Source organism: Thioclava sp. NG1, from assembly GCF_003122275.1.
GTDB classification, from domain to species: Bacteria; Pseudomonadota; Alphaproteobacteria; order Rhodobacterales; family Rhodobacteraceae; genus Thioclava; species Thioclava nitratireducens.
The window spans coordinates 56,459-111,551 of the sequence record NZ_QFBB01000011.1 but is presented as its reverse complement, the minus strand read 5'-3'; the positions used below and the strand labels follow the sequence as shown (position 1 = coordinate 111,551).

At 64.3% G+C, this 55,093-nt stretch carries 58 protein-coding genes and 2 tRNA genes (2 of these 60 cut by a window edge); 27 read left to right on the top strand and 33 right to left on the bottom strand.

The genetic code is table 11. The features are described 5' to 3' along the window. The 7 genes from DEM26_RS17655 to DEM26_RS17625 all read right to left on the bottom strand — a co-directional run. Positions 1–92: the start of a cupin domain-containing protein gene (locus DEM26_RS17655; protein ID WP_075776601.1), read on the bottom strand. The gene continues 337 nt to the left of window position 1, outside the view; 92 of the gene's 429 nt are visible here — the first part of the coding sequence; it begins with the start codon at positions 90–92; its stop codon lies off the left edge, out of view. Then, positions 89–763 (bottom strand): haloacid dehalogenase type II, encoded by a 675-nt coding sequence (locus DEM26_RS17650; RefSeq protein WP_109172974.1) that lies wholly within the window; start codon positions 761–763, stop codon positions 89–91. Before DEM26_RS17650 ends, DEM26_RS17655 begins: the two co-directional genes overlap by 4 nt. Before the next feature lie 140 nt (positions 764–903). Continuing rightward, positions 904–2,178, bottom strand: a complete 1,275-nt coding sequence (eno, locus tag DEM26_RS17645) for a phosphopyruvate hydratase (RefSeq protein ID WP_088718730.1) — start codon at positions 2,176–2,178, stop codon at positions 904–906. Positions 2,179–2,282: 104 nt separating this feature from the next. Further along, positions 2,283–3,179, bottom strand: a complete 897-nt coding sequence (locus DEM26_RS17640) for a DMT family transporter (RefSeq protein ID WP_109172973.1) — start codon at positions 3,177–3,179, stop codon at positions 2,283–2,285. Positions 3,180–3,245: 66 nt separating this feature from the next. Beyond that, positions 3,246–3,965: an endonuclease/exonuclease/phosphatase family protein gene (locus tag DEM26_RS17635; protein WP_088718728.1), complete on the bottom strand. Its 720-nt coding sequence runs from the start codon at positions 3,963–3,965 to the stop codon at positions 3,246–3,248. A gap of 26 nt (positions 3,966–3,991) precedes the next feature. Next, complete coding sequence (locus DEM26_RS17630; RefSeq protein ID WP_109172972.1) at positions 3,992–5,422, bottom strand: protein adenylyltransferase SelO; 1,431 nt, start codon at positions 5,420–5,422, stop codon at positions 3,992–3,994. A gap of 69 nt (positions 5,423–5,491) precedes the next feature. Continuing rightward, positions 5,492–6,592: an AI-2E family transporter gene (locus tag DEM26_RS17625; protein ID WP_077701375.1), complete on the bottom strand. Its 1,101-nt coding sequence runs from the start codon at positions 6,590–6,592 to the stop codon at positions 5,492–5,494. 179 nt (positions 6,593–6,771) lie between these two features. On the opposite strand from DEM26_RS17625, the gene DEM26_RS17620 reads away from it, so the two are divergent. From DEM26_RS17620 to DEM26_RS17605, 4 genes are all read left to right on the top strand, one after another. Continuing rightward, positions 6,772–6,861 (top strand) — tRNA-Ser (locus DEM26_RS17620). 592 nt (positions 6,862–7,453) lie between these two features. After that, entirely contained in the window at positions 7,454–8,038 is a 585-nt protein-coding gene (locus DEM26_RS17615) for a hypothetical protein (RefSeq protein ID WP_109172971.1), read from the top strand. A gap of 79 nt (positions 8,039–8,117) precedes the next feature. Next, positions 8,118–9,338 carry a surface lipoprotein assembly modifier gene (locus DEM26_RS17610; protein WP_158275155.1) on the top strand — a complete coding sequence of 407 codons (1,221 nt, stop codon included), beginning with the start codon at positions 8,118–8,120 and terminating at the stop codon, positions 9,336–9,338. Positions 9,339–9,538: 200 nt separating this feature from the next. After that, positions 9,539–10,630, top strand: a complete 1,092-nt coding sequence (locus DEM26_RS17605; protein ID WP_109172969.1) for a LuxR C-terminal-related transcriptional regulator — start codon at positions 9,539–9,541, stop codon at positions 10,628–10,630. A gap of 36 nt (positions 10,631–10,666) precedes the next feature. Here DEM26_RS17605 and DEM26_RS17600 read toward each other — a convergent pair whose 3' ends face one another. Further along, entirely contained in the window at positions 10,667–11,869 is a 1,203-nt protein-coding gene (locus DEM26_RS17600; protein ID WP_109172968.1) for an aminopeptidase P family protein, read from the bottom strand. A gap of 461 nt (positions 11,870–12,330) precedes the next feature. Here DEM26_RS17600 and aroQ point away from each other — a divergent pair, with 461 nt between their 5' ends. Next, positions 12,331–12,768, top strand: coding sequence for a type II 3-dehydroquinate dehydratase (aroQ, locus tag DEM26_RS17595; protein WP_088718722.1), 438 nt, complete (start codon positions 12,331–12,333; stop codon positions 12,766–12,768). 59 nt (positions 12,769–12,827) lie between these two features. Next, positions 12,828–13,529, top strand: coding sequence for a DUF2927 domain-containing protein (locus tag DEM26_RS17590; protein WP_109172967.1), 702 nt, complete (start codon positions 12,828–12,830; stop codon positions 13,527–13,529). Here the strand turns inward: DEM26_RS17590 and DEM26_RS17585 are convergent, their stop codons facing one another. The 3 genes from DEM26_RS17585 to DEM26_RS17575 form a co-directional block, all read right to left on the bottom strand. Continuing rightward, positions 13,530–14,267 carry a sulfite exporter TauE/SafE family protein gene (locus DEM26_RS17585; protein ID WP_075776589.1) on the bottom strand — a complete coding sequence of 246 codons (738 nt, stop codon included), beginning with the start codon at positions 14,265–14,267 and terminating at the stop codon, positions 13,530–13,532. A 64-nt stretch (positions 14,268–14,331) separates the two neighbouring features. Continuing rightward, the gene (locus tag DEM26_RS17580; protein ID WP_075776588.1) at positions 14,332–15,285 is read right to left on the bottom strand and encodes an aldo/keto reductase; all 954 of its coding nucleotides are present in this window, start codon (positions 15,283–15,285) and stop codon (positions 14,332–14,334) included. A gap of 19 nt (positions 15,286–15,304) precedes the next feature. Further along, a complete protein-coding gene (locus DEM26_RS17575) occupies positions 15,305–16,015 on the bottom strand; it encodes an SDR family oxidoreductase (protein ID WP_088734588.1) in 711 nt (236 codons plus the stop codon). Between the two features lie 228 nt (positions 16,016–16,243). Here DEM26_RS17575 and DEM26_RS17570 point away from each other — a divergent pair, with 228 nt between their 5' ends. Then, positions 16,244–16,915 carry a phosphoribosyltransferase gene (locus tag DEM26_RS17570; protein ID WP_088718719.1) on the top strand — a complete coding sequence of 224 codons (672 nt, stop codon included), beginning with the start codon at positions 16,244–16,246 and terminating at the stop codon, positions 16,913–16,915. Positions 16,916–16,931: 16 nt separating this feature from the next. Here the strand turns inward: DEM26_RS17570 and DEM26_RS17565 are convergent, their stop codons facing one another. Beyond that, entirely contained in the window at positions 16,932–17,357 is a 426-nt protein-coding gene (locus DEM26_RS17565; protein ID WP_109172966.1) for a DUF2267 domain-containing protein, read from the bottom strand. 155 nt (positions 17,358–17,512) lie between these two features. After that, positions 17,513–18,088 (bottom strand): Hsp20/alpha crystallin family protein, encoded by a 576-nt coding sequence (locus DEM26_RS20440; protein ID WP_158275154.1) that lies wholly within the window; start codon positions 18,086–18,088, stop codon positions 17,513–17,515. A gap of 198 nt (positions 18,089–18,286) precedes the next feature. Here DEM26_RS20440 and DEM26_RS20240 point away from each other — a divergent pair, with 198 nt between their 5' ends. The 4 genes from DEM26_RS20240 (at position 18,287) to DEM26_RS17545 (ending at position 21,124) form a co-directional block, all read left to right on the top strand. Next, positions 18,287–19,126, top strand: a complete 840-nt coding sequence (locus DEM26_RS20240) for a universal stress protein (RefSeq protein ID WP_075776584.1) — start codon at positions 18,287–18,289, stop codon at positions 19,124–19,126. Between the two features lie 8 nt (positions 19,127–19,134). Then, positions 19,135–19,581 carry a host attachment protein gene (locus DEM26_RS17555; RefSeq protein WP_109172964.1) on the top strand — a complete coding sequence of 149 codons (447 nt, stop codon included), beginning with the start codon at positions 19,135–19,137 and terminating at the stop codon, positions 19,579–19,581. A gap of 106 nt (positions 19,582–19,687) precedes the next feature. Further along, a complete protein-coding gene (locus DEM26_RS17550; RefSeq protein ID WP_075776582.1) occupies positions 19,688–20,053 on the top strand; it encodes a hypothetical protein in 366 nt (121 codons plus the stop codon). Between the two features lie 357 nt (positions 20,054–20,410). Then, positions 20,411–21,124 (top strand): response regulator transcription factor, encoded by a 714-nt coding sequence (locus DEM26_RS17545; RefSeq protein WP_088718716.1) that lies wholly within the window; start codon positions 20,411–20,413, stop codon positions 21,122–21,124. Here DEM26_RS17545 and DEM26_RS17540 read toward each other — a convergent pair. The 3 genes from DEM26_RS17540 to DEM26_RS17530 all read right to left on the bottom strand — a co-directional run bounded on the left by DEM26_RS17540 (position 21,099) and on the right by DEM26_RS17530 (position 24,546). Next, on the bottom strand, positions 21,099–23,057 hold the full coding sequence (locus tag DEM26_RS17540) for a hybrid sensor histidine kinase/response regulator (protein ID WP_158275153.1): 1,959 nt from the start codon (positions 23,055–23,057) through the stop codon (positions 21,099–21,101). The genes DEM26_RS17545 and DEM26_RS17540 overlap by 26 nt on opposite strands. Before the next feature lie 65 nt (positions 23,058–23,122). Next, the gene (locus DEM26_RS17535; RefSeq protein ID WP_075776579.1) at positions 23,123–23,557 is read right to left on the bottom strand and encodes a hypothetical protein; all 435 of its coding nucleotides are present in this window, start codon (positions 23,555–23,557) and stop codon (positions 23,123–23,125) included. 116 nt (positions 23,558–23,673) lie between these two features. After that, entirely contained in the window at positions 23,674–24,546 is an 873-nt protein-coding gene (locus DEM26_RS17530) for a Crp/Fnr family transcriptional regulator (RefSeq protein ID WP_088718713.1), read from the bottom strand. 519 nt (positions 24,547–25,065) lie between these two features. On the opposite strand from DEM26_RS17530, the gene DEM26_RS17525 reads away from it, so the two are divergent. Together DEM26_RS17525 and DEM26_RS17520 are read left to right on the top strand one after the other, a co-directional pair. Next, positions 25,066–25,482 (top strand): c-type cytochrome, encoded by a 417-nt coding sequence (locus tag DEM26_RS17525; RefSeq protein ID WP_075776577.1) that lies wholly within the window; start codon positions 25,066–25,068, stop codon positions 25,480–25,482. A 477-nt stretch (positions 25,483–25,959) separates the two neighbouring features. Further along, positions 25,960–26,322, top strand: a complete 363-nt coding sequence (locus tag DEM26_RS17520; protein ID WP_088718712.1) for a hypothetical protein — start codon at positions 25,960–25,962, stop codon at positions 26,320–26,322. Between the two features lie 100 nt (positions 26,323–26,422). Here DEM26_RS17520 and speB read toward each other — a convergent pair whose 3' ends face one another. The 6 genes from speB to DEM26_RS17490 are packed head-to-tail and all read right to left on the bottom strand — an operon-like array spanning position 26,423 to position 31,614. Next, positions 26,423–27,391: an agmatinase gene (gene speB / locus DEM26_RS17515; RefSeq protein WP_109172962.1), complete on the bottom strand. Its 969-nt coding sequence runs from the start codon at positions 27,389–27,391 to the stop codon at positions 26,423–26,425. 13 nt (positions 27,392–27,404) lie between these two features. After that, positions 27,405–28,136 (bottom strand): SDR family NAD(P)-dependent oxidoreductase, encoded by a 732-nt coding sequence (locus DEM26_RS17510; protein WP_088722698.1) that lies wholly within the window; start codon positions 28,134–28,136, stop codon positions 27,405–27,407. Further along, complete coding sequence (locus DEM26_RS17505; RefSeq protein WP_199224695.1) at positions 28,133–28,900, bottom strand: SDR family NAD(P)-dependent oxidoreductase; 768 nt, start codon at positions 28,898–28,900, stop codon at positions 28,133–28,135. The genes DEM26_RS17510 and DEM26_RS17505 overlap by 4 nt, the downstream gene beginning before the upstream one ends. Further along, positions 28,897–29,691 (bottom strand): ABC transporter ATP-binding protein, encoded by a 795-nt coding sequence (locus tag DEM26_RS17500; RefSeq protein ID WP_075776572.1) that lies wholly within the window; start codon positions 29,689–29,691, stop codon positions 28,897–28,899. The genes DEM26_RS17505 and DEM26_RS17500 overlap by 4 nt, the downstream gene beginning before the upstream one ends. Before the next feature lie 2 nt (positions 29,692–29,693). Beyond that, on the bottom strand, positions 29,694–30,494 hold the full coding sequence (locus tag DEM26_RS17495) for an ABC transporter permease (protein WP_077701206.1): 801 nt from the start codon (positions 30,492–30,494) through the stop codon (positions 29,694–29,696). A gap of 58 nt (positions 30,495–30,552) precedes the next feature. Next, entirely contained in the window at positions 30,553–31,614 is a 1,062-nt protein-coding gene (locus DEM26_RS17490) for an ABC transporter substrate-binding protein (RefSeq protein ID WP_088734574.1), read from the bottom strand. Between the two features lie 139 nt (positions 31,615–31,753). Here DEM26_RS17490 and DEM26_RS17485 point away from each other — a divergent pair, with 139 nt between their 5' ends. Next, positions 31,754–32,386 (top strand): TetR/AcrR family transcriptional regulator, encoded by a 633-nt coding sequence (locus tag DEM26_RS17485; protein ID WP_075776571.1) that lies wholly within the window; start codon positions 31,754–31,756, stop codon positions 32,384–32,386. 12 nt (positions 32,387–32,398) lie between these two features. Further along, positions 32,399–33,259: a polysaccharide deacetylase family protein gene (locus DEM26_RS17480; protein ID WP_075776570.1), complete on the top strand. Its 861-nt coding sequence runs from the start codon at positions 32,399–32,401 to the stop codon at positions 33,257–33,259. Positions 33,260–33,356: 97 nt separating this feature from the next. Here the strand turns inward: DEM26_RS17480 and DEM26_RS17475 are convergent, their stop codons facing one another. The 7 genes from DEM26_RS17475 to DEM26_RS17445 all read right to left on the bottom strand — a co-directional run bounded on the left by DEM26_RS17475 (position 33,357) and on the right by DEM26_RS17445 (position 41,342). Further along, positions 33,357–35,171, bottom strand: coding sequence for an ABC transporter ATP-binding protein (locus tag DEM26_RS17475; protein WP_109172985.1), 1,815 nt, complete (start codon positions 35,169–35,171; stop codon positions 33,357–33,359). Between the two features lie 5 nt (positions 35,172–35,176). After that, positions 35,177–36,136, bottom strand: coding sequence for an acetamidase/formamidase family protein (locus DEM26_RS17470; protein WP_109172961.1), 960 nt, complete (start codon positions 36,134–36,136; stop codon positions 35,177–35,179). 6 nt (positions 36,137–36,142) lie between these two features. After that, positions 36,143–37,774: an ABC transporter substrate-binding protein gene (locus DEM26_RS17465; RefSeq protein WP_075776625.1), complete on the bottom strand. Its 1,632-nt coding sequence runs from the start codon at positions 37,772–37,774 to the stop codon at positions 36,143–36,145. 74 nt (positions 37,775–37,848) lie between these two features. Further along, positions 37,849–38,769 carry an ABC transporter permease gene (locus DEM26_RS17460; RefSeq protein WP_075776568.1) on the bottom strand — a complete coding sequence of 307 codons (921 nt, stop codon included), beginning with the start codon at positions 38,767–38,769 and terminating at the stop codon, positions 37,849–37,851. Then, on the bottom strand, positions 38,769–39,656 hold the full coding sequence (locus DEM26_RS17455) for an ABC transporter permease (RefSeq protein WP_075776567.1): 888 nt from the start codon (positions 39,654–39,656) through the stop codon (positions 38,769–38,771). Before DEM26_RS17455 ends, DEM26_RS17460 begins: the two co-directional genes overlap by 1 nt. Continuing rightward, the gene (locus tag DEM26_RS17450) at positions 39,634–40,242 is read right to left on the bottom strand and encodes an ANTAR domain-containing response regulator (RefSeq protein WP_109172960.1); all 609 of its coding nucleotides are present in this window, start codon (positions 40,240–40,242) and stop codon (positions 39,634–39,636) included. The genes DEM26_RS17455 and DEM26_RS17450 overlap by 23 nt, the downstream gene beginning before the upstream one ends. Beyond that, positions 40,239–41,342, bottom strand: coding sequence for a transporter substrate-binding protein (locus DEM26_RS17445; protein ID WP_109172959.1), 1,104 nt, complete (start codon positions 41,340–41,342; stop codon positions 40,239–40,241). Before DEM26_RS17445 ends, DEM26_RS17450 begins: the two co-directional genes overlap by 4 nt. Before the next feature lie 766 nt (positions 41,343–42,108). Here DEM26_RS17445 and DEM26_RS17440 point away from each other — a divergent pair. Next, positions 42,109–44,274, top strand: coding sequence for a VapE domain-containing protein (locus tag DEM26_RS17440; RefSeq protein WP_109172958.1), 2,166 nt, complete (start codon positions 42,109–42,111; stop codon positions 44,272–44,274). A gap of 419 nt (positions 44,275–44,693) precedes the next feature. On the opposite strand, the gene DEM26_RS17435 is transcribed toward DEM26_RS17440, so the two are convergent. Further along, positions 44,694–44,966 carry a hypothetical protein gene (locus tag DEM26_RS17435; RefSeq protein ID WP_109172957.1) on the bottom strand — a complete coding sequence of 91 codons (273 nt, stop codon included), beginning with the start codon at positions 44,964–44,966 and terminating at the stop codon, positions 44,694–44,696. A gap of 104 nt (positions 44,967–45,070) precedes the next feature. On the opposite strand from DEM26_RS17435, the gene DEM26_RS17430 reads away from it, so the two are divergent. From DEM26_RS17430 to DEM26_RS17415, 4 genes are read left to right on the top strand one after another with little or no spacing between them, the layout of a single operon-like run. Further along, positions 45,071–45,583, top strand: a complete 513-nt coding sequence (locus tag DEM26_RS17430) for a hypothetical protein (RefSeq protein WP_109172956.1) — start codon at positions 45,071–45,073, stop codon at positions 45,581–45,583. Next, on the top strand, positions 45,573–45,890 hold the full coding sequence (locus tag DEM26_RS17425; RefSeq protein ID WP_109172955.1) for a hypothetical protein: 318 nt from the start codon (positions 45,573–45,575) through the stop codon (positions 45,888–45,890). The genes DEM26_RS17430 and DEM26_RS17425 overlap by 11 nt, the downstream gene beginning before the upstream one ends. Then, entirely contained in the window at positions 45,883–47,655 is a 1,773-nt protein-coding gene (locus tag DEM26_RS17420; protein ID WP_233243176.1) for a phage terminase large subunit family protein, read from the top strand. The genes DEM26_RS17425 and DEM26_RS17420 overlap by 8 nt, the downstream gene beginning before the upstream one ends. Positions 47,656–47,657: 2 nt before the next feature. Continuing rightward, positions 47,658–48,653, top strand: coding sequence for a DUF4062 domain-containing protein (locus tag DEM26_RS17415; protein ID WP_109172953.1), 996 nt, complete (start codon positions 47,658–47,660; stop codon positions 48,651–48,653). Here the strand turns inward: DEM26_RS17415 and DEM26_RS20435 are convergent, their stop codons facing one another. Further along, positions 48,654–48,824 (bottom strand): hypothetical protein, encoded by a 171-nt coding sequence (locus DEM26_RS20435; protein ID WP_158275152.1) that lies wholly within the window; start codon positions 48,822–48,824, stop codon positions 48,654–48,656. It abuts the gene before it with no gap. Positions 48,825–48,999: 175 nt separating this feature from the next. Here DEM26_RS20435 and DEM26_RS17410 point away from each other — a divergent pair, with 175 nt between their 5' ends. From DEM26_RS17410 to DEM26_RS17380, 7 genes are read left to right on the top strand one after another with little or no spacing between them, the layout of a single operon-like run. Next, positions 49,000–49,536, top strand: a complete 537-nt coding sequence (locus tag DEM26_RS17410) for a hypothetical protein (RefSeq protein ID WP_109172952.1) — start codon at positions 49,000–49,002, stop codon at positions 49,534–49,536. A 4-nt stretch (positions 49,537–49,540) separates the two neighbouring features. Beyond that, entirely contained in the window at positions 49,541–50,923 is a 1,383-nt protein-coding gene (locus tag DEM26_RS17405; RefSeq protein ID WP_109172951.1) for a phage portal protein, read from the top strand. After that, positions 50,910–52,673: a prohead protease/major capsid protein fusion protein gene (locus DEM26_RS17400; protein WP_109172950.1), complete on the top strand. Its 1,764-nt coding sequence runs from the start codon at positions 50,910–50,912 to the stop codon at positions 52,671–52,673. Before DEM26_RS17405 ends, DEM26_RS17400 begins: the two co-directional genes overlap by 14 nt. Then, positions 52,673–52,894: a phage head-tail joining protein gene (locus DEM26_RS17395; RefSeq protein WP_005978338.1), complete on the top strand. Its 222-nt coding sequence runs from the start codon at positions 52,673–52,675 to the stop codon at positions 52,892–52,894. Before DEM26_RS17400 ends, DEM26_RS17395 begins: the two co-directional genes overlap by 1 nt. Position 52,895: 1 nt before the next feature. Beyond that, positions 52,896–53,225, top strand: a complete 330-nt coding sequence (locus DEM26_RS17390; RefSeq protein ID WP_109172949.1) for a DUF2190 family protein — start codon at positions 52,896–52,898, stop codon at positions 53,223–53,225. A gap of 34 nt (positions 53,226–53,259) precedes the next feature. Then, positions 53,260–53,493, top strand: a complete 234-nt coding sequence (locus tag DEM26_RS17385) for a helix-turn-helix transcriptional regulator (RefSeq protein ID WP_233243173.1) — start codon at positions 53,260–53,262, stop codon at positions 53,491–53,493. Then, positions 53,490–54,557, top strand: coding sequence for a tyrosine-type recombinase/integrase (locus DEM26_RS17380; protein ID WP_158275151.1), 1,068 nt, complete (start codon positions 53,490–53,492; stop codon positions 54,555–54,557). The genes DEM26_RS17385 and DEM26_RS17380 overlap by 4 nt, the downstream gene beginning before the upstream one ends. Before the next feature lie 47 nt (positions 54,558–54,604). On the opposite strand, the gene DEM26_RS17375 is transcribed toward DEM26_RS17380, so the two are convergent. Together DEM26_RS17375 and DEM26_RS17370 are read right to left on the bottom strand one after the other, a co-directional pair. Continuing rightward, positions 54,605–54,694, bottom strand: a tRNA-Ser gene (locus tag DEM26_RS17375). 109 nt (positions 54,695–54,803) lie between these two features. Continuing rightward, positions 54,804–55,093: the end of an SDR family NAD(P)-dependent oxidoreductase gene (locus DEM26_RS17370; protein WP_088718700.1), read on the bottom strand. Its footprint extends 457 nt past the window's final position; 290 of the gene's 747 nt are visible here — the last part of the coding sequence; its start codon lies off the right edge, out of view; it ends in the stop codon at positions 54,804–54,806.

Sequence of the window (55,093 nt, the reverse complement as noted above, 5' to 3'; positions counted from 1 at the left end):
GCGGCTTCCGCCTCCCAGGTTTGGCGGTAATGCCCGCCTTCGGGATGCGGCACGAGGCCAAGGGCCTCGATGATCGCGTCGGCCTCGCTCATGCGAAGAGCTCCTTGGCGAGCGTCTCGAAATCGGGCGCGATCGCGTCCCATTCCTCGCTCGGCACAAGGTCCTTGTCCTGAGCAGGCCCGTATTCGGTGGGGCGCGGTACGAAAGCGGTCTTTAGCCCCAGCGACCGGGCTGCCGCAAGATCATCATTATGCGCGGCCACCATCATCACCTCTTCGGGCGGCAGACGCAGCGCGGCGCAGGAGGCCAGATAGACCTCCGGCTTCGGCTTGTAGTCGCGGGCGATATCCGCGCCGAGGATGCAATCCCACGGCAGCCCCGCGTGGCGCGCAAGCCGTGTCATCAGCGCGATGGACCCGTTGGAGCATGGCGCGATGATCGCATGGCGCCTCAGCGCGTGAAGGCCGCTGACCACGTCGGGCCACGGGTTCAGCCGCTCCCAGACATGCGACAGGCTATCGGGTGCCGAGACCGCGAAGCGCTTGGCTACCCGGTGCAGGTTCTCGCGATGCAGATCGTCGAGCGCCACATAGCCGCGCCCGCCGTCGCGAATGCGCCGCATCGCAGGATCGTATTCGCCACGCCACGCATCGGCGAAAGCCAGGGAATCGATCCCGGGAAAGGCAGTTTCCACCTCATGCGCGACGGAGTTCCTCCAATCGACACAGGTGCCGAACACATCGAAAATCAGAGCCTTGATCATGGCCCGACAGTGACGCGGATAAGGGCGCAACGCAATCGCCCCTTCGGCTTGGCCCAAATATCCTCGCCGAAGGCGAAACGAAAACCCCCGGCGAAGCGCGTGCTCCGCCGGGGGCCTGGGTGTCTCACGTCAAGACGCGCTTAGCGCAGGATCGAACGACCCGCATATTCCGCGGTCTCGCCCAGCGATTCCTCGATGCGGATCAGCTGGTTGTATTTCGCGAGCCGGTCCGAACGCGCCAGCGAGCCGGTCTTGATCTGACCGCAGTTGGTGGCGACCGCGAGATCGGCGATGGTCGCGTCCTCGGTCTCGCCCGAACGGTGGCTCATCACGTTGGTGTAGCCCGCGCGATGCGCCATATCTACGGCCTGCAGCGTCTCGGTCAGGGTGCCGATCTGGTTGACCTTCACCAGCATCGAATTCGCGACGCCCTGCTTGATGCCATCGGCCAGACGCGTCGGATTGGTCACGAAGAGATCGTCGCCCACCAGCTGCACCTTGTCGCCCAGACGCTCGGTCAGGAGCTTCCAGCCTTCCCAATCGTCCTCGGCCATGCCGTCTTCGATCGAGATGATCGGATAGGCGCCCAGCAGCTTCTCGAGATAGTCGACATTCTCTTCCGAGGTCAGCGACAGGCCTTCGCCCTTCATCTCGTATTTTCCGTTCTTGTAATATTCGGTCGAGGCGCAATCCATCGCGAGGTAGATGTCCTCGCCCGGCTTGTAGCCCGCTTTCTCGATCGACTTGAGAATGATGTCGAGCGCGGCCGTGGTCGAGCTGAGTTCCGGAGCAAACCCGCCCTCATCTCCCAGACCCGTGGACATGCCGCCGGCCGAGAGCTCTTTCTTCAGCGTGTGGAATACTTCCGAGCCCATGCGCACCGCGTCGCGGATATTGCCCGCCGAGACCGGCATGATCATGAATTCCTGGATGTCGATCGGGTTGTCGGCATGCTCGCCGCCATTGATGATGTTCATCATCGGCACCGGCAGGACGCGGGCCGAGGTGCCGCCGACATAACGGTAAAGCGGCAGGGTCGAGAAATCCGCGGCCGCTTTCGCGCAGGCGAGCGAGACGCCGAGGATCGCGTTGGCGCCGAGGCGGCCCTTGTTCTCGGTGCCGTCGAGTTCGATCATCGCGCGGTCGATCTCGACCTGCTCGGTGACGTCCTCGCCGACGAGGTTCTCCGCGATCTCGCCGTTCACGGCCATTACCGCTTCCAGAACGCCTTTGCCCATGTAGCGGGCCTTGTCGCCGTCGCGGCGCTCGACCGCCTCATGCGCGCCGGTGGAGGCGCCCGACGGCACGGCCGCACGGCCCATCGTTCCGTCTTCGAGGATGACGTCGACTTCGACGGTGGGGTTGCCACGGCTGTCGAGAATCTCGCGGGCGTGGATGTCGATGATGGTGCTCATGGGGGCGCTCTCCTCGGGCTCCGGTTGATGCTTGGCTAGGTGCATACACCCGTGCTGCGCCTGCGAAAAGGCCGTAAGGGCAATTTCTGGAAGAAATGTTACCGCTAACGGCGACCTTCCCTGCGCAGTTTCGCCTGCCGCCACAGCGCATAGAGACCCGAGCCCACGATCACCGCCCCGCCGATCAGCGTCCAGCGATCCGGGGGCTCGGCGAAGACGACGGTCGAAATCACGACGGCGAAGGCGAGACGCGAATAGCGAAACGGCATGATCACCGCGATTTCGCCCAGCCGCACCGAGGCGATCAGGGCGTAATAGCCCACCGGCCCGATCGCGAGCGCGCCGAGCAGGTAAAGCCAATCCATCGGTGCGGGTGTGACGACCGGCTCTGGCAGCACGGCCAGCAGCAGGAGCCCCAGCGGCAACACGCAGAAGAAGCCGAGTGTCGCCACCTGCAGCGAGGTCACGTCGCGCGGCACGCGCCGCGTGGTGACATCGCGCATCGACAGGCCGATGACCGCGCCGACCGCGAGAAGTGAGAGCATCGAGAATTCGTCCGTGCCGGGCCGGATCACGATCATCACGCCGAGAAACCCGCTCAGGATCGCCGAAAGCCTGCGCCAGCCGACCCGTTCCTTCAGGAAGATCGCGGCGCCGAGCGTGGTCGCAAGCGGCGTCGCCTGATGGATCGCGGTGGCTTGGGCGAGCGGCGTGAACGCCACGGCGGAGACGAAGAACCCGGTGCCGACGATCTCGCCGGCGTTGCGCAGCCAGAGCGCAGAGGAAAGCAGCGAGCGGGTGAAGATGCGCTCGCCCTTCAGCTTGGCGAGCACCGCGAAGATCGTCGCGCCGCCAAGCCCCACGGCGGCGAGAATTTGCCCCACCGGCCAGTCGCCCGCGAGCATCTTGATGAACATATCCTCGAGCGCGAACCCCGCCATCGCGAGGATCATCAGCATCGAGCCGCGCAGATTGTCGTTCTCGGTGGGTTCGGGTGTCATGGGGCGCTCCTGACCGGATGGTCAAGGCCCACCTAGCGCGCCTGTGATCGGCCTTCAAGCAGGGTGTCAGGCGCGGGGATGCGCACGGGTGACGATACCGCCGATATCGGCCCAGATCGGCAGGTGATCCGAGGCCACGCGCGCCAGTGGCGTATCCAGCACACCCTTGCGCACCACCCGGATTCCCGGTGATGTCACGATCCGGTCGAGCCGGCCGATCGGGGCGCGCGAGGGGTAGGTCGCGCCCGGCGCATGGATGTGAAAGCCGGTCAGCGCTTCGAAGCCGTGGCGTTCGCGCCATTCGTTGAAATCGCCGATGGCGAGTGCCGGATGCGGCTTCACCCCGGCCATGATCTCGGCGATCCGGGTCCATTGTGCGCGCCGGTCGCTCCGCCGCAGCCCAAGATGCGCCGCAATGAGCAGGAAGGGCGCGCCGCTGTCGGGGGCGATGTTCACCGCGATGGCGCCGCGCGGCTCGAGGCCGGGCAGGGTAACCGGCTCGATCCCCAGCACCCGGGAGCCACGCCGGACCAGCACGACCTGCCCATGCCAGCCCAGCGAGGCGGCTGTGGTGCGGGGCATGTCGTGGCGGATGAAATCGGTCTCTTCCTCGATCAGCTTCTGCGGCAGCGCGGCGGGGCGCTCACCCATGCGCTTGTCGACTTCCTGCAAGGCGATCACATCGGCGTGCAGCGCATTGATGACGTTCACTATCCGCGCCGGGTCATGCTTGCGATCGGTCCCCACGCATTTGTGCAGATTGTAGGAAGCGATCCGAAGTGTCATTTTCTGAGTGCCTTACAGGGTGATCTTCATGTCCCGCAGAAGGTCCGGAAGACCCGTTCGTCGGGCTTCGGGGCGTCTTCATACGAGGCGTAACGCGGATCTTCCGCATAGGGGTCCGCCAGCGCCTCCATAAGCCTGTGGAGTGGACCGTCATCACCATCGACCGCGGCCGCGATCATCTCCTCGACCCGGTGGTTGCGCGGAATGCGCAGCGGGTTCGCCATCTCCATGACGGCGCGCGGATCGTCTTCGCTCGCGATCCGCTTCTCCCATCCCTCGCGCCAGAGATCGAATGCCATCGGCTCTGTGAACTCTTGACCCGCCGTCTTAGGATCGCGCCGCAACGCGCTGAAGACACGCGTGAAATCGGCCTTCTCGGTCGCCATGCGGTTCAACAGGTCCTCGATGAGCGGCAGGTCTTCCTCGGTCGCCTCAGCGAGGCCGATCTTGCGGCCCATCAGCCGCAGCCATTCGCCCTGATAGACGCCGATGAAGCTGTCGACGGCGGCACTCGCCCGTTCGATCGCCGCATCGTCGTCGCCGATCAGCGGCATCAGGCAGGTCGCGAATTGCGCAAGGTTCCAGACCGCCACTTGCGGCTGGCGCGCATAGGCGTAGCGGCCCTGTTGGTCGATGGAGGAGAAGACCCGCCCCGGATGGTAATGGTCCATGAAGGCGCAGGGGCCATAGTCGATCGTCTCGCCCGACAGCGCCATGTTGTCGGTGTTCATCACGCCATGAATGAAGCCGAGCGCCATCCATTTCGCGACGAGCTCGCCCTGCTTCGCCGCTACCGCACGCAGGACTTCGAGCGGTGTATCACATTCCGGATAATGGCGATCTATCAACGTGGTGAGGAGCGTTCTTAATCCATCGCGATCATTGCGCGCCGCGAAATACTGGAAGGTGCCGACGCGGATATGGCTGCGCGCGACGCGGGTCAGGATCGCCCCGGGACGCCCCGAGGCATCGCGCACAACGGTTTCGCCCGTCCGCACGGCGGCGAGCGCGCGCGTCGTCGGCACGCCAAGCTTCGCCATCGCTTCGCTCAGGACATATTCGCGCAATACCGGACCGAGCCACGCCCGCCCGTCGGAGCGGCCACGCGAAAACGCGGTGCGCCCGGCGCCTTTCAGTTGCAGATCGAAGCGCACGCCATCGGGCGCGACCACTTCACCCAGCAGCACCGCACGCCCATCGCCCAGACGCGGCACGAAGCCACCGAACTGGTGACCCGCATAGGCCTGCGCGATCGGCTCCGCGCCCTCGGGCATCGTGTTGCCGGCCAGCATCTCGAGCCCTTGGGGGCCCTCCAGCCAATCGGCATCCAGGCCCAGACGGTCGGCAAGGTCGCGGTTCAGCAGCACCAGTTCCGGCGCTTTCACCGGTTGGGGCGGCTGACGTTCGAAGAACGTGTCGGGCAGGCGGGCATAGCTGTTGTCGAAGGGAATGGTCATGGCGTCTCCTTACCTCCCTATCTAAGCCTTGCGCCCTTCAATCCAATCCCCGTTGGCTGTCAGCGGCCTTCAATGTTCCATGTCCGGCAGACCTTCGCGCGACAGCAGCACCGCGAGCGGACGCAGACGCGGGCTTTGCGAACAGATGATCATCAGCGCCACCATGATCGGCACGGCGAGGAACATCCCCGGAAGCCCCCAGACCGCGCCCCAGAAGGCAAGCGAGATGATGATCCCGAAGCTCGACAGCCGCAGCGCATGGCCCATCAGCATCGGGTCGATCACGTTGCCGATCACGAATTGCAGGATGCCGACCGCGACGAGCACCGTGCCCGCCGTGTAGGGATTCTGGGTCAGCACATAGACCGCGAGCGTCGCGATAACCGTCGCGATGATCGAGCCGATCGAGGGGATGAAGTTCAGTGCGAAGGTGATGATCGCGACCGGGAGCGCCAAGTCGAAGCCGCCCACGGTGAAGACGCCGTAGACCGCGATGGCCGTGACGGCGCTGACAATGGCTTTGACCAGCAGATAGTGGTTCACCCGGCGCATGATCGTGCCGACCATTCTCGCGATCCGCTCTGCGCTGGCGCGATCCCCCATCAGCGAGTTCAGCTTCGCGTCGAACCAGATCCGCTCGGCGAACAGGAAGCCCACGAACAGAATGATCAGGATCGTGGCCGAAAGCAGGTTCGAGGCCTGACCCGCCAGGGTGGTCAGATACCCTGCGACCTGAATGCTCTGCATCGATTCCAGCACCGATTGCTCAACCTCGGGGCCCATCCAGCCGAAGAGTTGCGCGATCGCCTGCTGCGCGGGGCCCGCATAGTTCAGCACCATCGTCACGACGGTGTTCACCTGCGAGATCAGCACCGCGCTCAGCGTGAGCAGCCCGCCCGCGATCAGCGCCAGTGCCACCAGCGACGCCAGACGCGGCGGGATCGAGACCGGCCCGATCCGGAGCCGCCCGACCGCATTGATCGCCTCGGAGGTCAGCGAGAACAGGATGATCGCGATGGCCAGAGAGATCAGGATGAATTTCGCCTGCACCATCAGGAACAGCGCCAGCGCGAAGGCGATGATGCCGAGAAGCACGTTGGTGAGCGCGCGCGGCTCGAATGCGCGCCCATCGATCAGGGCGGGGCGGCCCTCATCGGGAGTGTCCTTCATCTTCATCATCTTCCTGTGCCTGCCCCTGACGGGGGCGTAACCTGATTTTCTTATGCTAGGAGCCACCGGGCAGGCGCGCAAGCGCCGAACCTGCGTGTTTTCAGGGCTTTTTAATGTCCTTCGCATTATTCCGGATCGGCTCTTGCATCCCTCCCGGATTTGCGGATAAACCCGCCGGCGGAGCGGTGGCCGAGTGGTCGAAGGCGCACGCCTGGAAAGTGTGTAGGCGGGAAACCGTCTCGAGGGTTCGAATCCCTTCCGCTCCGCCATTACCCCCTTTCAAGCCCATGTTTTCAAGCGCCTAGCGAGGCTTTGCGCCGCAGTTTACGCTGCGCCGCGCGAGCCCGATCCCTCGCTTCGCGGGGGCCAGCGTCGACTCGCGCGTCATGGACGGGCGGGACGATGTTTGTGGTGAACGCTTCGCTGCAGAAGGCGCTGCTGTTCTGCTGATCCAGTTGGCGGGACTTGATTCAGCGGTCGGGACGGAGCCGATGACGTTTTTCCTGGCCAGCCATTGTCGGTGCATTCGAAGCGCGCCTTTCGCCGATGGCCCGTTGCGTTCTTTGCAATGCGCTCCGATCCGTCCCGTGCGCTGTGCGCAGTTTGTTCCGGGCTATGCCGGACATGGTCGAATGTCCCGAAACGCCGCGCCGTCCCGTTCCTTCATCTCCGAGAAACCAAGGTTTACGCAGGTTTGCACGTTTTCGTGATTTCGGGACTGCGGAGGGCGCTCGGGCGCCAATTTCGCAGAACCCTATAAGTTCTCATAGGTTGCGAGCTTTCGGTGCCGTGACATGAAATGCGCGTGATCGGTTCGTGTGCTTGGGCCGTGACAAAACACCAAAAAATCGGGGTATTCTCATGACATTCAAACTCGCTCTCGCGGCGTCAGCCGCCTGTCTTGCGCTGGCTGCCTGCAACAGCAGCAACGGGTCTTCCGGGGCCTTGACCTCGGCAGAGGCCCAAAACGTCGATGCAACCTATTCCGACTACGCGGACAGGATCGGTACGGGCGACCTGAAGACGACCGCGCCGACGGGGCAGGCGTCGATGTCGGGCTTTATGGGCGTAAGCAACGTCAATCCCGACGACCCGACCACGACCGTGATGGGGGAATTGGCGATGGATGTCGATTTTGACACGGGAAAGCTGACCGGCAAGGGAACGAACTTCGGCATCTACAGCGGCGACGTCCTGACGAAAGAAGCCAATGTGACGGGCTCGCTCGACGTTGCGGGCACGGTTTCCGGCTCGACCATGGTCGCGACCGCGACGGGCACGATGTCGGATGGCAGCTCTCCGGGCGCAGATTTCGCTCTGGATATGAACGGCAGCTTCTATGACGACGGGGGGACGCTCACCGCCGTGGGCGACGTCTCCGGCACGTTGACCGACGGCACTGATGTCCGCAACGTCGGCGGCAATTATTACGCCACCGAGAATTGAGGCGGGGCTTTTCCTGCACAGGCCGGACGTTCTGCGTCCGGTCTCTTTCCGTCTCGCCGAGAGGCAAACGACAAGCGCGATGCGATACCGTTCTTCCTTCCTCCTGATCTGGCTCGCCTTCGCGCTTGTCACCTCCACGCTCTTGCCGACGCGTAGCTTCGCCGAACAGACGGTTTCGGATTGGCTCGGCGTGGCGAATGCGCAGCTCGCGCAGGGCAAACCGGGGCGGGCGCTGCTGATTTTCGGCGAAATCGCGTCGCGCCATCCGGAATTTTCTCCGGCGCAGGCCGGGTTGGAGCAAAGCTTCAGGAAACTTGGCTCCGTGCGCCGCAACGAGGCGTTCCTGCGTTACGCGCTCGCCAAGGATCCAAAGCACGAAGACGCGCTTCTCGCGGCGTGGCAGTCGCTCGATCGCGCGCATCCGCTGCGCTTCTCCGCCACCGCCTCGATCCTGCCGAGCAGCAATGTCGATCATGTCGCCTCGGAGCGTTACCTCGTGACAGATTTCGGGACCTTCCTGATCAAAGATGGCGGCAACGAGACCTCCGGCGTGGGGCTCGGCTATGGCGCCAATCTCGACTGGTTCATTCAGCCGCGCCCGGGTCATCGCATCCGGTTTCGCGCCTCTTATGCGGGGGCGTGGTACCACACTGCGACATTGCGTTATTCCGAGCCCGGCCTTGCGGTGCAATATGAGCATCTCGGCCGTCGCGGGCCCTGGTCGGTCGAGGCGTTCGTCCGCGACAGGCGCTATGGCGGCGGGTCGCAAGACATCACGTCGGACAATCTCACGCGCGGAGTCCGGTTCGCGAAGGCGTGGCGGTCCGTGGCGGACGGGCGCACGGTTTTCCGGCTGGGCGGCGAATATGCCAGCTATGGCGAGAAGTCCTACCTGAGCGGGCCGAGATATTACGTCGATCTCGCACGCCGGACGCGGGTGGGGCGGCGCGGTGCCCTGAGCTATGGCCTGAGGCTGGAGCGCGCCGTGCCCCGGACGGACTATCACCGCTATTCCGGCGCCGAATTGCGCGTGGGTTTCGAGCGCCCCTTGATCGCGGGCGTACGGGGCGGGCTGTCGCTCAGCTATGGCGAGCGCCGCTATGATGCCGCCTTTCCGATCGTCGGCGTACATCGCCGCGACCGGGCCGCAAGCCTCGGTCTGAGCCTGGAGTTGAAGCGGGTGAAAATCCTCGGTCAAACACCCAGAATTTCTTGCACGGCGCGGCGCACCCGGTCGAATGTCGCGCTCTACACGACGAACTCGGTCGATTGCGCTTTTTCCCTCAAGCTTGATTTTTGAGGAAAAGTCGGTGTTTTATGTCAAAAAACATAATCGGTGAGCATTTCAGCTTCGTCGCAGTCGGGTGCAGGCTCGACGGTCCGATTGGCGGTTGTTTGAAAAGTTTGGGGGGGCAATGCCGGGTTCGTTTCTGCGCGTCGTTTTTCAAGAAACGCACATCATGTCACCAATGGTCCGCCCGCGACGACTGACCTGATCCGATGTCACATCTCATATCGCATCACGAGATCTACGACGCCGCGCTTGACGACGAGTTGTTCACGTTGCTGCCCAGCATGATAGCGCGGGAGATCGACATTCCCTCCGCGATCTTCATCTGGCTCCATCCCGGCGACTATCGCGAAATTACCGCCGGAACCCAGGCGGAGGCCAATCTCGACTACAATTCCTTCGAGGGGCACGACCCATGGTTGGCCCATGGCACGCCGGAGAAGTGTGGAACAGGGCTGTTTCGTTTGTCGGACCACGTGAGCGCGCAGGAGTTCGAACGCAGCGAAATGTATAACGATTTCATCGTGAAGAACGGTGTCGATCGCTACTGGTGTCTCGCGATGATGCAGAGCACCCGCGACGGTTTGGTCGCCACGGCGTTCCACAAGGGTAAGCGCGGGGGTGATTTCACCGACCCCGAGATGAAGACTCTCGGCGCGCATGTCCAGGATCTGGGGCGGCTGCACAAGATCCGTCGGGAGCTTCATCGCGCCAGTATCCAGCAGGTCACCGCGTCTGATAACAGCCTGCTCGACGACGCCCCGATTTTCGAGCTCGATCACGAGGGCCGCCTTGTGCGGATGAACGGGATGGCGGAGACGCTGATAGAAATCCACCCGCTTCTCGTGCTGAATTTCCAGCGTGTGCTGCGGGCGCGCGGGGCGGCGCAACCTGCCTTGCGCCGCGCGATCGGACGGGCGACCGATGCTGGCAAAAGCGCTGCGGGCTCGCTCGATCTGCCGCAGATGCGTGGGGCGGACGGGCGGATCATTCCGAGGCTGCGACTGAACCTTCTGCCGCGCACAGATGGCGGGCGCCGGGTCCTCGTCATCGTCACGAGCGAGGAAGAGACAGCCCTTCGCGATCTGGTGGATGCACCGCGCGACAGGATTCACCTTACCCCGCGCGAGCGCGATGTCCTGCACGGGATGATCCGCGGCCGCAGGCGCGATCAGCTGGCCCATGACCTCGATCTGGCCATGCCGACAATCGATATGCACAGCGCCAACCTGCGCCGCAAACTCGGCGCCCGGACGATCGCCGAAGCCGTGGCGATCGCATTGCGCTTCGGGCTTTTGTAGCGCGCGGGCAGCCGGGCCGCCCACGTGCCGGTCACATCATCCCACCACGTTGAACTCCGGCCCGTAGGGGTAGCCTGTGATGTCCTCGTTGCCGTCCTCGGTGATCACGAGGATGTCGTGCTCACGATAGCCGCCCGCGCCGGGCTGGCCCTCGGGGATCGTCAGCATCGGCTCCATCGAGATCACCATTCCGGGCTCCAGCACCGTGTCGATATCCTCGCGCAACTCCAGCCCCGCTTCGCGCCCGTAGTAATGCGACAGCACGCCGAAGCTGTGGCCATAGCCGAAGGTGCGATATTGCAGCAAGTCACGCTCGGCGAAGAAGGCATTGATAGTCTCGGTCACCTCGGCGCAACTCGCCCCGGGTTTCAGAAGGCTCATCCCGTATTCATGGGCGGCGACATTCGCCTCCCAGATCGCGCGCGAGGCGTCGTCAACTTCGCCCACGAACAGCGTGCGCTCTAGCGCCGTGTAATAGCCTGAAATCATGGGGAAGGTGTTGAGCGACAGGATATCGCCGCGCTGCAAAACGCGCCCCGTCACCGGGTTATGCGCGCCGTCGGTGTTGATGCCCGACTGGAACCAGACCCAGGTATCGCGATACTCGGCGTCGGGAAATCGCCTGGCGATCTCCAACTCCATCGCGTCGCGGCCCGCCATCGCCACGTCGATTTCGCGCACGCCTTCGCGGATCGTCTCGCGGATAGCATAGCCACCCACGTCCGCGACCGCGGCTCCTTGCCGGATCAGGGCGATCTCGGCGGGCGATTTGTGCATCCGTTGCCGCATCGTGGCGGGGGCGATGTCGCGGGTCTCGGTCGGCTCGAGGAAATCCTGCAGAAGCGCCGCCTGCGCCAGCGTCAGGTGATCGGACTCGATGCCCAGCACGCGGCGTTTGCCGGTGACGGAGGCGATCGCGCGCCAGTAATTGTTCCGCGCCCAGTCGGTATAGGTGATATTGTCGCCATGGCCGCGCCGCCACGGTTGCGCGGCATCGATCCCCGCCGAGATAGTCACGCTGTCGCTTGGCGTCACGACCAGCGCGTAGGGCCGCCCAAAGGCGCAGTATAGAAAACCCGAGTAATAGGCGATGTTATGCATCGAAGTGAACAGGCAGGCATCAATGCCCGCTTGGCTCATCGCCGCGCGGAGACCCGCGAGCCGCGCCTCGTATTCGCTGGCAGCGAAGGGCAGGATGCGCTCGCCTTGGTGAAATCGGTAAAAAGCAGGACGGTCCATCGGCACTCTTCCTTATCAGAGGCCGCAACGCGCCGAGGGACGATCTTCCCCCGTCGCGCGCTGCGACAAAGCAAGATCCCGGCGTACAGGACGGGTGATCGGGCGGGCGCGCAACGCGCTGGCGACGCCATCGCCTTCAGCCCTCGCCGACAGAGTGGGCGAAAACGGCCCCGCTGCCAAGTCCTTGGCGGCTGCTACGTGCGATTTGTTTTCGCACACTGGCCGGGGGCGGAGAGGCCATCGCATTGGTCGCGCGGCATCCGCCGCTGCAACTGTTCAGCGAGGCCGAGGCGGGGATCTAGGATGCGCTTGCGGATGTCGTGGTGTCAGCGACCGCTCGCCGCCGCAACCGATCACGCCCTTTTGCTGGACGGAGGGCCGCGCAAGGCACTATAGCTTGGGGAAATTGATCCGCGCGAGGGGCAGGGCGCGCCTGCCTCACGCGCCACTCGGAGCGCAGAATGTCGAAGACAATCCATATCCTCAACGGCCCGAACCTGAACCTTCTGGGCAAGCGCCAGCCCGAGATCTACGGCTCGGACACGCTCGAGGACGTGGAGCGGATTTGCCGCGAGGAGGCGCAGCCCCGCGGCTTCGATGTCGCGTTGTTCCAGTCGAATTTCGAGGGCGAAATCGTCGAGCAGATCCACCATGCGCGCGACGAGGCCTGCGCCATCGTGATCAATGCGGGGGCCTACACCCACACTTCCGTCGCGATCCTCGATGCGCTCAACACCTTCGAAGGCCCGGTCTTCGAAGTGCATATTTCCAATGTTCACAAGCGGGAAAGCTTCCGCCATCATTCCTACATCTCGCAACGGGCGGAGGGGGTTCTGGCAGGCTTCGGGATCGAGGGTTACGCGCTCGCAACCCGCCGCGCCTGTTCGGTTCTGAGTTAAGAGGGGGCTTTAAGATCGGTCTGCAAGCGTTTGAGAAAAAACTTAGAATTGCGTTCGGTATGATCCCGGGCGCGACCTGCCTCGCACTTGCAGTGAACCTTGCGGCCCCCGCCTGGGCGAGCGACACCGGCGCCGACCGGAACATCGCCAATTCCGGCAAGATGAGCGACCGCGACTTCTATCGCGCGATGGCCTGCGCCGCGCGGCCTGGGGGCGCCTGCACCTTGCCCTACCGCCGCTGGTCGGCCAGCAAATGCCGCGATCTGACGGTCGGCCTCGCCTTCCGCTCACAGCATTTTCCAGCCAAGCGCGCCCATGCCATCGAACAGGCCGCCCTGGCCGCGATCGCGCAGATCAACAAGACCGGCGCTGCGTTGCACCTTAGCTATGCCGGGGCGCGTCCCGCCGATATCAAGCTCTACCTGACCGACACGCCCGTGGGCGGCACGGTGCGCGGCACACCATCGATGCGGCTCAATGGCCGGCGACTGGGACCGGGCACGGTCGCGAAGGTGACCTTCTACTGGCAGACCAACACGGGCCGGATCATGGATGCCGATATCGCCTTCAGCCGGGACATCCAGATGCGCGATATCCGCTCGGTCGTGCTGGAAGAGATCGTGCAATCGCTCGGTTTCTCGACCGATCTGGAAGATCCGTATTACACCCAAAGCTCGATTTTCTCGGAGGACGGGAATTCGGTCACGCGGCTGATCGGGCAGGACGCGATGGCGCTGCGCAGCCATTACCCGCCGCGCTGATCACATCACCTGCGTCGCGCCGCGGATCAGCAGCAGGACCGACAGCACTGCCAGCATGATCTGGATAACCCGCATGTAGAGTTGCTGCGACAGCCGCGCGGTCAGCCAACGCCCCGCAACGGTTCCTGCGATCCCCGCCACGGCCAGCCCCGCGACAAGGGGCCAGTTCAGCCCGTCGAGCTGACCGATCACCCAATAGGCAGGCAGTTTCACGATATTTCCGATGGCGAAGGCGATGGCGATGGTACCCGCGAATTCCAGCTTGGGCAGCTTCTGCGGCAGCAGGTAGGCCTGCGCAGGCGGCGAGCCGGAATGGGTGATGAAGCTCGCGATCCCGGTCAGCGTGCCCCAGAACAGCCCCGGGATCACCTTGGCCTCGGCCTGGCTGTCGTCATGCCGTTTCAGCCAGGCGCGCCCGACATGCCATATCCCGATCAGCCCGGTGAAGATGAGCAACGCCCATTCCGGCGTGTAGGGCGTGATCACGGTCGCGATGGCGACGCCGGCAAGCATCGCGGGCACGAGAATGAACAGGTTCCGCCTGGAAAAATGGTGACGGTAGAGCCAGACGCCCACCCAGTCGGTCACGATATAGACCGGCAGTAGCGTGGCTGCCGCCTTCACCGGGTTCATGAACAGCGCGAGCATTGGCACCGCGATGGCCGCAGCGGACGAAAGCCCTCCTTTCGACATGCCGACGACCAGCGCCGCGACGATCAGCAAAACGGTTTCATACATGTGAACGGCGTCCGGGCAGGAGGGGAGAAGCGGGCGGCCCGGCGGGCCACCCGAAAGAAGGCGATCAGGCGCCCGCGTCTGTGAGTCGGCGCATCTCTTCGTCGCTGAGCGTCATCTCCGCGGCCTTCGCGAAGCTTTCCACCTGCTCGATGCTGGTAGCGCTGGCGATCGGGGCGCTGACGCCCTCCCGGTTGATCAGCCAGGCGATGGCCACCTCGGCGGGTTTCGCGCCTTTCTGGCTCGCCACGTCTTCGAGCACGTCGAGAAGCGCCATGCCGCGATCGGTGAGGTATTTCTCGACCATCCCGCCGCGCTTGCGGCCTTCCAGATCGGCTTTCGAGCGATACTTGCCCGACAGGAACCCGGCGGCGAGCGAGAAATAGGTGACCACCCCGATAGTCTCGCTGACACAGAGATCGCGCAACGGCCCGTCGAAAGCCTCGCGGTCATAAAGGTTATATTCCGGCTGGATCACCTGATAGCGCGGCAGCCCCTCGCTATCGGCAGTCTCCAGCGCCGCTTTCAGCATGGCGGCATCGTAATTCGACGCTCCGATCGCTCCGATCTTGCCCGCTTTGAGAAGCTTGTCATAGGCGCCCAGCGTCTCGGCATGGCTCACGCTGTCATCGGGCCAATGCGAGAAATAGAGATCGACGTGATCGGTGCGCAGCCGCGCCAGCGACCGGTCGATGGCCTTGGAAATCCACTCCGCGCCGAGGCCTTTCTCGCCCGGGCCGCCCATATCCGAGCCGACCTTGGTGAACAGCTTCACCTTGTCGCGCATTCCGGGGCGTGCGTCGAACCAGCGGCCAAGAACCGTCTCGGACTCGCCGCCCGCATTGCCCTCGGCCCATTTCGAATAGACATCGGCGGTGTCGATCGCGTCGAAGCCGTGGTCGATGAAAGCGTCGAGAATGCGGAAGCTTGCGACCTCGTCGAGCGTCCAGCCGAAGACATTGCCGCCGAAGACGATGGGGGCGATCTCGAAGCCGGTCGTTCCGAGAGCTGTGCGTTTCATGGGAGGTCCTTTCGCTTGCTCAGACCAGCAGCCCGCCACCTTCGACGAAGACGGTGGTGCCGGTCATGTAAGGGTTGTCCATCAGGGCGAGCGCCTGAATCGCGATATGTTCGGGCAGGCCCACGCGACCCGCAGGAAGGCGGTCCGCGGCATTGTCGAACATCGCGCGGCGGCTGTCGCCTTCAAGGGTCTCGTACATCTCGGTTTTCACCAGCCCGGGAGAGATGCAGTTAACCCGCACCGGCGCGAATTCCAGCGCGAGGCCACGGGTCAGCCCCTCGAGGCCGGCATTGATCGCGCCCTGGATCGCCGCGCCCGCCTTGGGCCGCTGCGACAGAAAGCCCGAGGTGAAGGTGAGCGAGCCGCCGTGGCCGATCTTCGCCGCACGAGCGAGCCGATAAGCGCCCCAGAACTTCGACTCGAACGAGGCCTGCGCGTCCTCCAGCGGCAACTCCTTCACCGCCGCGACCTTGGTGCTGGCTGCCGAGCAGTAGACATGTTCCCACGCTTCGCGCTCCGCGAAAAACGCCTCCAGCGCGGCGGCGTCGCCGGTATCGAGCGTGACGCCCGCGACTTTGCCGCCCAGCCGTTTGCAGGCATCCTCGATCTTCTGAGCCGAGCGTGAGGCGATGCTCACCTGTGCGCCGCGCGCGAGCGCCGCCTGCGCCACGCCGAAGCCGATGCCGGACGAACCGCCGACGACGAGAATGCGGTTGTCTTTCAAACTCATGACGATGGTCTCCTCCTGTCGGGCCCGCGGTGAGGGCGGGGCGGTCTGCGCTTCAAATCGACTTAGGGCCCCGCGCGAGATCGTCCCGAAATTCTTTGCGCCGGGCGCGGGCTGCGCAAGACCCAGCAGAGCGAAAACAAATCCGCCCTCGTTGTTCGAAATCAATGCCACGGGCCGGAGGGCACGGCAGGCTTACGGTCGAATACGCCCCTGCAGAGGCTCATCCGGATGTCCGATTTCGAAGGTTACACCGACCGGAGGGAGGCGGGGATCATCCTCGCCCGAAAGCTCGACGCCTATCGCGGGCGCGACGCGGTGGTGCTCGCCCTGCCGCGCGGTGGGGTGCCGATCGCGTGGGAGATCGCGGAGCGTCTCGATCTGCCGCTGGACCTCGTTTTCGTGCGCAAGCTCGGCGCGCCCAGCAATCCCGAAGTGGCGCTTGCAGCGATCGCGGGTCTTCGCGGCGAGGTGATCGTGCGCAACGCGGACGTGATCCGCGCCACCGGCTGCGACGCGGCGACGCTGGAGCGTCTCGCGGCCCGCGAACGCGAGGTGATCGCGGACCGGATCAAGCTTTACGGGGCCCCGGGGCTGCCGCTGGCCGGGCGGGTCGCGATCCTCGTGGATGATGGGGTGGCCACGGGGGCCACGATGCGCGCGGCGTTGCGGGCAGTGCGCGCCGCCGGTCCAGCCGAGCTGGTCTGTGCGACCCCGGTCGGCGCCACCGACGCGTTGGAGGCGATCCGCACCGAGGCCGACCGCGTGGTCTGCCCGCTCGAGGTGGAATTCTTCGGAGCGGTCGGGGCCTATTACACCTATTTCGATCAGGTGCCGGACGCCGAGGTCACGCAAATTCTCGCGAAGGCGCGGGCGCGCCCCTTGGGCAAGGATCCGGCATAGCGGCCCAGAGGCGCGATCAGGCCAGGAGGCTGCGCAACGAATGACGCATCGCCTGCGTCACCTGCCGGTATTCGCCCTCGGAAATCCGCTCGTGCAACAGATCGAACACCGCCGCCACCTCCGCTTCGGGATCGTCGAGCGGGTGGTCTGCGAACGCCTCCGCGACCCTCGCCACGAAGGCATCGCGATTGCGCGGATGCGCGGGCTGGCGGGAGGGCACGAAACCGTCATAGTAGATGCCGCGCAGCAACACTGGAAGCTGCGCCCCGAGATCGGCCGCTTCCGCGGTGGTCAGGAAATCGCGGATCGCATGCAAGGTGGTACGCAGCAGCAGATAGGCGTGGCTGCGATCCTTGTTGTCCAGACGATATTCCAGATCGTTGAGCCATTCCGCCACGATCTGCGGGGCGTGGTCGATGGCGCTCAGGCCGGTCACTTTCATCGGTCGAACCTCCCGGTCGAAGTACTGAAGACACCGCCTCAGCTTTGGATACTCGCGAGATATTCCGCGATCAGCAGGATTGTCCTTCCAGATTTGGGGCGGCCCCGCGCGCCGAACGGTTGCGGCGCACGGGGCAAGCCTCCGGTCATGCGCAATTATTGCGCCTTGACCGCGATGCGGCGGTCTTTCTCGCGCGCTTCGGTGGTTTTCGGCAGGGTCACGGTCAGAACCCCGTCGCTCAGAACCGCGTCGATGCGGTCTGGATCGACCCCGCGCGGCAAGGTGATCGTGCGTTCGAGCCTGCCGGAGCTCCGTTCCTGCACGACGTAGTCGCCCTCATGCGTCTCGCGCTTGCTGGAGCTTTCTCCGCGGATCTTTAGGCGTCCGTCGTCGAGCTTGAGCTCGATCTCCTCGGGCTTGAGCCCGGGCATGTCGACGCGCAGCTCGTAGCTCCCGTCATTCGCGACGAAATCCATCGCGGGCGCGGAGAGCGAAAGGTCGCCGAAGCCCGACGGCAGGGTCAGGGCGCGCGGCCATCCGGCTCCGGGACGCGCAAAGTCGTCGAACAGGCGGTCGATCTCGGAACGCAGCATCGCGAAGACATCGCGCCCCCGCGCGGGCGGGGCGGCGCTGGAGGCTGGAGGTTTCGCCGTTGTTTCGGCGCTCGGGGGCTTGCTGGTCGGCGGGGCGCTCTCGTGCTTGACGCCGATCTCGGTGGCTTGTGGTGTCATGCTGGATCTCCCATGCGAAGTGTCTTGGTAGAACGCCATCGAAGCTGTCACGACCGGTGCGGCTTGCGCATTGACGGCGCGCATAGGGGGCGCGGCGGACCGATGGTTCCGAACCGCTCCGACGTTGCGCGCGATCAATGCCGCATCGCCCGCAGCGGCGCAGTCTCGGCGCGATGCCAGCCACTCAGGAGCCCGAAGATGATTCCGCGCACCGTTGCCGCCGCCTTTCTCGAGACCGACGACGCCCGATGGCTCGCCCCGATGACGGCCGGGTTGTGTCGCGGTTTCAACGCCCATCTGATCGGGGTGCATGGCGTCGAGCCGCTGCCGCTGTTGGGGGGCGATCTGGCGAGCGATCCGATTATCTACCCCGAATTCCTCGACTGGCAGCGCAAGGAGGCCGCCGCGATCCGCGAGACCTTCGAGCACGCGCTGACGGCAGAGGATGTGCAGGGAGAGTTCCGCAGCCCGGTCGACACGCGCGACGCGCTGGTCGACTTTCTCGTCGATAGCTGCCGCGCCGCCGATCTGGTCGTCTCGGCGCGGGTGCCGCCCCATGCCGGCCGCGCGAGCGACATCCGTCTGCAGGAGCAACTGATCCGTCAGACCGGACGTCCGGTGCTGGTGGTGAGCGAGACCGCGAAGCTGGAGCGGCCCGCGCGGCACGTTCTTCTCGGTGTTTCCTGCAGCCGCGAGGCGATGCGTGCGGCGCATGACATGCTCTATCTTGCGGCCAGCGGTGCGCGGATCGATCTGCTCTCGGTGTCGCCCTCCGGGGGAGAGCGGCAGGCGGTCGACGATCTTCGCGACGATCTGGCGACGGCGCTCGACCGGCGCGGATATGACGTGACGCTTCTCGACCGGATGAAAACGACGTCGGAGGCGGGCGACGAGTTGCTGCATACCGCGCGCGAACGCGGCGCCGAGCTGATCGCCGTCGGCGCGTTCGGTCATTCGCGGCTCTATGATTTCGTGATCGGCGCGGTGACGACGCGCCTGTTGGAGACTTCCCATCTGCCGGTGCTGTTTTCGAAATAGGTGAGCCGATGCCCCAGCCGAAGAAAATCGAATGGATCGTGGTGATGAACTCTGCCAGCGCGCATGTGCTAGCCGATGCCGAGGGCCATGCGCTGGTCTTCGAGCTTGAATCGCCACATGCACGCCCGCGCGACCGAGACCGCGACCGGGCCGGGCGCAGTTTCGCGATCGGATCGCCCGGGCGGCGGGCCGCGATGGCGCCGCATGGTGATCCGAGCCATGTTCAGGAACTCGCTTTCGCCCGCGATCTGAGCGACCGCCTCGAACGCAGCCTCGGGGAGGGGGAGTTCGACACGCTCGTCCTCGTCGCGCCGCCACGCATGCTCGGCGCGATGCGCGAGGCGATGCCCGATTCCCTCGCGGCGCGCGTGAACCGCGAAATCCGCTCTAACCTTGCGAGCCTTTCGTCGAACCAGTTCCGCGAAAAACTGCAGGAGGCGCTGAAGGTGACGTGACCCGCGCATTTGCATTTTGCAGTGACAGCGATCAATGCGTGCCGCCTCGCGGCTTCGCATCCTGACCCTGCCGCACGGAGTCGAACCCGATCAGAGGAGAAGTGTCATGGCCAAGTCCTCCAGCGAAGACACGCCCGACCGCGCCGATATCGAGGAACACGAGCGTCTGGCAGTCGAGGCGATCCGCTCCGATCTCGAAGATCTGCGCGAGGATGTGACGGAACTGGCGCAGGCGCTGCGTCGTCATGGCCGGTTGCGGGCCAGCGATCTTGGCGCCGAAGCGACGCGGCGCGGCCACGAGTTCGTGGAAGATGCCCGCGACGCGGTCTTTGAGATGCGCGAGGCGCTCACCGAGGCGCAGCACGACCTGCGCCGCAGCGTGCGCAGCCATCCCGTGCCGTGGGCCGGGGTGCTGCTGGGGATGGTGGGGACCGGGCTGCTGGTCGCCCTGCTGATGGAGCGACGCAATTGAGAGTTGGCGGCATGGGCACGGGTGCAGGCCGCGCGGGCGGTTGGGGTCGATAAAACGACAATGCTTGCAGGTCTGTTGGGGGGAGTAGCGCGCGTTTCCACATCGGAAGCGCGCGCTGCGCATTCTGGGGCCGAGTTCCCTCGCACACGACGGCCGTATACTCGCGTCCCGTCCAACCGGTTATTTTCCGACATGTCTCGCGCCAAGGCACCGACCGGCTCAACGGCTTTGGCGAGGGGCCGATGATCACGCGGCGCTCAACGTTAATTGCCCGCGCCCCGTTTCGTTGCTTGATCACGGTCAAAGACAGAACCGGCAGGGCGAAGGGATCATGGCGTACCTTCGGAGGAGGCGCCTGTGGAACGGCAGACAATTCTTATCGTCGAAGATGATGCCGCCGTGCGTGCGGCGCTGCGGGAGTGTCTCGAGGCGGAAGGCTGGGCGGTGCGCGAGGCGCAAGACGCGGCCGGCATGTTGCGCGAGATCGAAACGGGCGGCATCGACCTCGTGACGCTCGATCTGGGGCTCGGCGCCGATGACGGGTTTGCCTTGGCCCGGGTTCTGCGCGGACGCAGAAACATTCCGGTCGTCTTCATCACGGGATATGGTCAGCCACTAGACCGGGTACGCGGGCTGGAGGCGGGGGCGGACGACTATATCGTCAAACCCTTTGCCGCGCGCGAAGTGGTGATCCGCATCCGCCGCGTGCTCGAGGGATACCGGACGCGGGCCGTGCCGGTCGACCGGCTCCATATCGATCACAGCAGCATCGACCTGCGTCGGGGTGTGATCGAGCATCGCGACGGGCGCCGCGAGGACCTGACCGGAACCGAGACGAAGCTGCTCGAGCTGTTCCTCAGCCGCCCGGCGCAGGTGCTCTCGCGCGACGATATCAACCGGGCTCTGCACGGGCGCGACTGGTCGCCCTACGACCGCACCATCGACACCCATATCGCCCGGCTGCGGCGCAAGATCGAACCGGGAGACGCGTCGCCCCGGATGATCCGCTCGGTGCGCGGCGTGGGCTATGTCTTCACCGGGCAGATCAACCAGGAGGCGCGTCGGGGTTGAGCGCGCGCGCGACGGCTGCGCTCAACGTCGAGAGCGAATAGGGTTTCGTGAGCAATTCGATCTCTCGCTCGACCTTCGGACGCCCGGCGAATTTCTCCGATGCGTGCCCCGAAGTCAGAAGCACCGGCAATCGGGGGTCTCGGGCGCGCACCCGATCGACCAGGTCGAAGCCCGAGCAACTGCCGGGCAGGACGACGTCGGAAAACAGCAGATCCACCGGCTCGCCCGCCTCGATCTGCTCCAGCGCCTGATGCGCATTCCCGGCCTCGATCACCGCGTATCCCAAGGCTTCCAGCCGGTCGAGAACCGTCTCGCGCACCAGCGGATCGTCCTCGACCACGAGCACGAGTTGACCGTCACCCATCCGCAGCGCGTCGCGATCTTCGGCTGCGGCAAGCATGGGATCCCCGTCGACCTCGGGAAGATAGAGCGTGATCGTCGTGCCCTTGCCGGGCGCGCTGTCGATGTCGAGAAAACCGCCCGCCCGCGCCACCGAACTCGCGACGCTCGTCAGCCCGAGCCCGTTCCCGACCCGCGCATCCTTGGTGGTGAAGAACGGATCGAGCGCCTGCCGCCGCACATCCGGCGTCATGCCGTGGCCGGTATCGCTCACGCTCACCGTCAGGAACCTGCCCGGGCGCGCGCCTTCGATTTCGCCTGCCTGCTGAACGTCGAGCTGCGCGCTGCCGGTCCGGATCGTGATGGTGCCAGCCGCCGAAATCGCATCGCGGGCATTGATGACGAGATTGAGCAGCGCTCCGTCCAGTTCCCCGCGATCCATGTAGATCTGGCCTCGATCCGCGCCCGGCAAGAGACGCAGATGCACCTGTTCTCCGAGCACCCGCTCGAGAAGCGTCCATGTCTCTGCGAGCTGCGCATCAAGGCCGAAGCGCACCGGTTTGGGCGTCCGCGCCCCCGCGAGCGCCAGCAGCCGCTGGTTGAACCCCGCGCCGATCCGCGTCGCGTCGATGGCGCGTTCGAGATGCCCGCGCGCGAGATCGGCCATCTCGGTGCGCGCCGCCAGCTCCAGATTGGACAGGATGACGGTCAGAAGATTGTTGAAATCATGCGCGATCAGCCCCGCCATCCGGCCTACGGTTTCCATCCGCTGCCCGCGCACCATCGCCGCCGCGATCCGAGCGCGCTCGGTCCGGTCGAGGATTGCGCCGATAGCGCCGACCGGGCGGGGCGGGTCGGCGCTCTCGTCGAAGCGGATGTTCCCGCGCAATTCGATCACCTTGGGCTCGGCGCTGCGGGCGAGCTTGAACTCGATGGAGAATTTCCGGCTGCCCGTGGGGTCGATCGCCGCGCGATGCGCCTCTTTCAGGCGCACACGATCCTCAGGCGCGGCGAGGGCGATCCACGTGTCGAAGCTGTCGGGTACCTCCTGCGTCTCGAGGAGTTGCCGTGCGGGCTCCGTCGCGACGAGCGTGTCGCGGTCGAAATCCATCTCGAAGAACGCAATTCCCGCGGCTTTCATCGCCTCGATGATCTCTTCCGCGCGCAGGTCCGTCAGCTGTTGAAATTCCTTTTCGGCGCTGATGTCCTCGATGATCAGGATGATCCCCGCGACTTGTCCTGCGCGGCGCAGCGGTGCGACGGTCCAGCGGGTCCACGCCTCGCGGCCATCGGGACGCATCGTGCGGCTCTCGTCGCACTGCACGGTTTCGCCCGCCAGCGCTTTGCCGCGCGCGTCGCGGCAGGCGGCAGGCAGCCAAGGCAGCAACGCGTCATGGTCCGACCCGACGGCATGTGCGATATCGCCCCCGTAGGCCGCCAGAAACGCCGCCGAAGCCGCGACGAACCGCATCTCGGTGTCGAACACCGCGACCGGAACCGGTATCAGATCGATCACGCCCTCCAGATCCTCGGCGAGCGCCGCAGCGCCGTGGCCCGGTCTCGGGTCGGGCCTGCACTCTTCGGAATTTGCCATCGACGCCACTCCTTGCGCGCTTGGCACCACGCGTCCCGTGCCGCGCCAACCGCTGCCGCGGGCTCTCATACGGGCGTCGCGTGACGCTTCTCTCCGGAGCCCGCGACCCGCAGTGAGGTCACGAAAAGTTCCTGCGCCTGTTTTTGCGTGTCGAACACAGCCGCCGTCATTTCCTCGGCGACCTGCCCCCAGAGGCGGCGATAGAGCGCGGAATAGTCGTCGATCGCGCCCGAGACGAATTCCGACCACGCGGCGGCGATGGCCGCCGGATCGCCGGGATTGGCGAGATTGGCGAGCAGGGCGCGGTCACAGGTGATCCGATCGGTGGTGAAGCGCAGCCATTCCTGGTTGAACTGCAATGTCCGATCCGCCGCCTGCATCTGCATCGCGACGAAGGGGCCAAGCAGCGCAGGGTCCGGTCCGTCGGGTGGAAGCAGGCGTTTCAGCAGTTCGGCGTAGCCCGCATTGGTGTACGCGGTCGCGTCGGTCGAGCTGGGCATCGGAGCCTCCTCCGGAGTTGATGTCGGCTCCCCGAGCTTTGCCGCAGGGGCAGGCGCGTGCATTGATGGAGATCAATGCGCGCGTGGCGAAACCTGCTTTGGCCCGGGGCGGTTGCCTAGCGCCGCGTCCCGGGAAACGCGGCAGCCAGCGAGCCTTTGGGCGCTTGTCCCGCGCCGCTACGCATGGCCGCGGCTTTCCCGCCCATCGCCCCTCGGTCGAAGTCCGACAGGCGCGGCGCGGGAGCGGGTTCTGCAAGGGCCGCGCCGATCCGCTCGTTCTGGAACTTGGCAAGTCGCCGCAACCGCCCGAGATCGGTGACGGCGAGATGATCGGGCGCAAGCAGGCGGATCGCGCCGCGCTCCTCGATCTGGTGCAGCGCGCGGCACAGGGTCTCCACTGTCATGTCCAACAGCGAGGCCAGATCGCGCCGGGTCAGCACGATGCGGATTTGCGGCGTGCTGCCCTCGGTCGCGCCGGGCAACTGCTCCACGAGCCAGAGCGCGAGCCGCTGCACCGTACTGCGCCCGCGCATCTTCACCACGCTCATCTGCAATTCTTCGAATTGGCGGTTCAGCGCCGACAGGAAGCCCCGGAAGATTTGCGGATGTGACTGCAGAAAACCGTGCCAGGTCTGGCGCGGCATCCAGCAGATCGTGGTCTCGGTGGCGGCCTCGCTCGAGAACCCGTTCACCTCGCGTTCGGGGTCGCCGATCAGGTGGCCCGTGCGCAGAATCTGCAGAACGTGTTCGTCGCCGCCTTCGGTCAGAACGACGAGTTTCACGAGCCCGGATGCGACGATCCCGATCCGGTCCGCCGCTTCGCCCTGTGCCGCGATCTCGGCTCCTTGGCGATAGGTTTCGCGGTAGCTGCGCCGGGCGAAATCGAGTAGCGCGTCACGATCGAAAGCGCTGCAGAGCCCTGTCTGGCGCGCCGTGCAGTCGTCGCATTTCGCGTCGAATTGCGGCCGTATCGGCTGAATACTTGACATGTTTCCCTCCCCCTTGGGTCGCCCGGTCGGTGGCAGTTCGCGGGCAACGGTCACCTGCGTGACGAGAGGAATCTTGCCGTGTCGGAGGGCATCTGTCAGGCGGTGAATTGTAGAGAAATGTTAATTTATGAAATTTGAGTGGCGTTGTGCGCAATATTGTTGCGCGGAGCATAGGGGATAGAGGGCGGCGGAGAAAGACCGCCACGCCGATGAATTCGGTCCCGCCGGCCACGCCTCGGGGAGGGGCGCATGGTGGCCGACGGGATTCGCGAAATGCTCTTCGACCGGGGCGACCGAGCGAGGTCACCCCGAGCCTTCCGCGAATGCCAAATGATGCCCCAGCGCGGAGCAGGCGCCATTATCGGGCGTCAATCGCGGCGTAGCGAGGGCGCCGGTGCGGGGCTCGGCTATCTGCGCGTAGGACCAGGCGCGCCCCGCCAACGCCTCCGAATTGACGGCGGACAATGCCGCGGCACCGCGCCGCGGGAAAGCTGGGCCACCGATATGGGAGGATATCAAATGACTCAGGTTCGACCTTTCCTGCTCGCTCTCGTCTTGATCGGCGCGGCGGGACCGCTCGCGGCTCAGGACGCCATGACGTCCGACGAGATGGGCGCGCAGCTTTATGCGGACAATTGTGCCGCCTGTCACGGCATGAAGGGGCAGGGTGACGGCCCGCTCGCAGAGGCCTTCATTCAGGACATTCCCGCGCTGACCGGGTTGTCTGCGGCCAACGACGGGACGTTCCCGCTGCTCAAGGTTATCCAGATCCTCGACGGGCGGACGGAAGTGCGCGGGCATGGCGGGCCGATGCCGGTCTTCGGCGCGCTGTTCCGCAACGAGCTGGAGCCGTTGGTCGGGCGTTTCGGAACCGAGGCGGTGATCCGGGGCCGGGTGCTGGCGATCGCGGAGCATGTCGCCACCTTGCAGGAATGAAGGCACCTGCCGCGCGATTGTCGCTGGTCAATGCAGGTCGCGCGGATCGCGCGCAGACTTCCGAAATCGATGCGAGGAGTCGATACGGAGATCGCCATACGGATACGCTGCGCGCTGCGGCCCGGTGGCCGGTCCGCCCCGACACGGAGAGCTCCATCGATCGAAGGGTCATCGTTGTCGTGTGATTTCCGATGTGAAAACATCGACATCGCGCGTCGGACGATGGCCTTTCGTCACGTTTGACGCGCCCAGAGGCAGGGCCGGCCAAACTCTCCGGCGCTTTGACCAAATTTTTTTCGCGCAACTGTGACCCTGTCTCGCGCCTGTCGCAAACCTCTGCGAGAAATGGGAGAAACCCCGCCCAGACAGACCGTCCGAGAGGGTTTGCGGGTTTCGCATTGACGGCGGTCAATGGCGCGGCTGGCCGGATTGGTTTTAGCTGGGAGGCGTCATAGCCAAGCTCGAAGGAGTGTGCGGATGTTTCGTTGGATCACCCCCGAGAACAGTTCTGACCTTCTGCCGCAGCCGCGAAGGTCGCGGGACGATGGCCTCGCGCCGGAGACCGTTCCGTGGCCGCTGCCGGGCGCGCGCGCCAGACCGGACGACACGGTCGGCCCGACCGGAGTGCGGCTTCGGAAAACGGGACCGGACCGCACATTGGAGGTCTCGGCGTTGCGCGATCTCGGCCTCTCTCCACAAGAGATCGCGCGCTATCTCGGCCTCGCGCTGCAGGAGGTCGCCAGTTTGCTGAGCGCCGATCTCGACCTCGCTGCGAGCCTCGCCAACAATATGACCCCGGTTTATCGCACCCGCGCGAACGCGATGCGCTGGGTGGGGTGAGCCGGTCCCGCGATCATCGCAGACCGTCCTCCGGAATGTGAAGGGCGGCCTGCGAAATGCCGGGACAGGACAGGGCAGGGCAGGATGGGGGCGGTCGCGGTTACCCGCGCGTCATGGTCACGGCCATCTGGCACAGGATCTCGAACATCACCGAGACGCCGAGGAAGGCGGTAGCGCCGGAAGGGTCGAAGGGCGGGGAGACCTCGACCAGATCGGCGCCTACGATATCCACCCCGTCGAGCAGACGGATCACCTGCAACGCCTGATAGGAATTCGGGCCGCCAACCTCGGGCGTGCCCGTTCCGGGCGCGAAAGCCGGGTCGATGAAGTCGATATCGTAGGAGAGATAGGTGGGCTTGGAACCGACGATCTCGCGCGCCTCGGTCATCACATCCTCGACGCCGCGGGCGTGGAACTCCTCGATCGGGATCACGCGCACGCCTACGCTGTCGGCAAAATCGCGATCTTCGCTATCATAGGTGGAGCCGCGAATACCGATCTGCACCACGCGTTTCGGGTCGAGCAGCTCTTCTTCGATGGCGCGGCGGAAGGGCGTGCCGTGCGTGTACATGGTGCCGCCGAAATAGCTGTGGAACAGGTCGGTATGGCTGTCGAAATGTACCATGCCGAGCGGCTCGGGCTTGCCCAACGCGCGCAGGATCGGCAGCGAATTGAGGTGGTCGCCGCCTGCGGTGAGCGGGCGGATTCCATGCTCGCGGACCGTCTCGAAAAACCGGGTGATCCGGTCCATCGCGTCCTGAATGTCGGCGGGGTTCGGGGCGACATCGCCGAGATCGGCGCAGTTGACCATCTCGAAGGGGCGCACGCCGGTCGCGCCGTTCTGCGCCCGGATCATCGTCGAGAGATCGCGCAACTGGCGCGGGCCGTGGCGCGGGCCGGGACGGTTGGTGGTGCCGGAGTCCCACGGGCTGCCGATCAGACCGATCTGCACGTCGCTCAGGCGCGGATCGTCGAGCGGCACATGCGGCAGGCGCATGAAGGTCGGCACGCCCGCGAAGCGGGGCAGATCGAAGCCGGAAACGGGGTGGAAAAAGGGATCGCTGGACATGGGGTCGCTCCTGTCAGGTCATGACGCTGCCACCGTTCACGCCGAAGCATTGACCGGTGATGAAATTGCTCTGCGGGCCCGCGAGATAGCAGGCCATCGCGGCGATATCCTCGGGCTGGCCGAACCGGGCGAGGGGCGTCGCCATGTCGATTGCCAGCTGTTCGGGGCTCATCGAGGCGGGGCTCGTCATGTCGGTCTCGATCGAGCCCGGCGCGATGGCGTTGACAAGGACCTTCGGTGCCAGTTCGCGCGCGAGTGTCCGGGTGAGCGCGATGATCCCGCCCTTAGAGGCGGTATAGGCGGACATTTCCTCGCGCCCGAGAAAACCCAGATCGCTCGCGATATTGATGATCCGGCCTTCCTCGGCCCTGCGCACGAAGGCACGGGCGGCGAGGAATGTGCCGCGCAGGTTCACCGCGATCACGCGGTCGAATTCGTCTATCTTCGTCTCGGCAATCGGGCTTTCGCGCAGGATTCCCGCGTTGTTCACGAGGATGTCGATCCGCCCGAACCGCGACTTGACGGCGTCGAACATCCCCTCGACCTGCGCTTCGTCGGAGACGTCGGCGGGCAGGGATTCCGCCTCGGTCAGCTTTTGAAGTTCGGCGAGCGTTTCGCGCGCCTGCGCATCGTCGGGATGGCAGAACGCGACTTTCGCGCCTTGTGCAGCCAGCGCCAGCGAGATTGCGCGCCCGATCCCGCGCGAGCCGCCGGTGACCAGTGCGACTTTACCGTCGAGGCTCATGACATGACCTCGCCGCGGTCGACGTTGAGCGCCTGACCGGTGATATTCGCGCCAGCCTCGGACGCGAGGAACATATACGGATCGGCCATGTCGGCGGGCACCATCAGCCCGTCGATGGCTTGCGCGGCCATGATCTCGGCCTCGACCTCGGCCTCGCTGCGCCCGCTGGACTCCGCCAGTTCCCGCAGCGAATTGGCCGCCGGCCCGGTTTTCACCCAGCCGGGGCAGATCGCGTTGACGCGGATGCCGCGGGGGCCCAGCTCCTGCGCCCATGTCCGGGTCAGCCCCAGAAGGGCGTGTTTGCTGGCGACGTAGGCCGAGAAGCCCGGTACGGCGGTGCGCGCCCAGATCGAGGCGGTGATCACGATGCGCCCGCCCTCGGGAATGCGCGAGATCAGCGCGTCGGTCACGTTCTGCGTGCCGGTCACGTTGATCGCCACGATCCGCTCGAACATCGCGTTGCCCGTGGGATTGTCGCCGGTGAGCGGCGTGGGGCGCTCGAGCCCTGCATTGTTCACCAGCACATCGACGCGTTCGATATCGGCCAGCGCCTCGGTCACCATCTCCGCCTCGGCGATGTCGCAGCGGATCGCGCGGACCTTGCCGGGCAGGCTCTCGGCTGCCTCATAGATCGCGTCGGTCTCTGACAGAATGATCAGGTCGGCGCCGGCGCGGGCAAACCCTTCGGCGATGCCATAGCCGATCCCGCTCGATGCGCCGGTGACCAGAACGGTCTTTCCGGTGAAGTCGAATGTCACACTCATTCCTTGCCGCGTCCTTCCTCTCTCATCAGCCGCATCAGATGCCCCTCCAGGTCGGAGTAGCCTTCCAGTTTCACGGCCTTTTCCTTGTCGGCGATCCGCGCGCCCTGCTTGAATTCGGGCACGATCACCTCTTTCACCCGGCCCGGATGGCTCGAGAGAAAGACGATCTTGTCGGCGAGGAAAATCGCCTCCTCCAGATCGTGGGTGACGATCACCATCGTCGTGTTGGTCTTCTCAGCGACGTCGATCATCAGCTCCTGCATCAGCCAACGGGTCTCGGCATCGAGTGCGCCGAACGGCTCGTCCATCAGCAAGACCTCGGGGTCATTGGCGAGCGTGCGCGCGATGGCGACGCGCTGACGCATCCCGCCCGAGAGTTGCGACGGGTAGGCTTCGGCGAATTTCCCGAGGCCTACGAGATTGATGAATCGCTCCGCGCGTTCGCGGCGCTCGGCGGCCGGGACGCCGTTGATCTGCATCCCGAACTCGACATTCTTGCGCACCGTCAGCCAGTCGAAGGAGGTATAGGCCTGAAAGACCATGCCCCGGTCGCGGCCCGGTCCCTCTACGCGACGGCCGCCGATGACGATCTCGCCGCCGCTCGGGGTCTCGAGCCCCGCGATCATGCGCAGGATCGTCGATTTCCCGCAGCCCGACGGGCCGAGAAGGACGCAGATGGAGTTGCGTTCGACGGTGAAGCCCGCGCCCTCGACGGCGACCAGCTTGCGCCCGCCCGACAGCTCGAATTCCTTCGTGATTTCGCGGATTTCCAATGCGGTTTCGGCAGCCATGCTCAGCTCTTTCTCAGATAAGGGAAGGCCCAGCGATGCAGGGCGGAGAAGGCGAGGTCGAACAGCAGGCCCAGCACCCCGATCACGATGATCCCCGACAGGATTTCATCGGTCTTCAGGAAACGTCGCGCGCGCATCATCATCGCGCCGATGCCGGTGGTGGAGGCGACGATCTCGGCGATCACCAGATAGGTCCAGGTCATCGCCAGCATCTGGCGCATCGCGGTCACGATATCGGGCAGAACGGCGGGGAAGATCACGCGAGCCACGACCTTGCGGCGCGGTGCGCCTAGCGTGAGGGCAGTCTCGACGAGTTCCTCGCGGACGTTCTTGGTGTGATCCATGATCAGCGTGATCAGGAAGAAGATCACCCCGAGGAACAGCAGCGCCAGTTTAGGGGCCTCGCCGGTGCCGAACCACATTAGCAGGATCGGGATGAAGGACGGCGCGGGCAGATAGCGCCAGGCGGAAACGAAGGGGGCGAAGAACGCCTCGATCGCGGGGAAGGAGCCCATCATCACGCCCAGCGGCACCGCCACGGCGCTGGCCAGCGCGAAGGCGATCAGCACGCGGCTGATGGAGATCAGGACATCGCTGCTGAACCCGCGACTGAAGAACAGATCGAAGGTGGTCGCGAAGACCTGATGCGGGGCTGGGACGAGAAGCGGGTTCACCAGACCGCTGGCCGAGGCGACGATCCAGATGCCGAAGAACAGCACCCAGACGGCGAGCGCGGAAAGCAGCTTCTGACGGCGGTTCACGGGCTTGCGCAGCTGGAGAAAGGGAGTGGGTCGGGCGCTCAAGGCAGATGCTCCGGCTTGGGGGAAGGGAAGCGCCGGGACGTGGCGCTTCCCGCGTGTGTTAGTGTGCGGTCAGGCTCTGGCGGTAGCCGGACTTGACCAGATCGCCCATCAGCGAGCAGTCGACGCCCTTCGACGCATCGACCTTGTTTTCCATCAGGCCGAGTTTGATCCACCAGTCATTGGTCATCGCGATCGAGTCGACCATCGAGCCGTTGGCCATGCCAAGCGGGCCTTCGCCGTCGAGCACGCCGCAGAGCCGGGCAGACTCGTCGAAATCCATCATGTAGATGCCGCCCTCGAAGGACTTGCCGTTGGTGCCGATGACGTAGCCGACATCCTCGGCGGGCCATTGCAGGAAGGAGGCGATCATCTTGTTGGCCTCTTCGGTATGCTGGTTCCAGTAGGCCAGACCATCCCAGCGCGCCTTCAGTACCGCCAGCGCCGCCTCGCGGTTATCGGCGATGAACTTCTTGTTCATGTAGAGCGCGTCCATGAAGATCCCGGTCTTCAGCATTTCCGGATCGGAGGTGTCGACGATGGAGCGCGCGCCCGGTTTCGCCTCGAGCACCTTGGAAATCCACGGCTCGTACATGTAGGCGGCGGACAGGTCGCCCGACATCATCGGACCGACGGCTTCATCGGCGTTGAGGTTCACCCATTCCACCTGATCGGGGGTGATGCCCTCGGAATCGAGCCAGATCCCCATCAGCAGCTGGCCGATATAGGCCTGCGGGGCCGCGACCTTCTTGCCCGGCAGGTCGGTGGGCTCGGTGTCCGGTGCGAGGATGACGTGATCGACCCCGTAGGAGGGGTTGAGCTGAGCCACGTTCACCACGTCGGTGCCGCGATCCACGACCAGCGGCGTGTAATCTGCGGTGCAACCATAGACGTCGATCTGACCCGCGGCGAGGGCGGCATGCCCGCCCAGCGGATCTTCGAAGATCGTGATGTTGAGATCGTAATCGGGGATCAGGTTCTGCTCCTTGGCGACTTCGAGCATGGCATAGCCCGGCCAGGAGACGCAGACCCCGACATTGACGGTTTCAGCGGCGGCAGCGGAGAGGCTGCCCGCGGAGAGGGCGACCGCGGAGGCGGCGGCGATTTTGAGAACGGAGCGCATAAGCGGACCTCGCTGTTGGTATGGATTCTTGATCTTGTGAAGAAAACTTTATGAGATAAAAACTTTTATGCAATAAAAATTTTGTCTTGACCAAAAACGAGCCATCGCAGACAACTGTTCGCAACCCTAGGAGGACCTTGTGAGCAACCTGCGCGCCCAACAAAAACAAGACCGTCGCAACCGCATCGTGACATCGGCCAAAGAGCTTTTTCGCGAAAAGGGCTATGACAAGACGACGATCGAGGCGATCGCGGTCGCCGCGGGCGTCTCGGGGGTGACTGTCCACAACTACTACGGAACCAAGGCGGGGGTGCTGCTTGCGCTGGTCATCGAGAGCGACAAGCAGCTCTTGGAACGGCTCGACGCCAGGTTGCCCGGGAAAGAGGCCGATCTCGTCGAGCTGACGCTCGCCTTCGCACATGAGATCATGGAACACGCGATGCAGACGCTGGAGAAGGAAATCTGGCGTCAGGTCATCGCTGCGGTCACGATCGAGGCGGGCACGCAGCTGTCCAAGGCCTATTTCAAGCTCGACGAACAGCTTGCCTCGGTGCTGGTGCGCCGGATCGAGGCGATGCAGCGGGACGGCCGGCTCAGTGCCGATCTCAACCCGCTCCACCTGGGCCGCGCGCTGTTCCAGCTGCAGAACGCCCGTTTCATCCAGTTCATTTCCACCGACGCCGCGCGCCGGGACGATATCGAGACCTGGCTGCGCAACGATATCGTGGCGCTGTTCTCGGTGACGCTCCCGGTGTCCGCCGATCCTTCCTGAGCGGAGAGTGACATGTTTCTCAACCCGATCACCTGGCCCGAGGGCAAGCGCTGCGCCGCCTGCGTGACCTTCGATATCGACGCGGATTCGTTGATCCGCACCGCCCGTCCTGACGATGCCGAGCTGCGCCTGCAGCCGATTTCGATGGGTCGCTACGGGCCGACGGTCGCGGTGCCGCGCATCCTCGAGACCTATCGCCGTCTGGGCCTCACGCAGACCTTCTTCATGCCCGCCTGGGTGATGCAGAATTATCCCGCGACGGTCGAGGCGATCCTGAAGGCAGGGCACGAAATCGGGCACCATTCGTGGATGCACGAAGACCCGATGGAACATTCCGACGAACGCGAGGCGGAGCTGTTCGAGCGCGCGCTGGAGGTTCATGTCTCGATGACGGGCCGCAAGCCGCGCGGCTATCGCGCGCCGGTCTATTCCTTCACGCCCGCGATGCTGAACCGGTTGATCGAGCACGGGTTTCTCTATGACAGCTCGATGATGGCCGACGAGTTGCCCTACCGCGTCGAAACCCCGAAAGGCAGCCTGATCGAGATGCCGCCGCATTGGGGCACCGATGACTGGCCGCCCTTCGCGCATTTCGGCGAGATCGACTACCTGATGCCGATCCGTGCGCCCTCCGATGGCATCCGCGCCTTCGCCGAGGAGTTCGACGCGATGCACGAGGCAGGCGGGTTCTGGATGCCGGTGCTCCACCCGTTCCTGACGGGCCGGTTGGCGCGCTGGCGCGAGATGGAAAGGCTGCTGGAACGCGCCGTGGCGACGGGCGACGTCTGGTTCGCACCGATGGAAGAGATCGCCAGCCATGCGAAAGCTACGGAGGCGACGCTTCGCCACGAACGGATCGGCGTCGAGACGTAAAGCCGCTTCGGGAACGAAGGCCACCGATCTGCCAAATAGAACACCGCGGCGCCGAACAGCGCCGCGGTGTTTTCGTTTATCTGTTGGCTGTTCGCGCTTATTCGGCCGCGGTGTCGGAGGGCATCGCGGGGAGATCACCATCCGCCACCAGGTGTCCGTCGCCAACATCGCGCAGCGTGAGCCGCTGCGGGCCGGTGCCCAGCTTGTAGACCGGGCTGGGAACCTCGCCGGAGAGGCGCGGAATGGGTTCGCGCACCTTGTCGGGGTCGGGGATCGGCACGGCGGCCATCAGGCGCTTCGTGTAGGGGTGCTGCGGTGCGCCGAAGATCTGCGCCCGCGTGCCCATCTCCACGATTTGCCCCATATACATCACCGCGATCCGGTCCGATATGTTCTCGACCACGGCCATGTCATGGCTGATGAACAGGTACGCGATGCCGAACTCGCGCTTCAGCGCCTCGAGCAGGTCCAGCACCCGTGCCTGCACCGACACATCCAGCGCCGAGACGCTTTCATCCGCCACGATCAGCTTGGGCTGCAGCGCCAGCGCGCGGGCGATGCAGATTCGCTGGCGCTGGCCGCCCGAGAACTCGTGCGGATAGCGGTCGAGCTGATCGCGGGTGAGGCCGACGCGTTCGAACAGCGCCGCGACCTTCTCGCGTTGCTCCTCGGGGGTACCGATGCCATGGATCACCAGCGGCTCGGCCACCAGATCGCCCACCCGCATCCGCGGATCTAGCGCGGCCATCGGGTCCTGAAAAACGATCTGCACGTCGCGGCGCATCTCCTTCATCTTCGCGCCGCTCAAACTGCCCATCCTGTGGCCTGCGACCTCGATGCGGCCCTGATGCGGCACGAGGCCGGTCAGCGCCTTCGCGATGGTGGATTTGCCGCAGCCGCTTTCACCCACGAGCGAGAAGGTCTCGCCCTCCATGATGTCGAAGCTGACACCCTCGACCGCGTGCACCCGGTGCGTGACCTGCGACAGGATACCGCCGCGTATGTCGAAATGCACCTTCACGTCGCGCAACCGCGCCACGGGTTTGGCATCCGGCGACGCGCCCGCAGCGCCGCTGCCATCGCCCATGCGCGGTACCGCGGCCAGCAGGTCTTGCGTATAGGCCTCGCGCGGGGCGGTGAAAATCTGCGAGACAGGGCCGGTCTCGACCGCCTGACCCTGCTTCATGACGATGACCCGCTCGGCCATCTCGGCGACGACGCCCATGTCGTGGGTGATCAGGATGATCGCCGTTCCCATCTCGTCCTGCAGATCGCGCAGCAGGTCGAGCACCTCGCGCTGCACCGTAACGTCGAGCGCGGTCGTGGGCTCATCGGCGATCAGCACGTCGGGGCGCAACGCCAGCGCCATCGCGATCATCACGCGCTGCCGCATGCCGCCGGACAGCTCGTGCGGATATTGCGTCATGCGACGCTCGGGTTCGGAGATGCGCACACGCCGCAGCGCCTCAAGCGCACGGGTCCGAGCCTCTGGCTTCGAGACCGGCTCATGCGCGCGGATCGCTTCGGAGAGTTGCAAGCCGATCGTCAGCACCGGGTTGAGCGAGGTCATCGGCTCCTGGAAGATCATCGCGATGCGGTTGCCGCGAATGGCGCGCATCCGGCCCTCGGGCAGGCGCGTCAGGTCTTCGTCATGGAAGCGGATGGCGCCGGAACTGACCCGAAGGGCAGGGGGCGGCAACAGACCCATGATGGCCAGAGAGGTCAGCGACTTGCCCGACCCGCTCTCGCCCGCGATGGCGATGGTCTCGCCGCGTGCGAGCGTGAAGCTCAGATCGCTGACCAACGCGCGCTCGCGCCCTTCCGAGCGCACCGAGATGGTGAGACCTTCGACGGCGAGCACCGGCTGGGCGGGCTCCGGGGCCATGACGGCCCCGGCTTTCGTTTGTTGCATTTCGATCATTCGAACACGTTTCTCGGGAAGTAGAAGCTGACGACCCAGTTGGGCATATCGACGATCTCGGAGATGCGCAGATCGCCACAGGTCGAAACCAGCATATAGGCGTCGACCGCCGACATGCCGCGCTGTGCGCACAGAAGGTCGATCATGCCCGAGACCGCATCGCGCGCGCCCGACATCAGGTCCGGGCCGATGCCCGTCGTGACCTCGTAGCCCGCCGTGTCGAGGTGGCGCGTGACCGGCCCCGGCGTGGTGAAGCGCGGGAATTTCAGCGTCTCGTTCTTGATCAGGTCGAAGTTGAGCACGCAGTTCATCGGGCTTTCGATCGCGGTGCCGCAGACCTCGCCATCGCCTTGGGCGGCATGGGTGTCGCCCACGGAGAACAGCGCGCCCTCGACCTCGACCGGCAGGTAGAGCGTGGTGCCCGCCGCCAGATCGCGAATGTCGAGATTCCCGCCCACGCGGCGCGGCGGGACGATGGAATGCGGGCCGGCTTCTGCCGGGGCGACGCCGATCGTGCCGCAAAACGGTTTGAGACCCACCTTGCCTTCGCTGCCCCAAAGCGCCTTGTCGGGCGAGCCAGCGTCGTATTTCCAGATCGTCAGCGCCGGATCCTCGAACTGATCCGCCAGCAGGCCGAAGCCCGGAATGTTGGCGGTCCAACCCCAGGCGGAGCCTTCCTGCTCGCGCGGGGTGAAGCTGTCGATGGTGACCTTTAGCACGTCACCGGGTTTCGCGCCTTCGACATAGATCGGGCCGGAGACCGGGTTGATCTTGCCGAAATCGAGCGTCTTGACGTCTTCCACGGTCGAGGACGGTCCGAGCTGTCCGGCCGAGCTGTCGTGGCAATGGAATTCGATGGTCGATCCCGGGGCCACCGTCTCGGCCGGGACAAGCGAGTTGTCCCAGCCGAAATGGTGCTGTGCGCCGTGGATCGTATAGTCACAGGCTTTGCACATGCGCGCTTACTCCGTCACGTACACGTAGTCGTAGTTCACGGGGATCGAGACCGGGTCGACATAGAGCGCATCTTCGCCGCCCATACGGCTCGACTTCATGGTGTAGCGGTTCTCGTTGAACACCGGCACCCACGGCGCGTCTTCCATGACCTTCATGTAAACGTCGGACCATTTCTGCAGGCGTTCGTCCTGCTTGGCCGGGTCGGTAATCGAGTCCGCCTCGGTCGCCATCGCGTCGAGTTCCTTGTTGCAGTACCACGACCAGTTCCAGCCGCCCTCGACCGCACCCGCGCAACCCAGGATCGGCCCGTAGAAGTTGGACGGATCGGGGAAGTCGGCGATCCACGCCATGCCGCCCGACCAGATCATCGGCGCGGTTTTCGGCGTGCCGCCCGCTTCGATCACGTTGGCCTGCGCCAGCGCCTTGATGTCGACCTTCACGCCGATCTGCGACAGGTCCTGCTGGATCGCCTGGGCGATACGCGGGTTCGGATCGGTGTTCATCACGTAGAGCTCGGTCTCGAAGCCGTCGGGATAGCCCGCATCCGCGAGCATCTGCTTGGCCTTTTCCTGATCGAAGGGGTAGCCTTCGTAATCCTTGGTATAGCCCGGCATCGACGGCGGCAGCGGCTGGTTCGCGGGCGTGGCGCGACCGTTGATCATCTGCACGATGCGATCCTTGTTGATCGCCATGTTCATCGCCCGACGCACCTCGACCTTGTCGAAGGGCGCCATCTGGGTGTTCAGCGTGATGTAGCCGGTATGCAGCTGGCCGCCCATGACGACGCGCTTGGCCTCGTCGGGATTGTTCATCACCTCGTTGAACTTCGCCGGCGGGATGCCATCGCCGGGCACGTCCACCTCACCCTTCTGCAGGCGCAGCAGGGCCACGATCGGCTCCTGGCCGACCTCGAAGGTGATGGTGTCGAGATAGGGGATGCCCTCGCGCCAGTAATCGGCGTTCTTCTGGAACACGAGCTGCTGGCCGATCGTCCAGTCGGCGAGCTTGAACGCGCCGGTGCCGACGGGATGCTTGCCGAAATCGGTGCCGTATTCGTCGACCGCTTCCTTCGGCACGACCGAGGCGAAGTTCAGCGCCATCACGTGCAGGAAGGTCGCGTCGGCGCGCGACAGCTCGATCTTGACGGTGTAGGGATCGACGACGGTCACGCCTTCGAGGCTCGTGGCCGAGCCGTCCGCCATCGCGTCATAGCCCTTGATCGAGCCGAAGAAGCCTGCGCCGGGCGACTGGGTCGCGGGCGTGGTCACGCGGTCGAGCGAGTATTTCACGTCTTCGGCGGTCATTTCGCGACCGTTGTGGAACTTTACGCCCTTGCGCAGGTGGAAGGTGAAGACCGTGCCGTCATCCGAGATCTCGTAGCTCTCGGCGAGGCCGGGGCGCAGCTCGGTGGTGCCGGGAACGTAATCCATCAGCCCGTCGAAGATCGATTTGATCATCGACCAGTTCTGCCAGTCATAACCGATCGCCGGGTCCAGCGTGGCCACGTCATCCTTGTAGGTGATGACGATATCGCCGCCTTCCTTGGCGTTCGGGTCGGGGGTGTAGTCCGCCGCCGCGGCAAAGCTGCCGAAGCCCAGCGACACCGCGAGGGTGCTCGTCACGAGCATCTTTCTCATCAAGCTCATTTTGTCTCTCTTTCTCCGTTGGACGTTGGTCGAGGGGCCCGGTTCCTCCGGGGCTCTGGTTGCGATCAGCGCAGCTTGATGCGCGGATCGATGAAAGGTGTGATCAGGTCGGCCAGCAGGTTGCCCAGCACGATCGCGCAGGCGGATACGAGCGTGACGCCCATGATGATCGGGATGTCGACGCGCTGGATCGCCTGCCAGGCGAGCTGCCCGATGCCGGGCCAGCCAAAGACGCTTTCCACGACGACGATGCCGGACATGAAGATGCCGATATCGATCCCGATCATCGCGATGATCGGCAGGATGGCGTTCGGCATCGCGTGCAGCGCCAGCACCCGGAAGCGCCGCAGACCCTTGGCGCGCGCGGTACGGATATAGTCCGAGCGCAGCACGTCGATCATCGAGGAGCGCATCATCCGGCTGTACCAGCCCGAGCCCATGATCCCGAGGGTCAGCGCCGGCAGCACGAGGTTCGAGAAGCTGCCGTAGCCACCGATCGGGAACCAGCTCAGCTTGACCGCGAAGACATAGAGCAGAAGCAGGCCGACCACGAATTGCGGCGCCGAGACCGCGACGAACGAAGTGATCATCAGCGACTGGTCGAGCGCGCCGCCGCGGCGGATCGCGGCGACGATGCCCAGCGTGAGCCCCATGATCAGTTCGGCGACGATCGCGCCCAGCATCAGCAGGAGCGTCGCGGGCAGACGCGCGGCGACCAGCGTCGCGACCTCGGTCTTCTGCAGGTAGCTGCGGCCCATATCGCCCTGGAACAACCCGGTCAGGTAGCGCCAGTATTGCACGATGAAGGGCTGATCGAGGCCCAGCTGGTGGCGGATATTGGCAACCGTCTCGGGCGTGGCCGAGCGGCCCGCGATCTGACGCACCGGGTCGGCCGGCAGCACGAAGAGCAGGAAGAATGTGATGAAGGAGACGCCGAGAAGGATCAGGGCAGCCTGGATCAGGCGTCGGATCAGATAGGCCAGCATCAGTCACGCCCTCTCTGCGTCGGGTCGAGCACGTCGCGCAATGCGTCGCCCACGAGATTGAAGGACAGCGCCAGCAGCAGGATCGCGGCGCCCGGGATGAAGACGAGCCAAGGGGCCGCCTGGAAATAGGTCTGGTTCTCGAAGATGATGTTGCCCCAGCTCGGCGTCGGCGGCTGAACCCCCACGCCGAGATAGCTCAGCGTCGCCTCCAGCAGCACCGTGGTCGAAATCCCCAGCGTGCCCCAGACGATGATCATCGGCACCAGATGCGGCAGGATGTGGCGGAACAGGATACGCACGGTGCCCGCGCCGAGGGTCCGCTCGGCGGCGACGAATTCACGCTCGGCCAGCGCGGAGGTCTCGGTGAAGACCACGCGCGCCGTCTGCACCCAGTTCACCAGCGCGATCACCATCGCGACGATCCACAGCGACGGCGTGAAGATAGCGGCGAGGCAGATCGCCAGCAGCAGCGCCGGGAAGGCCATCATCAGGTCGGTGAAGCGCATCAGCACCGCACCGATCCAGCCGCGGAAATAGCCTGCCGTCACGCCGATCAGCGTGCCGATGATCAGCGCAAGGCCGTTGGCGACGACGCCGATGATCAGCGAGGTCCGCGCGCCGTAAAGGATGCGCGAGAACAGGTCGCGGCCGAGAAGGTCGGTGCCGAGCCAGAACTTTTCGCCCGGCGGCATGGGGGCGCCTTCCAGCGTCAGCCCGTCGAACATCTGGTCCTGCGGCTCGAATGGCGCGATCCACGGCGCGAAGATCGCGCCAAGCGTTACGATCGCGATGATCGCAAAGCCCAGAAGGGCGAGCTTGCGGCGCATCAGGCGGCGCAAGGCGCTTTGCGGTCGGGCCGGTCCCTCAGCCAAGGTCGCGTCGGTCATCACTCTTCCTTTGTTCGTCATGGTTGGCGACGATGCGGCGCGCGGCATCCTCGAAACTCACGCGCCAGGCCATCGCCATCTGGCGGAGCTGGTCATAGGCCTCCGCCTCACTCTTTCCCCGCGCGGCCAGCAGAGTGACCGCCCGCACCACCGTCTGGCGCTCGTCGAGGCGGCGACGCAGATCCGCGATCTCCGCCGAAAGCTGCGCCCGCGCCTCGAAACCGAGCCGCGCGATCAGCAGCGCTGAATAGACCCCGCCATCGCCCACCGGTTTGAGGAGCTGCGCATGGGCACCGGCTTCCAGCGACCATTCGATCCGGCCCGGCGCTTCGGTCCCGATCAGCGCGATCATCGGCATCGGGCTTTGCCCCGGCTTCCACGGGAATTGCTCGTCATAGCCCTGATCCGCGTCGAAGAAGACGAAATCGCCCGACAGCGCTTCCGCCGGAAGTTCGGGCCAGCAATGCACGACCGTCAGTCCGATCGCGCGCAACTGCCGCTCGAGCGCCTGCACGGTCGCGTGCGGGCGATGCAGGATATAGGCGCGGGCGCCACCGAGATCGGGGATGCGGATCTTGCGTTTCATGACACCACCTTCAGTCGGGGCGCGCCGGGCGAGACCGCGTTGCGACCCCGTGCGAGATAGGGGTCGCCCGCGACGGCTTCGAACCGCTCGCGAACGGTGAAAGCGCCGTTCTCGACCTGCGCGATCAGGACGGGCAGGGCGGTATGGTGGGTCGAGGCGTCGATGCCCTCGGTACCCTGCGGCGCATCGTGCAAGAGTTGTGCGAGGCTCTGGCCCGGGGCGTCTTCGTGCCCCGAGAGCAGAAGCGCGAGACGATAGACCGAAGACCAAGCGGCCGCTTCATGCGAGGAGCCGAAATTGCGCTGCGCCTGCGGCCAGCCGGTCGCGCCGCGGAAATACGGCCCGGCGGCCACGAGCCCCTCGGCCGCGCCCGGATGGATCGCGGGCAATTCGCATTCGGTCAGATTGCACGAGAGGATCGGGCAGGTCTCGGGCCGGAAATGGGCGTCCTCCTGACCGAGCCTGTGATAGGCTTCGAGGAAGGCGTATTGCGACGGGCCGATCAGGTTGTTGAGAATGAAATCGGGCCGGGTTGCGCGAATTTCAGCAATCATCCGGTCGACATCAAGCGAGCCGAGCGGCAGGTAACGTTCGCCCAGAACCTCGCCGCTAGCGGTCGAGATCACGTCTCGGGCGAGCCGGTTCATCTCCCAGCCCCAGATGTAATTCGAGCCGGTCAGGAAGCCCCGCCGTCCCAGCCGGGCGAAGGCCCAGCCGAGCATTGGCAGCAGGTGCTGGTTCGGGCAGGCATGGGTGTAGACGACATGATCGGAGGCTTCGAACCCTTCGTAGGGCACCGCGTACCAGAGCGTACCGCCCGCTTTCTCCAGCGTCGGGATCACTTCCTTGCGGCTCCACGACGTGACGCAGCCGATCACGTGGCGGGCATCGCTGTCTCGCAGAATTTCCTCGCAGAGCGGACCATAGGCGTCGATGTTGCCCTCTGGGTCGCGCTCGACCGGAGCAAAGGTGAGCGGGAAATCGGGCATCGCGTTGATCTCTGCAATCGCGCTCAGCGCCCCGGTCCGGCAAGCCTCTGAAATCAGAGAATAGCTCCCCGAGCGGGAATATAGCAGGCCAAGTTCGATCCGTTTCTTCATATCCGCTCCCGCAGCACCCCTGATCCAAAACGCAAAACGCCCCGCTGACTTGCCGCAGGAAAGCGGTGTCAAAGCGAGGCGCAATTGCCGTTCGGGTTGTTCCGATGTGGAACCAAATTTGCAGCGTGAGACTCAGGCGGCAAGCGCAAATTGCGAAACCCCAGCGGGTTCACAGCTCAGAGGTGGATTTTTCGCGGTGGCTGCACAAAATTTGTGCACAAAACCGTCATCTGAGAGCAATGTTTTGTCACACGCCGGTGAGAATCGGTTTTGGAGGGATCGGTTTCGTTCGTCCGAGCACGACGCGCCGCGTCTGCCGCCGGGAACAATGCTGCCGGCGCGGCGACTGGCTTCGATCCGGGAGCCTCTGACTTTCCGCAGGGGGCGGCTGTTTGCCAAAATTCGGAAGCCGGGAAAAAGGGCAAGCGCTCCGCTCGCATGGCAAATTCACCGAAAGAGGCGGGCCACGCGCCGAGCTACGCTATCTAAGCGCTGATTTTAGTGGATATTTTCCCCACATTCATTTGCCGGGGAAAGTGGCGGAGAGACAGGGAATCGACGATCTAAGCTTTTTCAATCACTTAGGCTGTCAAACCTCCTAAATCCTCTTCACTGATTTCCATAGCTTTTCAGGGCATTTGTCAAACCTTTCGGACCCAACTCGGGAAACAAAAACCCCCACCGGCTGCGACCAGTGGGGGCCATGAAATCTGACTAGCGGGACCGGCTAAGTCCCCGTGTCGCGGCACCGAAAGTGGAATATACGATGCCTCCAAAATATAGCACCAATGCCCCTATAGGCCAAGTCTCTGCCGCTCTGGACCTCGCCCGAGCTGGCATCCCTGTCTTCCCGGTGGACGCGAAGAAACGCCCGCTGGTGAAGTGGAAGGACGCGGCCACGACCGACGAAGGCCAAGTCCGCAAATGGTGGAAGAGGTGGCCCGACGCCATGCCCGCCTTCCCGACGGGCGAGCCGTCTGGAATCGCTGTGCTGGACCTTGACCGAAAAGACGGCAAGGACGGCTCGGAGGCTTTGCGCCAGCTTGGCTTTGAGCCGGAGTCGCCCATTGTGGTGGAGACGGTTTCCGGCGGCCTGCACCTGTGGTTTGAGCACAAGCCGGGGCTCAGGTGCAGCGTGGGCCAAGACAAGGACGGGCTGGCAGGTGTGGACGTGCGCGGCGAGCGGGGCTTTGCCGTTGCGCCGGGGGCCAAGGGCTATTCCTTCAAATCGGGCGATCTGGACCTTTGGGCCGATCTTCGGGACGTGCATTGTCTGCCCGCGTGGCCTGCCGCCTTGCCGATGCAACCGCGCGCGATCCGGGCCAGCTCCGGGGCCGAGCCGTCCGGGCTCTCTTTCGACGCGCTTCGGGCCGCTCTTCTTTCCCTGTCCCATGAAACCCGGGAACGTCTCTTCGGCTCTGACGCGGAGTGGTTCAAGGTCTGCCGCATCATCGTGGACGAAACCGGCGGCTCCGAAGAGGGCAATGCACTTTGGCATGAATGGTCCGAAGGCTGGGGCGGCTATGACCACCATGAGGCCGAGTCCAAGTGGTGCCGCGAAAACGCCTATACTGGCGAGCGGGCGAGCGTCTGGGCGATCTTGCGCCCTGCAATAGACGCCGGGTGGACGCACCCCGACGTTGAGGCGTGGCGGGCGGCGACGGCTGCCGAAGACTTCGACGGCCCCGACGCGGAAGAGGATACGGCAATTGCGGCGCTTGTGGGCACCCCTTCTAAGGCCGTGTCTAAAGTCGAATGGGGCACGCCGATGATGCGAGGCGACCGGCCCGTCATCAACCTCTTCAACACGACCGTCTACCTTGGGCGCAATCTCGACTCAATCCTTCCCGGGCTTGCCAAGAACCTCATGAGCGGGCGGGACGAATGGCGCGACGGGCAGCTCAATGACGCCGCCGTGTCGCTCGCCCGCATGGCGCTGGAACGCCGGGGGCTCGAAACCGTGGGCAAGGAAATGGTGGCCGATGCTGCCCACGCCGTTGCCCAGAAGTGCGCCTATCACCCGATCCGCGACCAGCTCAACGCCTTGGTTTGGGATGGCACGGAACGGCTCGAATCTTGGCTGGTGCGACACGCGGGGGCCGAGGACTCGCCCTACGTCCGCACCGTCGGGCGCAAGTTTCTGATTGCGATGGTGGCCCGCGTCATGAAGCCGGGATGCAAGCAGGACCACACGCTTGTCCTGTCCGGGCGGCAAGGCCAGAACAAGAGCACGGCTTGCCGCGTCTTGGCGGGGGCCGAGTATTTCAGCGACACGCTGCCGTCCATCGGTGGCGACAAGACCGATGCAATCCGTCACCTGCAAGGCAAGTGGCTGGTGGAGCTGGCCGAGCTGGCACCGTCCCGGAAGAGTGAGTCCGAAGACCTGAAGGCGTTCCTTTCGGGGGCGGTGGATCGGGTGCGGCTTCCCTATGCCAAATTTGACGAAGCGTTCCCCCGCCAGTGTGTCTTTGTCGGGACGACGAACGAAGACCAGTTCTTGCGGGACGCCACGGGCGGGCGGCGCTTCTGGCCGGTGACGGTAACGCGGGTAATTGACGTGGAGGCATTGGCCGCCGAACGCGACCAGCTCTTTGCGGAAGCCGTGGCCGCGTTCAAGGCGGGCGAACCGTGGTGGCTGGACCGCGACTTTGAGGCCGAGCACGCCGCGCCGGTTCAAGCTGCCGCCTATGTTTCCGATAGCTGGATGGACGACGTTTCCCGGTGGCTTGAAGGGATGGTTGAAGAGGTAGGTGGCGAGCCCGTGCCCCGGGAAGAGGTGACGGTTTCGGAAGTCCTGAATGGGGCACTTGGTATTCTGCCGGGGCGGCATACCCGGGCGGACCAGAACCGAGCCGGGGCCGTGCTCCGGGAATTGGGCTGGGCGGTGCACAAGACCAAGCGGCGCAACGTCTGGCGGAGGGTGCAGGGATGAAGGTGGATACGGTGGATACCTTGGTGGATACGGGTGTCCACCTGCAACCATCTGTTTTACAGGGTGAAATTCGTCTGGTGGATACGGTGGATACCTATTCCCGAAAAAACTACTGGGGAAGCAAGACGGCTGCCCGCCCCGTGGCTAGCAGGGCTCAGGCACTACAATGGGGAAAAGGTATCCACCGTATCCACCCCTCAGATAAAGCCAATGATTACAGCCTCTTGGAGGTGGATACCTTGAGCGGTGGGTATCCACCCCTTCCGTGGGGCGGGCGTTCCCGGCTTTACCGGCGTTCCCAACGTTCCCGTGTGGGTCCTTTCCCCTCTGGGCGCGTCGGGGGGGACGCGGAGCCCCGGTTCTTGTCGCTTTACAAGAAAATCAGGAATGAAAACCCAACTGATGGCTTCTGCTGGGATTCACTCAGAGATGTTCGCTCCCCTCGCGCGGTCAAAAGTGACCTTTTGATCATAGATGAGCGGTTTGCCCTTTGCCGCACGGTAGATCGTATCCGCGAGAACAAAACCGATTTTTGCGAAAAGGGCACCGAATAGGATGAAGACGCCAAAAAAGCTGAGTGCCATCGCCGCCGTGCCGCCGTCAGAATTAATGAGTGCGCCAGCTATGCAAACAATGCCGCCAAAGATCGCGATCAGTGCAATAATCGCATTTAGTCGCCCGGCCCAAATCATGCCAATCTCCAGTATTTTAGTTTTCAAAATCATTAGTTTGATGAGTTCTGGCGAGCAAATGTGGCGAGAACTTGGAGCTTTGGTGCAAAGAGTGAGAGGCCCGCATGATCCCCAAGACTGAAATGGCAGAAATCGACGCGCTGGTGGGTGGCCCGGAACCCGAGGGCGTGACCGCTGGTGAGCTGGCGGAATGGCTCGGCCTGACCGCCAACCGCGTCTCGACCCTCGCCCGGGAAGGCGTGATCCCCCGGAACGCTGACAAGCGGTTTCCCCTCCGGGCCGCGATCCGGGCCTATTGCGAGAACGCCCGTGCCGGGGCCACTGGCCGCCGGGCCGACGCCGAGCTGGCCGCCGAAAAGCTCCGGCTCGCGAAAGAGAACGCGGACAAGCTCGCCTTCCAGAACGCCCGAGCCCGTGGCGAGCTTATCGCCGCCGCTGAGGTGGAACGCGAGTGGGCTGGCGTCTTGCGGGACGTGCGTGCCGCCTTCCTCGCTCTACCGAGCCGAGCCGCTGGCAAGCTCGGCCACCTGACCCCGCATGACCTTGCCGCGCTGGACGCTGAAGTTCGCGACGTGCTCATTGAGTTGACGAAAGAGGAGAATCGAAATGATGGCTAGAAAGTTTTTTGCAGCTACGTTTATTTGTTTGTTCCCGGGTGTTCTGCTTGCACAGGAAATAACTGAAACAGAATGTGCCGAATTGGGAACAACGCTTCAAATTCTGGCAAAGCAAAACCTGCGCATCTCGGAAATCAGGCAAGGAATAGCTTCTGATATTTTTAGCGCTACGGTGAAGAATTCTCCGGCGTCAATGGAAACGGTGAGAATTTTAGAAGGCATTGCCACGAAGCTTGATGATAGCGCAGTAGATGCGACCGATCTGCTTCCGGGCATCAGGGTCTACAGAAGGCTTTGCCGTGACTGACGCCCTGACCCGCACCCGCCGCAACGCTATGGCCGCTCTGAAGCCGCCGCCGCGCCTGAGCCTGCCCGATTGGATCGAAGGCACCATGCGGTTGCCTGAAGGCGTCTCGGCCACTCCGGGGCGAGTCACGCTCTGGCCGTATCAACGGGGCATCGCTGAAGCCATTTCCGACCCGCTCATAGAGCGCGTGACCGTGGTGAAGCCGGTGCGCGTCGGGCTGACCACGCTGCTTTCGGGCACCGTGGCCGCATACATCGCCAATGAGCCCGCGCCGATCATGGTCTTGCAGCCGACCGAGGCGGACGCCCGCGACTACGTGGTGAGCGATCTGGAACCAATCTTCTCGGCCACGCCGGAGTTGAAGGGGCTCATGTCAGCCGAGACCGACGAAGCCGGGCGCAACACGCTGCTGTCTCGCCGCTTCCCCGGCGGCAGCCTTAAGGTGGTGGCCGCCAAGAGCCCCCGCAACCTGCGCCGCCACAACGTCCGTGTCCTGCTGATCGATGAAGCCGACGCGATGGAGCCGGGGGCCGAGGGCTCGCCCCTCACGCTAGCCGAACGCCGCACCCTTAGTTTTCCCAATCGCAAGATCGTGCTGGGCAGCACGCCCACGCTTGAGGCCACGTCCAACGTGCTGCGGGCCTACGCCAACAGCGACACCCGCGTATATGAGTGCCCGTGTCCGCACTGTGGCGACTTCCATGAGATCACGTGGGCAGACATCCAATGGCCCGAGGGCGAGCCCCTGAAGGCCGCCTATGTCTGCCCGAGCTGCGGGGCCGTGACCGAAGAGCGGCAGAAGCCCGCAATGGTGGCCGCCGGGCGCTGGCGGATCACGCGGCCCGAGGTGGAGGGCCACGCCGGTTTCCGGCTCAACGCGCTTGTGTCCACGCTGGCCAACGCCTCTTGGGGCAAGATCGCCCAAGAGTTCCTTGAATCGAAGGCGCACCCCGACAAGCTGCAAGTCTGGACCAACACCCTCATGGGCCAAGGTTGGCGCGAGGCCGCCGAAGAGATTGATGACGCGGCACTGGCCGCCCGGGCCGAGCCTTTTGGGCTGCCCGATGCGATCCCGGGAGACGTGCTGTTTGTCACCTGTGGCGTGGACGTGCAGCGCGACCGGCTGGAAATGGTCTTCGTGGGATGGGGCAGGGATGAAGTCTTCATCTTGGCGCAAGACGTGATCTATGGCGACCCGATGGGGGACGGCGTGTGGGCCGAGCTGGACGACGCCCTGCGAACAGTCTGGAAGCACCCCAAGGGCGGCTTCCTGCGGGTGGACGCCACGGGCATTGATGCGGGCGACGGCGTGACGATGGACCGAGTTCTTGGCTTCTGCCGCCCGCGCATGGGCCTTCGCATCTATGCCGTGAAGGGCGCATCGGGCGACCGGCAGGCGATTAAGGCCAGCGACACGCGGGGCGCGCGGCTCTTCATTGTGGGCGTGGACGGGCTCAAGGGGCAGCTTATCAATCGACTGACCCGTGGCCGCTCTGTCCGCTTTTCTGATACGCTGGAAGGGCGCTTTTATGAAGAGCTGGCGTCCGAACGGCTGGTGGTCCACTACCGCAAGGGCGCACCGATCCGGCAATGGGAGCGCACTCCGGGTCGCAGGGCGGAATCCCTCGATTGCGTCATCTACGCAATGGCCGTGCGCAATCTGGTCAACGCCAACGTGGACCGCCGCGCCGAAGAAGTTCAGGCGGTGACAATGCCCAAGCGCCGCGCTACCGTGGCCAAAAGTAAATGGCTTGAGGGGCAGTAGAGTTGGCCAATAAGAAATATCAGATTTTCGTTTCATCTACCTTTCGCGATCTGGCTGACGAACGTCAGGACGCTATACGCAACATTCTTGACTTGAAGCATATCCCGGCCGGAATGGAGCTGTTTCCCGCTTCCGATGTTGACCAGCTTGAGTATATCAAGCGCGTGATCGATGAGTGTGACTACTACCTTTTGATTATTGGTGGGCGCTATGGGTCTTTAGATGAAGCTGGTATTAGTTTTACCGAGCGAGAGTATGACTACGCGATCGAAACGGAAAAGGTGGTTATCGTTTTTGTTCATAACAATCCCGCCGCGATTCCCGTTGGTAAAAGCGAAACAACGCAAGAGGCAATTGACGCTTTAAATGCCTTCCGCGAGAAGGCGATGAATGGTCGTCTTGTGAGGATGTGGAATACTCGACAAGATTTGGAGATGATGGTGGTGAAAGCTCTGATGCACGCCTTTGATGACCACCCCAAGCAGGGCTGGATTCGCGGCGATGCTGCGGCAAGCGATGAGTTGCTTGCCCAAGCAAACAAAGCACTTCAGGAAAATGCGTCTCTTAAAGAAGAGCTTGAGAAGATCAGAGCTATGTCCGAACCCATTGTAGATGGGCTGGCTGATTTTGACGAGGTTTTCACTATAAGATGTCGCGTTAGGACAGGCAGAGTCAATGGATCGCCAAGGTATGCAGCCAAGAACATTGGTGCAACTTGGTCAGATATTTTTGTTGCTGTCGCCGGGTGCCTGACGCGACCGATGATGGACGGTGTTATAACCCAGGGAATTAGAGCCTTGGCTGAAGATTGGGACTTAGAACCCGTATATGATATCCGAGACACCGATATGATCACAATAAAAGCACAACTTATTGCGCTTGGATTGATATCGGCGCGACAAGCTCAGGCCACTCAGGGCGGGATTCAAGAGTTTCTTTCTCTAACTAACAAGGGGCGGAATCTGTTTCTTGAGAAGAGAGTCGTTAAAAAGTCGTAGTCAGAGGAGCTTCTGGACGTGAATTAGGCGTTTCATGAGGTCTGGGTCAAATCCAATTTCCGGATAATCATCGAGCCCAAGCTCATCCAACCTTTGTAATGCAAACGCTGCCGCTATTACCGGCGGAGAGCTGCGGTAAGCCAAGGCTTCGAGCTTTTGGCGCAATGTCATGATAATTTCCTTTTGTCGGGTGTGACCGGGCGGGCGAGGATGCCCCGCCCAGTCACTTCGTGCACTCGACTGTTGGCCCTTCCCGAAGCCAACACCGTCGTCATAAAGGTCGCGTATTGACCAGTCAACCCAAAATGGGTTAAAGGGTCGAATGGCCAAAAAATGGGACTGAAGCATGACCTATACCATCACCGATGCAGCGACCGTGTTCGCGACGCTCGACAACCTAACGGACGAAGAGAACCGCAAGCGCGCCGACAAAGCGCTGCGGCATCTGACGCAACGCCACGCTTTCCCGCCCGAAGGCCGGGCCGGTCGCGCGGACACTTACAGCATGGAAACCATTTGCGCGCTGCGCCTTGCCCAGAAGGCGAGCGCCTTCGGCCTCGACCGCTGGCAGCTCGAACGGCTTATCCGGTTTCTTCTGAGCACGCCCCGCACCGCGCCCGGGCGCACCCTGAGCCTCATCGGTGAAGGCATCTACAAGGCGGAGGCCGGGCAGGTCTTCGGCGTGTCTCTGGTCATGTATGCAGACGGACGTTTCGCCTGCGCAGCCGATTGGCCGAGCGAAACGCCCGAGCAAGACGCGAGGGTGGATTCGATCTTCGAGTCCGCTGACCTCGACTTCGGGCCGGAAGACTGCCGCTTCCAGCTCTGCGCATCGCGCCTCATTTCCGAGCTTCTGACGGCCATCAGAGGGATGGAGGGCTAACACCATGTCCCTGCTGACCCGCCTCAATCCCTTCAAGCGCGACGCGGCGCCGGTGGCCGTCCGATCCTTTGACGCGGCTGCCGGTGGCCGTCGTGGCGCGGGCTTCGGGCGGCACTTCGGCTCGCATGGGACTGAGACACTGGCCGCCGCCATTCCGGTGCGCGCCCGGGCTCGGCACGCCTATGCCAACAACGGCTATATCCGCAACGCCGTGGACGCGATTGTGGCCGAGGCCGTGGGGGCGGGCATCGAAGCCAATTCAGCCTATCCCGATAAGGACGTGGCCGCGCTTATCGACAAGGAGTTTTCCGATGCCGATCTGGACGCCGAGGCGCGCACCGACTTCCGGGGCATGACCGCCGCCGCCGTGCTAGCCGAAATCGTAGACGGGGAAGCCCTCTTCGTGGCCGAGAACCGCGACGCGCGGACCGTCTGGCGGCAATACCCTGCCGAGGCTCTGGACGAAACCGACACCCGCGAGCTGGGCAACGGCGGCTATGTGGTGGCGGGCGTGGAGTTTGCCGCCAATGGCACGCGCCGCGCCTATCACTTCCGCCCGCAACGCCCGACCGATCTTTTCCCGACCCCGCAAGAGACCATCCGCGTTCCGGCTGAAGACGTGATCCACATTTTTCGCCAGCTCGGCCCGGGCCAAGTGCGCGGTATTTCCCAGCTCGCCCCGATCCTGCTTACCGTCAATGAGCTGGACCAAGCCCTTGATGCCATGCTTGTCGGGCTGAAAATCTCTTCCATGTTCGCGGGCTTCGTCACCGACACCACGAACATGGGCGGGGCCGGTGAAGCCTTCCCCGAAGCCGATGGCGGGGACATTTCCCTTGAACCCGGCGTGGTGCGCGTCCTGCCGGGCGGGACTGACATCAAGTTCGCCGCGCCCGAGCAAGCCAAGGAGTCCATTGCCTTCGCAAAGCTGACGCTCGGCCAGATTGCCGCCGGGCTTGGCGTGCCCCAACACCTTGTTGACGGCGACCTGAGCCAAGCGAACTATTCTAGCCTGCGGGCCGGGCTTCTGCCGTTCCGGGCCAAGGTGGAGCAATACGTCTACCACACGCTTGTCCCGCAATTCCTGAATCCGATCTTCCAACGCTTCGTCACTGACGAATACGTGGCCGGGCGTCTGGACGTGGCGGACCTTTCCGCCGCGCGGAAAGCCGAGTGGCTGCCGCCGCGTCCCATGCAGGTGGACCCGCAAAAGGACATGGAAGCGGCCCGCGCTGCCCTCGAAATGGGGCTGACCAGCCGCCGCCAAGCTGTTGCACAGCTCGGCTGGAACGTGGCCGAGCTTGACCGCGAGATTGCCGACGACCGCGCGCGGGAAGCCGAGCTTAGCCTGTCCTTCAGTAGTGGAGACGCGAATGCCCCTCGATAACTCGCTGACGCGGGCCACCCAGACCCGCCCCAACAGCTATGACCCGGAGACGCGCACCGTCTCCGCCGTGATCGCCACACCGTCGCCCGTGACCCGGCGCGACGCCCGGGGGCCGTTTCTGGAAGTGCTGACCGCCGACACGCTGGACCTGTCGGGCTCTGACGGGCTGCCCGTCCTGGACTCGCACCGCACCGCCTCTGTCCGCGACCAGCTTGGCCGCGTCCGGTCCATCGGCGTGGAAGGCGACGCCGTGGTGGCCGTCCTTGAAATTACCAGCGCCGAAGACGCGGCCCCCGTGGTCCAGCGGATCGCGGACGGCACCGTGAGCGGAGTCAGTATCGGCTACCGCGTCTCGGGCTGGGCCGAACGGAATACGCCGCAGGGCAGGGTGAAGAGCCCGACCGGGTGGCGTCTCACCGAGGTCACTTTGACCTCTAATCCGGCGGACCCGTCCGCCCGTCTACGGCAGAAAGAGGACCCCATGCCCGAGACCATCGAAACCCTTTCGCCGCGAGAGGCGGAAGCGCAACGCCGGAGCGACATCCGGGGGCTTGTCCGCGCTGCCGGGCTTGGCCCGGAGCTGGCCGACCAGCTCATTGACGACGAAGCCGACATGACCGCCGCCAAGGCTGCCGTCTTCGACGCTCAGCAAACCCGCCGCTCGGCCCCCGTGGTCCGCGTGCATGGCTCGAACGAAGACCCGGCCACGATCCGCACCCGACAAGCCGAGGCGCTTGCCTATCGCATGGGCGGGCTGGAAGAGCTGCCCGAGGCGTCGCGCACCTATGCCGACGTGAGCCTGATGGACATGGCCCGCGAATCCGTGGAGCGCATGGGCACCAGCACGCGCGGCATGAGCCGGGATGAAGTGCTTCACCGCGCCGCCGCGCACGGCACCAGCGACTTCGCCCTGACCGTCATGGACGCGACCGGCAAGACCGCGATGGCGTCTTACCGGGCCGCCGAAAGCCCCCTGAAGGCGCTTTGCCGCAAGCAGACGCTCCGGGACTTCAAGACCAGCACGGCAATTCGCCTTGGCGAAATGGGCGAGCTGGAAGAGATGGCCGAGAATGGCGAGTTCACCGCCACCAGCCGGGCCGAAGAGGGCGAGTCCATCAACCTCAAGACCTTTGGCCGCCGGATCGACCTGACCCGGAATCTCATCATCAATGATGACCTGAACCTTCTGAGCGACACCGTGCGCGCCTTTGGCGAGGCGGCTGCGCAGACGGAAGCGGCGATCATGGTGGCGATGCTAACCAGCAACCCGGACATGCGCGACGGCACGCCCGTCTTCGACGCCAGCCGGGGCAACATCGGGGAAACCGCCGGGCTGCCGTCCAAGGCGACCTTGACCGAGAACCGCGAAGCCATGCGCCTGCGCAAGGGCACCGATGGCAAAACCATCATCGACGCGCCGCCGCGCTACCTGCTGGTGCCCGCCGATCTGGAAACCGAGGCCGAGGAAATCCTTGCCGCGATCCAACCCGGCACCACGGCGGACGTGAACCCCTTCGCGGGCAAGCTGAAGCTGCTGGTGGAACCGCGCCTGCCGTCGGGCACGTGGTATCTCTTCGCGGACCCGGGCCGTCTGGCCTGCCTGCGCTACGCCTATCTGAGCGGGGCCGAGGGCGTCCAAGTCCAGCGCCGCGAAAGCTGGGACACGCTGGGGCTGTCCTTCCGGGGCTTCCTCGACTTCGGCGCGGGCTGGCTCGACTGGCGCGGCGCGCAGCGCGTGGCGGCTTCCTGATGGCGCTGACGCTCGACCAGCTCACGCAAGCCCGTGACGCGCTTCTGACGGCGCGTGCGGGCGGCGTGCGGCGCTTCCGTGACCAGAATGGCGAGGAAGTCGAATACAAGTCCGACGCCCAGATGGCCGCCGCTCTGGCGTCGCTGGACCGGCAGATTGCCGAACTGGCCGGGCGTCGGACGCCGACCACCCTTCATTTCCGAACCTCGAAAGGAACCTGAAATGCGCAATTTCGTGCAACCCGGTGAAAACCTCACCGTCACCGCCGTGGCCGCCGCCAGCTCTGGCGATGGCGTCAAACTCGGCAATCTCTTCGGCATCGCATCGGGCGACGCCGCCATTGGCGAACCTCTGGTGCTGGTGACGGAAGGCGTCTTCGAGATGCCCAAAGTCTCCACCGACGAACTGGCCGTGGGCGATGCGATCTATTTCCGCGCGTCCGACGGGGCCGTGACCAGCACCGCCAGCGGCAATACAAAGATCGGCGTGGCCGTCTCGGCAGCGGGCAACCCGTCCGGGTCCGTTCGGGTCCGCCTCAACGGAGCGTTCTGAGGTTGATATGCACACCCCGGCACGACATAGAGCGTTGCCCGTTCCGACCGCGCGACTACTGTCGCGGATTGAAGCGGCTGCTTATGCCGGGGTGTCTCCCAATACCTTTGACAGAATGATGGCCGACGGCTTCATGCCCGGCCCGAAGCGGATTTATAGCCGCATCCTCTGGGACGTGCGGGCGCTGGACGCTGCGATTGATTGCTTGCCGGGCGACAGTGACTCGTCCGAAGATGGTTCCGATGACAACGAATGGGACCAAGTATGAAGCAACTCCGACGACCACCGCCTTACTGTCAGGGCTTTACAGACAGACATGGAAAGGTCCGCTGGTATCTTCGCAAGCCCGGCGTGCCGCGCGCGGCGCTTCCCGGCTTGCCGTGGAGCCCCGAATTTATGGCCGCTTATGAAGAGGCTTTGGAGGGCAGCGTGCCGCAGGTAGGCGCAAAAAAGGTTAAGCCCGGGAGCGTGGACGCGCTGGTGGCGAGCTACTATCAGACTGCGGATTTTGCCGGGCTGCGAAGCTCGACTAAGACCACCTATCGCGGCATCATCGAGCGCTTCCGAACTGCGTATGGCGACAACCGCGTTGCAAAGATGGAAACCAAACATGTTCGGGCGATCATCGGAGCCAAGGCCGAGACGCCCACGGCGGCGAACAACCTGTTGCGCATGATTCATCTGCTGATGCGGCACGCAGTTGAACTGGGCTGGCGTCGTGATGATCCGACGCAGGGCGTCCGCAAAATCAAAGTGCGATCTTCTGGTTTCGCGACGTGGGAGGAAGAGCACATCGAAACCTTCCTTGCGACACACAAGCCGGGCACGCGGGCGCATCTAGCTTTCATGCTCTTGCTCTATACGGGGCAAAGGCGCTCGGACGTTGTGCGTCTTGGCCGCCAGCATGTCAGAGAAGGTGTGCTGACGATCACACAGCAGAAAACGGGCACTACCGTTCATGTGCCGGTCCTTCGCCCTCTTCGTGAAGCGATAGAGGCGACGCCGCGCGACAACCTGACCTTCCTGACCACTGCACAGGGTAAGCCTTTCAGTCCAGCGGGTTTTACGAACTGGTTTCGGGATGTGACAACTGAAGCTGGGCTTCCCAAGGGGCTGTCGCCTCACGGGCTTAGAAAGGCCACCGCGCGACGCCTCGCCGAGCATGGCCGTTCCGCGAACGAGATCATGGCCGTTTTGGGCCACGCCGCGCTTGCCGAGGCAGCCCGATATACCGCCGCAGCCGACCGCAAGCGACTGGCGACGGAAGGGATGAAGGCACTAGAAGAGAAGGAAACGCGAACGAACATTGTCAAACCCAGCCCGAAGGTTTGACAATCTGACCCCTAAGGGTTTGATTTTATTGCTGCCAAAAGAGTGGATGGCGGAGAGACAGGGATTCGAACCCTGGGTCGGCTCTCACCGACAACGGTTTTCGAGACCGCCGCATTCGACCACTCTGCCACCTCTCCGCATCAGGGGTCGTTTCGTAGGGCGGGATTTAGCCGCCCTCGCGCGCCCTTGCAACCCGTTTTTCGAGGATTTTTTCAGATCCTTCGCAAAGCCGTCATAAACGTGAGGTCAACGCATCCGGAGCGCCCCGTCGAGGCGGATCACTTCGCCGTTCAGATAGCCGCTCTGGACGATGAAACCGGCAAGTTTGGCGTATTCCGACGGATCACCGAGCCGCTTCGGGAAGGTGACTTCGGCGGCGAGGCTGTCCTGCACCTCCTGGGGCAGGCCCTTCATCATCGGCGTGGCGAAAATGCCCGGCGCGATGGCGCAGCAACGGACGCCCTGGCTGGCCAGATCGCGGGCGAGGGGCAGGGTCATCGCGACGATTCCGCCTTTTGACGCCGCATAGGCTGCCT

Bases quoted from the DNA above. Each gene is read 5' to 3' on its own strand.
- DEM26_RS17600 (WP_109172968.1), bottom strand. From the start codon at position 11,869: ATGGACCGTCCTGCTTTTTACCGATTTCACCAAGGCGAGCGCATCCTG.
- eno (WP_088718730.1), bottom strand. From the start codon at position 2,178: ATGAGCACCATCATCGACATCCACGCCCGCGAGATTCTCGACAGCCGT.
- DEM26_RS17425 (WP_109172955.1), top strand. From the start codon at position 45,573: ATGATGGCTAGAAAGTTTTTTGCAGCTACGTTTATTTGTTTGTTCCCG.
- DEM26_RS17465 (WP_075776625.1), bottom strand. From the start codon at position 37,774: ATGAGAAAGATGCTCGTGACGAGCACCCTCGCGGTGTCGCTGGGCTTC.
- DEM26_RS17380 (WP_158275151.1), top strand. From the start codon at position 53,490: ATGAAGCAACTCCGACGACCACCGCCTTACTGTCAGGGCTTTACAGAC.
- DEM26_RS17530 (WP_088718713.1), bottom strand. From the start codon at position 24,546: ATGTCAAGTATTCAGCCGATACGGCCGCAATTCGACGCGAAATGCGAC.
- DEM26_RS17475 (WP_109172985.1), bottom strand. From the start codon at position 35,171: ATGCAACAAACGAAAGCCGGGGCCGTCATGGCCCCGGAGCCCGCCCAG.
- DEM26_RS17650 (WP_109172974.1), bottom strand. From the start codon at position 763: ATGATCAAGGCTCTGATTTTCGATGTGTTCGGCACCTGTGTCGATTGG.
- DEM26_RS17390 (WP_109172949.1), top strand. From the start codon at position 52,896: ATGCGCAATTTCGTGCAACCCGGTGAAAACCTCACCGTCACCGCCGTG.
- DEM26_RS17635 (WP_088718728.1), bottom strand. From the start codon at position 3,965: ATGACACTTCGGATCGCTTCCTACAATCTGCACAAATGCGTGGGGACC.
- DEM26_RS17410 (WP_109172952.1), top strand. From the start codon at position 49,000: ATGACCTATACCATCACCGATGCAGCGACCGTGTTCGCGACGCTCGAC.
- DEM26_RS17585 (WP_075776589.1), bottom strand. From the start codon at position 14,267: ATGTATGAAACCGTTTTGCTGATCGTCGCGGCGCTGGTCGTCGGCATG.
- DEM26_RS17540 (WP_158275153.1), bottom strand. From the start codon at position 23,057: ATGGCAAATTCCGAAGAGTGCAGGCCCGACCCGAGACCGGGCCACGGC.
- speB (WP_109172962.1), bottom strand. From the start codon at position 27,391: ATGTCCAGCGATCCCTTTTTCCACCCCGTTTCCGGCTTCGATCTGCCC.
- DEM26_RS20435 (WP_158275152.1), bottom strand. From the start codon at position 48,824: ATGACATTGCGCCAAAAGCTCGAAGCCTTGGCTTACCGCAGCTCTCCG.
- DEM26_RS17610 (WP_158275155.1), top strand. From the start codon at position 8,118: ATGCGATACCGTTCTTCCTTCCTCCTGATCTGGCTCGCCTTCGCGCTT.
- DEM26_RS17460 (WP_075776568.1), bottom strand. From the start codon at position 38,769: ATGCTGGCCTATCTGATCCGACGCCTGATCCAGGCTGCCCTGATCCTT.
- DEM26_RS17505 (WP_199224695.1), bottom strand. From the start codon at position 28,900: ATGAGTGTGACATTCGACTTCACCGGAAAGACCGTTCTGGTCACCGGC.
- DEM26_RS17435 (WP_109172957.1), bottom strand. From the start codon at position 44,966: ATGATTTGGGCCGGGCGACTAAATGCGATTATTGCACTGATCGCGATC.
- DEM26_RS17445 (WP_109172959.1), bottom strand. From the start codon at position 41,342: ATGAAGAAACGGATCGAACTTGGCCTGCTATATTCCCGCTCGGGGAGC.
- DEM26_RS17640 (WP_109172973.1), bottom strand. From the start codon at position 3,179: ATGACACCCGAACCCACCGAGAACGACAATCTGCGCGGCTCGATGCTG.
- DEM26_RS17395 (WP_005978338.1), top strand. From the start codon at position 52,673: ATGGCGCTGACGCTCGACCAGCTCACGCAAGCCCGTGACGCGCTTCTG.
- DEM26_RS20240 (WP_075776584.1), top strand. From the start codon at position 18,287: ATGATTCCGCGCACCGTTGCCGCCGCCTTTCTCGAGACCGACGACGCC.
- DEM26_RS17450 (WP_109172960.1), bottom strand. From the start codon at position 40,242: ATGAAACGCAAGATCCGCATCCCCGATCTCGGTGGCGCCCGCGCCTAT.
- DEM26_RS17555 (WP_109172964.1), top strand. From the start codon at position 19,135: ATGCCCCAGCCGAAGAAAATCGAATGGATCGTGGTGATGAACTCTGCC.
- DEM26_RS17630 (WP_109172972.1), bottom strand. From the start codon at position 5,422: ATGACCATTCCCTTCGACAACAGCTATGCCCGCCTGCCCGACACGTTC.
- DEM26_RS17625 (WP_077701375.1), bottom strand. From the start codon at position 6,592: ATGAAGGACACTCCCGATGAGGGCCGCCCCGCCCTGATCGATGGGCGC.
- DEM26_RS17570 (WP_088718719.1), top strand. From the start codon at position 16,244: ATGTCCGATTTCGAAGGTTACACCGACCGGAGGGAGGCGGGGATCATC.
- DEM26_RS17605 (WP_109172969.1), top strand. From the start codon at position 9,539: ATGTCACATCTCATATCGCATCACGAGATCTACGACGCCGCGCTTGAC.
- DEM26_RS17490 (WP_088734574.1), bottom strand. From the start codon at position 31,614: ATGCGCTCCGTTCTCAAAATCGCCGCCGCCTCCGCGGTCGCCCTCTCC.
- DEM26_RS17480 (WP_075776570.1), top strand. From the start codon at position 32,399: ATGTTTCTCAACCCGATCACCTGGCCCGAGGGCAAGCGCTGCGCCGCC.
- DEM26_RS17535 (WP_075776579.1), bottom strand. From the start codon at position 23,557: ATGCCCAGCTCGACCGACGCGACCGCGTACACCAATGCGGGCTACGCC.
- DEM26_RS17400 (WP_109172950.1), top strand. From the start codon at position 50,910: ATGCCCCTCGATAACTCGCTGACGCGGGCCACCCAGACCCGCCCCAAC.
- aroQ (WP_088718722.1), top strand. From the start codon at position 12,331: ATGTCGAAGACAATCCATATCCTCAACGGCCCGAACCTGAACCTTCTG.
- DEM26_RS17430 (WP_109172956.1), top strand. From the start codon at position 45,071: ATGATCCCCAAGACTGAAATGGCAGAAATCGACGCGCTGGTGGGTGGC.
- DEM26_RS17590 (WP_109172967.1), top strand. From the start codon at position 12,828: ATGATCCCGGGCGCGACCTGCCTCGCACTTGCAGTGAACCTTGCGGCC.
- DEM26_RS20440 (WP_158275154.1), bottom strand. From the start codon at position 18,088: ATGACACCACAAGCCACCGAGATCGGCGTCAAGCACGAGAGCGCCCCG.
- DEM26_RS17580 (WP_075776588.1), bottom strand. From the start codon at position 15,285: ATGAAACGCACAGCTCTCGGAACGACCGGCTTCGAGATCGCCCCCATC.
- DEM26_RS17470 (WP_109172961.1), bottom strand. From the start codon at position 36,136: ATGTGCAAAGCCTGTGACTATACGATCCACGGCGCACAGCACCATTTC.
- DEM26_RS17615 (WP_109172971.1), top strand. From the start codon at position 7,454: ATGACATTCAAACTCGCTCTCGCGGCGTCAGCCGCCTGTCTTGCGCTG.
- DEM26_RS17520 (WP_088718712.1), top strand. From the start codon at position 25,960: ATGTTTCGTTGGATCACCCCCGAGAACAGTTCTGACCTTCTGCCGCAG.
- DEM26_RS17550 (WP_075776582.1), top strand. From the start codon at position 19,688: ATGGCCAAGTCCTCCAGCGAAGACACGCCCGACCGCGCCGATATCGAG.
- DEM26_RS17525 (WP_075776577.1), top strand. From the start codon at position 25,066: ATGACTCAGGTTCGACCTTTCCTGCTCGCTCTCGTCTTGATCGGCGCG.
- DEM26_RS17455 (WP_075776567.1), bottom strand. From the start codon at position 39,656: ATGACCGACGCGACCTTGGCTGAGGGACCGGCCCGACCGCAAAGCGCC.
- DEM26_RS17510 (WP_088722698.1), bottom strand. From the start codon at position 28,136: ATGAGCCTCGACGGTAAAGTCGCACTGGTCACCGGCGGCTCGCGCGGG.
- DEM26_RS17565 (WP_109172966.1), bottom strand. From the start codon at position 17,357: ATGAAAGTGACCGGCCTGAGCGCCATCGACCACGCCCCGCAGATCGTG.
- DEM26_RS17575 (WP_088734588.1), bottom strand. From the start codon at position 16,015: ATGAGTTTGAAAGACAACCGCATTCTCGTCGTCGGCGGTTCGTCCGGC.
- DEM26_RS17500 (WP_075776572.1), bottom strand. From the start codon at position 29,691: ATGGCTGCCGAAACCGCATTGGAAATCCGCGAAATCACGAAGGAATTC.
- DEM26_RS17440 (WP_109172958.1), top strand. From the start codon at position 42,109: ATGCCTCCAAAATATAGCACCAATGCCCCTATAGGCCAAGTCTCTGCC.
- DEM26_RS17405 (WP_109172951.1), top strand. From the start codon at position 49,541: ATGTCCCTGCTGACCCGCCTCAATCCCTTCAAGCGCGACGCGGCGCCG.